51 protein-coding genes (2 of these 51 running past the window's edge) are annotated in these 56,906 nt (G+C 67.1%); 39 read left to right on the top strand and 12 right to left on the bottom strand.

Translation table 11 applies throughout. The features are described 5' to 3' along the window. Both NUW50_RS15520 and NUW50_RS15525 read left to right on the top strand, forming a co-directional pair. Positions 1-1,619: the end of a two-partner secretion domain-containing protein gene (locus tag NUW50_RS15520; protein WP_258290043.1), read on the top strand. Its footprint begins 2,707 nt before the window's first position; only the last 1,619 of its 4,326 coding nucleotides appear in the window; its start codon lies beyond the left edge, outside the window; the stop codon is at positions 1,617-1,619. Next, positions 1,609-3,558, top strand: a complete 1,950-nt coding sequence (locus NUW50_RS15525; protein WP_258290044.1) for a caspase family protein — start codon at positions 1,609-1,611, stop codon at positions 3,556-3,558. Before NUW50_RS15520 ends, NUW50_RS15525 begins: the two co-directional genes overlap by 11 nt. A 104-nt stretch (positions 3,559-3,662) precedes the next feature. On the opposite strand, the gene NUW50_RS15530 is transcribed toward NUW50_RS15525, so the two are convergent. The 5 genes from NUW50_RS15530 to eutB form a co-directional block, all read right to left on the bottom strand. Continuing rightward, entirely contained in the window at positions 3,663-5,036 is a 1,374-nt protein-coding gene (locus NUW50_RS15530) for an aspartate aminotransferase family protein (RefSeq protein ID WP_258290045.1), read from the bottom strand. 52 nt (positions 5,037-5,088) lie between these two features. Continuing rightward, entirely contained in the window at positions 5,089-6,582 is a 1,494-nt protein-coding gene (locus NUW50_RS15535) for an NAD-dependent succinate-semialdehyde dehydrogenase (protein ID WP_258290046.1), read from the bottom strand. A 121-nt stretch (positions 6,583-6,703) separates the two neighbouring features. Further along, complete coding sequence (locus NUW50_RS15540; protein ID WP_258290047.1) at positions 6,704-7,180, bottom strand: Lrp/AsnC family transcriptional regulator; 477 nt, start codon at positions 7,178-7,180, stop codon at positions 6,704-6,706. 1 nt (position 7,181) lies between these two features. Then, on the bottom strand, positions 7,182-8,162 hold the full coding sequence (locus NUW50_RS15545; RefSeq protein ID WP_258290048.1) for a cyclodeaminase: 981 nt from the start codon (positions 8,160-8,162) through the stop codon (positions 7,182-7,184). Further along, entirely contained in the window at positions 8,152-9,153 is a 1,002-nt protein-coding gene (gene eutB, locus NUW50_RS15550) for a hydroxyectoine utilization dehydratase EutB (protein ID WP_258290049.1), read from the bottom strand. Before eutB ends, NUW50_RS15545 begins: the two co-directional genes overlap by 11 nt. A 265-nt stretch (positions 9,154-9,418) precedes the next feature. Here eutB and NUW50_RS15555 point away from each other — a divergent pair, with 265 nt between their 5' ends. The 4 genes from NUW50_RS15555 to NUW50_RS15570 all read left to right on the top strand — a co-directional run bounded on the left by NUW50_RS15555 (position 9,419) and on the right by NUW50_RS15570 (position 13,271). After that, a complete protein-coding gene (locus tag NUW50_RS15555; protein ID WP_258290050.1) occupies positions 9,419-10,600 on the top strand; it encodes a M24 family metallopeptidase in 1,182 nt (393 codons plus the stop codon). After that, positions 10,597-11,760 (top strand): acetylornithine deacetylase, encoded by a 1,164-nt coding sequence (gene argE / locus NUW50_RS15560; RefSeq protein WP_258290051.1) that lies wholly within the window; start codon positions 10,597-10,599, stop codon positions 11,758-11,760. The genes NUW50_RS15555 and argE overlap by 4 nt, the downstream gene beginning before the upstream one ends. Positions 11,761-11,771: 11 nt before the next feature. Next, a complete protein-coding gene (locus NUW50_RS15565; RefSeq protein WP_258290052.1) occupies positions 11,772-12,464 on the top strand; it encodes a GntR family transcriptional regulator in 693 nt (230 codons plus the stop codon). A gap of 111 nt (positions 12,465-12,575) precedes the next feature. Continuing rightward, the gene (locus NUW50_RS15570) at positions 12,576-13,271 is read left to right on the top strand and encodes a hypothetical protein (protein ID WP_258290053.1); all 696 of its coding nucleotides are present in this window, start codon (positions 12,576-12,578) and stop codon (positions 13,269-13,271) included. Positions 13,272-13,357: 86 nt separating this feature from the next. Here the strand turns inward: NUW50_RS15570 and NUW50_RS15575 are convergent, their stop codons facing one another. Both NUW50_RS15575 and NUW50_RS15580 read right to left on the bottom strand, forming a co-directional pair. Then, entirely contained in the window at positions 13,358-14,713 is a 1,356-nt protein-coding gene (locus NUW50_RS15575) for a sensor histidine kinase (protein ID WP_258290054.1), read from the bottom strand. Then, on the bottom strand, positions 14,700-15,377 hold the full coding sequence (locus NUW50_RS15580) for a response regulator (protein ID WP_258290055.1): 678 nt from the start codon (positions 15,375-15,377) through the stop codon (positions 14,700-14,702). The genes NUW50_RS15575 and NUW50_RS15580 overlap by 14 nt, the downstream gene beginning before the upstream one ends. Positions 15,378-15,583: 206 nt before the next feature. Between NUW50_RS15580 and NUW50_RS15585 the strand changes: the two genes are divergently transcribed. Beyond that, positions 15,584-16,939, top strand: a complete 1,356-nt coding sequence (locus tag NUW50_RS15585) for a phospholipase D-like domain-containing protein (protein ID WP_258290056.1) — start codon at positions 15,584-15,586, stop codon at positions 16,937-16,939. A gap of 13 nt (positions 16,940-16,952) precedes the next feature. Here the strand turns inward: NUW50_RS15585 and NUW50_RS15590 are convergent, their stop codons facing one another. After that, the gene (locus NUW50_RS15590; protein WP_258290057.1) at positions 16,953-17,696 is read right to left on the bottom strand and encodes a hypothetical protein; all 744 of its coding nucleotides are present in this window, start codon (positions 17,694-17,696) and stop codon (positions 16,953-16,955) included. Between the two features lie 256 nt (positions 17,697-17,952). Here NUW50_RS15590 and NUW50_RS15595 point away from each other — a divergent pair, with 256 nt between their 5' ends. The 5 genes from NUW50_RS15595 (at position 17,953) to NUW50_RS15615 (ending at position 21,629) form a co-directional block, all read left to right on the top strand. Continuing rightward, complete coding sequence (locus NUW50_RS15595) at positions 17,953-19,092, top strand: DUF3734 domain-containing protein (protein WP_258290058.1); 1,140 nt, start codon at positions 17,953-17,955, stop codon at positions 19,090-19,092. After that, positions 19,089-19,832, top strand: a complete 744-nt coding sequence (locus tag NUW50_RS15600; protein ID WP_258290059.1) for an acetoacetate decarboxylase — start codon at positions 19,089-19,091, stop codon at positions 19,830-19,832. The genes NUW50_RS15595 and NUW50_RS15600 overlap by 4 nt, the downstream gene beginning before the upstream one ends. Before the next feature lie 239 nt (positions 19,833-20,071). Beyond that, positions 20,072-20,251: a hypothetical protein gene (locus NUW50_RS15605; RefSeq protein ID WP_258290060.1), complete on the top strand. Its 180-nt coding sequence runs from the start codon at positions 20,072-20,074 to the stop codon at positions 20,249-20,251. 1 nt (position 20,252) lies between these two features. Beyond that, positions 20,253-21,035, top strand: a complete 783-nt coding sequence (locus tag NUW50_RS15610) for a 3-hydroxybutyrate dehydrogenase (RefSeq protein ID WP_258290061.1) — start codon at positions 20,253-20,255, stop codon at positions 21,033-21,035. A gap of 69 nt (positions 21,036-21,104) precedes the next feature. Beyond that, positions 21,105-21,629, top strand: a complete 525-nt coding sequence (locus NUW50_RS15615) for a DUF1269 domain-containing protein (protein ID WP_258290062.1) — start codon at positions 21,105-21,107, stop codon at positions 21,627-21,629. A gap of 77 nt (positions 21,630-21,706) precedes the next feature. Here NUW50_RS15615 and NUW50_RS15620 read toward each other — a convergent pair whose 3' ends face one another. The 4 genes from NUW50_RS15620 to NUW50_RS15635 form a co-directional block, all read right to left on the bottom strand. Continuing rightward, entirely contained in the window at positions 21,707-22,846 is a 1,140-nt protein-coding gene (locus NUW50_RS15620) for an alanine racemase (protein WP_258290063.1), read from the bottom strand. A gap of 39 nt (positions 22,847-22,885) precedes the next feature. Continuing rightward, positions 22,886-23,842: an ABC transporter ATP-binding protein gene (locus tag NUW50_RS15625; protein ID WP_258290064.1), complete on the bottom strand. Its 957-nt coding sequence runs from the start codon at positions 23,840-23,842 to the stop codon at positions 22,886-22,888. Then, positions 23,839-24,774, bottom strand: coding sequence for an ABC transporter ATP-binding protein (locus tag NUW50_RS15630; RefSeq protein WP_258290065.1), 936 nt, complete (start codon positions 24,772-24,774; stop codon positions 23,839-23,841). Before NUW50_RS15630 ends, NUW50_RS15625 begins: the two co-directional genes overlap by 4 nt. 325 nt (positions 24,775-25,099) lie before the next feature. After that, positions 25,100-26,083, bottom strand: a complete 984-nt coding sequence (locus NUW50_RS15635; protein WP_258290066.1) for a LysR family transcriptional regulator — start codon at positions 26,081-26,083, stop codon at positions 25,100-25,102. Positions 26,084-26,207: 124 nt separating this feature from the next. Here NUW50_RS15635 and NUW50_RS15640 point away from each other — a divergent pair, with 124 nt between their 5' ends. From NUW50_RS15640 to NUW50_RS15770, 27 genes are all read left to right on the top strand, one after another. Further along, positions 26,208-28,133, top strand: a complete 1,926-nt coding sequence (locus NUW50_RS15640; protein WP_258290067.1) for an ABC transporter substrate-binding protein — start codon at positions 26,208-26,210, stop codon at positions 28,131-28,133. Positions 28,134-28,214: 81 nt separating this feature from the next. Continuing rightward, positions 28,215-29,252 (top strand): ABC transporter permease, encoded by a 1,038-nt coding sequence (locus tag NUW50_RS15645; protein WP_258290068.1) that lies wholly within the window; start codon positions 28,215-28,217, stop codon positions 29,250-29,252. Further along, a complete protein-coding gene (locus NUW50_RS15650; RefSeq protein ID WP_258290069.1) occupies positions 29,249-30,121 on the top strand; it encodes an ABC transporter permease in 873 nt (290 codons plus the stop codon). The genes NUW50_RS15645 and NUW50_RS15650 overlap by 4 nt, the downstream gene beginning before the upstream one ends. A gap of 18 nt (positions 30,122-30,139) precedes the next feature. Beyond that, the gene (locus tag NUW50_RS15655) at positions 30,140-31,795 is read left to right on the top strand and encodes a serine hydrolase domain-containing protein (protein ID WP_258290070.1); all 1,656 of its coding nucleotides are present in this window, start codon (positions 30,140-30,142) and stop codon (positions 31,793-31,795) included. 2 nt (positions 31,796-31,797) lie between these two features. Then, a complete protein-coding gene (locus NUW50_RS15660; protein WP_258290071.1) occupies positions 31,798-32,919 on the top strand; it encodes an aminotransferase class I/II-fold pyridoxal phosphate-dependent enzyme in 1,122 nt (373 codons plus the stop codon). An 18-nt stretch (positions 32,920-32,937) separates the two neighbouring features. Next, positions 32,938-33,738 (top strand): M55 family metallopeptidase, encoded by an 801-nt coding sequence (locus NUW50_RS15665; RefSeq protein WP_258290072.1) that lies wholly within the window; start codon positions 32,938-32,940, stop codon positions 33,736-33,738. A 124-nt stretch (positions 33,739-33,862) separates the two neighbouring features. Further along, complete coding sequence (locus tag NUW50_RS15670) at positions 33,863-34,348, top strand: hypothetical protein (protein WP_258290073.1); 486 nt, start codon at positions 33,863-33,865, stop codon at positions 34,346-34,348. A gap of 153 nt (positions 34,349-34,501) precedes the next feature. Then, positions 34,502-35,767, top strand: a complete 1,266-nt coding sequence (locus NUW50_RS15675) for an ABC transporter substrate-binding protein (protein WP_258290074.1) — start codon at positions 34,502-34,504, stop codon at positions 35,765-35,767. A gap of 72 nt (positions 35,768-35,839) precedes the next feature. Continuing rightward, complete coding sequence (locus tag NUW50_RS15680) at positions 35,840-36,868, top strand: iron-containing alcohol dehydrogenase (RefSeq protein WP_258290075.1); 1,029 nt, start codon at positions 35,840-35,842, stop codon at positions 36,866-36,868. A 10-nt stretch (positions 36,869-36,878) separates the two neighbouring features. Beyond that, positions 36,879-38,309 carry an aldehyde dehydrogenase family protein gene (locus NUW50_RS15685; protein ID WP_258290076.1) on the top strand — a complete coding sequence of 477 codons (1,431 nt, stop codon included), beginning with the start codon at positions 36,879-36,881 and terminating at the stop codon, positions 38,307-38,309. 178 nt (positions 38,310-38,487) lie between these two features. Beyond that, on the top strand, positions 38,488-39,369 hold the full coding sequence (locus NUW50_RS15690; protein WP_258290077.1) for an AraC family transcriptional regulator: 882 nt from the start codon (positions 38,488-38,490) through the stop codon (positions 39,367-39,369). A gap of 97 nt (positions 39,370-39,466) precedes the next feature. Beyond that, positions 39,467-40,477, top strand: a complete 1,011-nt coding sequence (locus tag NUW50_RS15695) for a branched-chain amino acid ABC transporter permease (protein WP_258290078.1) — start codon at positions 39,467-39,469, stop codon at positions 40,475-40,477. A gap of 1 nt (position 40,478) precedes the next feature. Beyond that, positions 40,479-41,540 carry a branched-chain amino acid ABC transporter permease gene (locus NUW50_RS15700; protein ID WP_258290079.1) on the top strand — a complete coding sequence of 354 codons (1,062 nt, stop codon included), beginning with the start codon at positions 40,479-40,481 and terminating at the stop codon, positions 41,538-41,540. After that, positions 41,537-42,319, top strand: coding sequence for an ABC transporter ATP-binding protein (locus NUW50_RS15705; protein ID WP_258290080.1), 783 nt, complete (start codon positions 41,537-41,539; stop codon positions 42,317-42,319). The genes NUW50_RS15700 and NUW50_RS15705 overlap by 4 nt, the downstream gene beginning before the upstream one ends. Further along, entirely contained in the window at positions 42,312-44,504 is a 2,193-nt protein-coding gene (locus tag NUW50_RS15710; protein WP_258290081.1) for an ABC transporter permease, read from the top strand. Before NUW50_RS15705 ends, NUW50_RS15710 begins: the two co-directional genes overlap by 8 nt. Further along, the gene (locus tag NUW50_RS15715; RefSeq protein WP_258290082.1) at positions 44,504-45,376 is read left to right on the top strand and encodes a phosphoenolpyruvate hydrolase family protein; all 873 of its coding nucleotides are present in this window, start codon (positions 44,504-44,506) and stop codon (positions 45,374-45,376) included. Before NUW50_RS15710 ends, NUW50_RS15715 begins: the two co-directional genes overlap by 1 nt. Next, positions 45,373-48,582, top strand: coding sequence for a flotillin family protein (locus NUW50_RS15720; protein WP_258290083.1), 3,210 nt, complete (start codon positions 45,373-45,375; stop codon positions 48,580-48,582). The genes NUW50_RS15715 and NUW50_RS15720 overlap by 4 nt, the downstream gene beginning before the upstream one ends. Beyond that, positions 48,583-49,020, top strand: coding sequence for an SRPBCC family protein (locus tag NUW50_RS15725; protein WP_258290084.1), 438 nt, complete (start codon positions 48,583-48,585; stop codon positions 49,018-49,020). A gap of 3 nt (positions 49,021-49,023) precedes the next feature. After that, positions 49,024-49,467, top strand: coding sequence for an SRPBCC family protein (locus NUW50_RS15730; RefSeq protein ID WP_258290085.1), 444 nt, complete (start codon positions 49,024-49,026; stop codon positions 49,465-49,467). A gap of 3 nt (positions 49,468-49,470) precedes the next feature. After that, on the top strand, positions 49,471-50,265 hold the full coding sequence (locus NUW50_RS15735; protein WP_258290086.1) for an FAD binding domain-containing protein: 795 nt from the start codon (positions 49,471-49,473) through the stop codon (positions 50,263-50,265). Next, entirely contained in the window at positions 50,265-50,756 is a 492-nt protein-coding gene (locus NUW50_RS15740; RefSeq protein WP_258290087.1) for a (2Fe-2S)-binding protein, read from the top strand. Before NUW50_RS15735 ends, NUW50_RS15740 begins: the two co-directional genes overlap by 1 nt. Then, positions 50,753-52,684, top strand: coding sequence for a xanthine dehydrogenase family protein molybdopterin-binding subunit (locus NUW50_RS15745; protein WP_258290088.1), 1,932 nt, complete (start codon positions 50,753-50,755; stop codon positions 52,682-52,684). The genes NUW50_RS15740 and NUW50_RS15745 overlap by 4 nt, the downstream gene beginning before the upstream one ends. A 2-nt stretch (positions 52,685-52,686) precedes the next feature. Further along, on the top strand, positions 52,687-53,709 hold the full coding sequence (locus tag NUW50_RS15750; RefSeq protein ID WP_258290089.1) for a xanthine dehydrogenase family protein molybdopterin-binding subunit: 1,023 nt from the start codon (positions 52,687-52,689) through the stop codon (positions 53,707-53,709). After that, positions 53,709-54,590, top strand: coding sequence for an AAA family ATPase (locus tag NUW50_RS15755; RefSeq protein WP_258290090.1), 882 nt, complete (start codon positions 53,709-53,711; stop codon positions 54,588-54,590). Before NUW50_RS15750 ends, NUW50_RS15755 begins: the two co-directional genes overlap by 1 nt. Then, positions 54,587-55,702 (top strand): vWA domain-containing protein, encoded by a 1,116-nt coding sequence (locus NUW50_RS15760; RefSeq protein WP_258290091.1) that lies wholly within the window; start codon positions 54,587-54,589, stop codon positions 55,700-55,702. The genes NUW50_RS15755 and NUW50_RS15760 overlap by 4 nt, the downstream gene beginning before the upstream one ends. Continuing rightward, complete coding sequence (locus NUW50_RS15765; protein WP_258290092.1) at positions 55,699-56,574, top strand: amidohydrolase family protein; 876 nt, start codon at positions 55,699-55,701, stop codon at positions 56,572-56,574. The genes NUW50_RS15760 and NUW50_RS15765 overlap by 4 nt, the downstream gene beginning before the upstream one ends. A gap of 20 nt (positions 56,575-56,594) precedes the next feature. After that, positions 56,595-56,906, top strand: the 5' portion of a protein-coding gene (locus tag NUW50_RS15770) for an N-acyl homoserine lactonase family protein (protein WP_258290093.1). The gene runs 537 nt beyond the window's last position; the window shows 312 of its 849 coding nt (coding positions 1-312); the start codon lies at positions 56,595-56,597; its stop codon lies off the right edge, out of view.

Raw genomic sequence — 56,906 nt, forward strand, 5'->3', positions numbered from 1 at the left:
AGGCGGTCAATGACATCGACGTCGATTTCAGCCTGGGAGCCGGGACCGTCGGCGGGTTCGTCGGCAGAAACATGGGCATCGGCACGATTGCCCGGTCCTACACGCTGGGCGACTTGACCGTCAGCGGTCAGGATAGCTCGTATACCGAGACCGATTACCTGTTCGGCGGCTTTGCGGGCACCAACAGCGGCAGCATCGGAGAGGCGTTCTCCGCCAGGCTGATGTCGATCACGCCCTGCTGCTACACCTATCTGGGCGGCTTCACCGGCTTTGACGGCGGCGGCACGCTGACCGGGGGCTATTGGGATACCGACAACAGCGGGCTTGGGGGCTCGCAGGACACGGCGACCGGGCTGAGCACGGCGGCATTCCAGGACCAGGCCGGGTTCATGGCGCTGGCCGGCGCCGCGGGGTGGGACTTCGCCGCCGACTGGGCGCCATCGGAACCGGGCAGTTACCCGGCGCTCTACAGCATCGACCCGGTCGTCTATGCCGCGGCCGACGATGCTGAATTCGTCTATGGCGAAACCCCCAGCGTCTCCGGCACCACCTATGGCGGGCCGGACAGCTATGTCTTCGACATGGACGGCGACACGCTTGATCTCAGCGGGCTGTTCGGGGCCAGCTACGGGCGCGGCAATGTCGGATTTTATCTGATCAGCCCGAACGCCTCGGTGCTGACCAGCGCAGGCGATGTCGCCTATCGGGTCGTCGCCGGCCTGGCGACATTGACCATCACCCCGGCGACCCTGGTCATCACCGCGCTGGACCAGGTCTTTTCCGAAGGCGAGACGATCGACCTGACCGGCGGTTACAGTGTCGAGGGTCTGGTCAACGGCGACACGATCGACTCGGTCCTGCTGTACAGCCCGGGGGAACAGGGCGGGACGGTCGAAGAGAGCCCCTATCCAATCTTTATCGAGGACTATCAGGGCACCGGCTTGACCGATGGCCAGCAGACATCGAACTACGAGGTCGCCCTGGTCAACGGCAGCCTGACGATCGAACCTGCCAGCCCGCCGCAGTCGCTGCCCCTGCCGCCGCTCAGCGGTCCGCCGCCGAATCCGCCGGACACGGTGGACGTCCAGCTGACCCAGAACGGCGATCCCGCATCGGGGCCGGACAGTGGTCCGCAGACCGTCGCCAAGGCCAAGGACGTGCTGGACGAGATCTCCGATATCTCGGATGGCTTGCAAGAGGCCGTGGCCAGCTGCAACCAGACCGAAGGCCAGACCGAGGACTTCCTCGCCTGCCTGTCCGATTCGCTCGACAACTACGCCTCGGCGCTGGACAAGCTGGCCGCCGATCTGCCGCCGTCGCTGCAGAATGTCTCGGCGATCATCCAGACCGCCCGGCAGGGGGTCGATGCGGCGCGCGACAAGGCCATCTCGCGGCTGGCCAATGCCAGCTCCGATGCCGAACGCCAAGCAATTCGCCGTGATGCGGTGGACGAAGCGCGGCGGTCGTTGCAGACTGCGGAAAACGAAATCCGCAAGTCGATCTCGCTGATCCGCGCCGACGATCCGGATTTGGCACGGGTTCAGGTCGAACAGGGGAATGTGGTTCTTGCAGCAGTCAAATCGGTCAATCTGGAGCTTGAGCGCGCGGTTGGCCTGTAGCCCCTTCCGGCCGGTCCTGGCCGTCCTGATCCTGGCCTGGCTCGGGCTGACAGCGTGCCTGGCCCAGGCCGAGGTGCGGGTGGCGCTGGTGATCGGCAATGGCGGTTATGTCTCGGCGCCGGTGCTGGACAACCCGGTCAACGATGCCCGCGACGTGGCCGGGGCGCTGGAAGAGCTGGATTTCAAGGTCTTCCTCGGCATCGACCAGTCGCATGCCGGGATGTCCAAGCTGATCGACGATTTCGGCGAGGCGGCGGCCAAGTCGGACGTGGCGCTGTTCTACTATGCCGGCCATGCCTTCCAGGTGGACAACCAGAACTATCTGGTGCCGGTCGATCTGACCCTGACCGATGCCTCGACGGTGGTCGATCAGACGATCGCGCTGGATGATGTCATGGACGCCCTGGTGAAGAGCCCGGGGCTGAAGCTGGTGTTCCTCGATTCCTGCCGCGACAACCCGCTGGGCCTGGCGGGCGGCAATGCGCCGGGCGGCCTGGCGCGGGTCGGCAGTTCGGCCGACTTCCTGATCGCCTATGCCACCCAGCCCGGCGCGGTCGCATTCGACGGCGAGGGCCGCAACGGCACCTTCACCGAAGCGGTGCTCAGCCATATCCAGACGGCGGGGCAGGATATCGGGGACATGATGATCGCGGTGCGCAAGGATGTCATCGCCTCGACCGGCGGACAGCAGATTCCCTGGGAGAACTCCTCGCTGACCCGGCAGTTCCAGTTCGATCCCGGCCCGGCCAATGTCTCGTCCGAGACGATCCTCTATCAGGTCGCCTTCCGCTCGCAGGACCCGGATCTGATGCGGCTCTATCTGGAGCGCTATCCCGACGGGGCCCATACCCGCGATGTCATCGCCTTCCTGTCCTCGGACAAGGCGGCGACCGACATCCGCACCGCTCAGCGCGGTCTGGAGGAGGCCGGAGACGATGGCGAGCAGCTGTGGGAACTGGCGCAGCGGACCCGGCTGCGGCAGCTCTACGACAGCTACATCTCGCTCTATCCCACCGGGCGTCATGTCGAAGAGGCGCGGCGGCTGGCGGCGGAACTGCCGGCCGAGCAGGAACTGGGCCCGGGGCGGCGATGCGAGCTCTATGCCACCCATCCGCGCGATCGCACCGCGACCACGCCCGGCGTGCCGTTCGAGGTGCTGAGCCGCCAGGTCACGCAGGCGTTGCAGGCCTGCCAGGCGGCGGTGGAGACCTTCCCGGATCAGGCACGCTATGTGGCGCTGCTGGCGCGGGCCACGGCGGCCGCGGGGTTGCGTGACGAGGCGGTGAAGCTCTACCGGCAGGCGGCGGATGCCGGCGACCTGCGGGCCATGGTCTCGCTCGGGCTCTTGATGGAGACGGGCGACGGCGTGCCCAAGGACAAGGCCGGGGCGTTGGCGCTCTATCAGAAGGCCGCCGAACTGGGCAGCCCGGATGCCGCGATCAACCTGGCGGTGGCGCTGTTGCAGGGCGACGGGATCGAGCAGGACCCCGAGCGCGGCATGGCCCTGTTGCAGGAGGCTTCGGGCAACGGATCGGCGATTGCGACCTTCAACCTTGGGGTGCTGGCCCAGCAAGGCAGTTTCGGCATTCCCTCCGATGCGCTGGCGCTGTTCGAACGCGCCGCCCGCGAGGGCGAGCCGCGCGCCTACCGGGCGGCGGCGGTACTGCTGGACGAAGGCCGCGGGGTGCCGCAGGATCCGGATGCCGCGGCCGTGCAACTGCTGCTGGGGATCGCCTCGGACGATGGCGCGATCCTGCAGGAGTTCACCGAGAAGGCGCAGAACTGGCACCGCGAAACCCTGCGCGCCCTGCAGGCACGTCTCGAACGGGCGGGGCTCTATGATGATGCGTTGGACGGGGTCTCCGGGCCCAAGCTGATCGCGGCATTGCAGGCCTGGCGCAATGGCGGGTTCGACGCCGAAATCCTGGCCAACGGATAGACCGGTCTTTGCGGGCCGGTCCTGGTCCGCCGGTTCGCACGATGAGCAGCGGCCGTCCCGGTGGAACGGCCGCTGTCTGGTTTCCGGTTGCGTGGGACGGTCGGTCAGCCGAGGACGGATTTCACCGCCCTTGCCGTGGCCTCGACGATCGTCCCCGCCTCCTCCGGTGTCAGGCAGAGCGGCGGGGCGAAGCCCAGGATGTCGCCCTGCGGCATCGCCCGGGCGATCACCTTGTCCTGCTCCAGCAGTTTCGCCGCCAGCGCCGGGCCGATCTTGCGGGCCGGGTCGAGCGGTTTGCGGGTCTCGCGGTCCTCGACGAATTCGACCGCCGCCAGCATTCCGGCGCCGCGCACCTCGCCGACATTCGGATGCTCGCCCAGGGCGTCCTTCAGCGCCGCGTTCAGAAGCGCCCCGGTCGAACCGGCATTCGCCACCAGTCCGAGAGAATCGACCAGCTTCAGGTTCGCCACCCCCGCCGCGGCGCCGATCGGATGGGCCGAATAGGTCCAGCCGTGACCGATCGCGCCGTTCTCGTCGGTGCCCTGTTCCAGCACCTTCCACATCCGGTCGCCGACGATCGAACCGGAGAGCGGCGCATAGGCCGAGGTCAGCCCCTTGGCGATGGTGATGAGATCGGGCCGCATGCCGTAGTGGTCCGAGCCGAACATGGTGCCGAGACGGCCGAAACCGGTCACGACCTCATCGGCGATCAGCAGGATGTCATGACGGTCCAGCACCTCCTGGATCGCGGGCCAGTAACCTTCGGGCGGCGGCACGATGCCGCCGGTGCCCAGCACCGGCTCACCGATGAAGGCGGCGATGGTATCGGCCCCTTCGCGGTCGATCATCTCTTCCAGTTTCGCCACGCAATGCGCGGTGAACTGGGCCTCGGTCATCGCCGGATCGGGGCGGCGGAAATAATAGGGCGCCTCGGTATGCAGCACCTGCGGCAGCGGCAGGTCGAATTTCTTGTGGAACAGTTCCAGCCCGGTCAGCGAGCCGGTCATCAGCCCCGAGCCGTGATAGCCGCGCCAGCGCGAGATGATCTTCTTCTTCTCGGGCCGGCCGAGGATGTTGTTGTAATACCAGATCAGCTTGATGTTGGTCTCGTTGGCATCCGAACCGCCCAGCCCGAAATAGACCTTGGACATGCCTTTCGGCGCCCGTTCAAGGATCATGTGGGCAAGGGTGATCGACGCCTCGGTGCCGGTGCCGACATAGGCGTGGTAATAGGCCAGCTCCCTGGCCTGGGCCGCGATGGCCTCGGCGATTTCGGGGCGGCCATAGCCGACATTGACGCAATAGAGCCCGGCGAAGGCGTCGAGCAGCCGGTTGCCGTCGCGGTCCTCGATATAGACGCCCTCGCCGCCGGTGACGATCCGGCCGGGGCTTTCGCCGCGGGCATGTTGGGCGAGATGGGTCGAGGGGTGAAAGAAGCTCTCGCGGTCCCATCGGTCGAGTTGGTCATTCGTCAGCATGTCGGTTCCTTCTTCATTGCAAACCTGTATCTCGTGGTGTCGGCGGCGCGGGTCAGCCATAGTCGCGGCAGAGGTATTTCACCTCGGTGAAAGCCTCCATTCCCAACCGGGCGCCTTCGCGGCCCAGCCCGGACTGTTTCATGCCGCCAAAGGGGATCGGGGCGCCGGTGACCTGGGTGCGGTTGACCGCGACCATGCCGAATTGCAGCGCCCGGCTGACCCGGTAGATGCGGCCCGGATCGCGGGAGTGCAGATAGGCGACCAGCCCGTATTCGGTGGCATTGGCGCGGGTGATCGCCTCGGCCTCGGAATCGAACGGAGCCAGCGAAGCGACCGGACCGAAAGTCTCCTCGCGAAAGATCGCCGCGCTGTCGGGCACGTCCGCCAGAACCGTCGGTGCGTGAAAGAGCGGTCCCTGGGGCAGCCGGGCGCCGCCGGTCAGCAGCCGCGCGCCCCTGGACAGGGCATCGGCCACCTGCGCCTCCTGCTTGGCGACCGCACGCTCGTTCATCAGCGGGCCGATGTCGGGATCGTCGAGCCCCGGGCCGACGGTCAGCGCCCGGGTCGCCTCGGCAAAGCGGGCGCAAAAGGCGTCATAGAGCGGGCGCTCGACAAGGATCCGGTTGGCGGCCAGGCAATCCTGCCCCGAGGTGGCGAACTTGGCCTTGATCGTCTCGGCCACGGCGCGGTCCAGATCGGCATCGGCGAAGACCAGCACCGGGGCATGGCCGCCCAGTTCCATGACCAGCGACTTCATCGTCGCCGAGGCGCCCGCCGCCAGCCGCCGCCCGACCTCGGTCGAGCCGGTAAAGGACAGAACCCGGACCCGGGGATCGGCAATCCAGGGGCCGGTGACGGTGGCGGCATCGCCGGGCAGGACATTGAACACACCCGGCGGAAGCCCGGCGCGTTCGGCCAGTTCGGCCAGCGCCAGGGCCGAGAACGGGGTCTCGGCGGAAGGGTGCGCCAGTACCGTGCAGCCAGCGGCCAGCGCCGCGGCGGCCTTGCGGGTCAGCATCGCGGCGGGGAAGTTCCAGGGCGCGATCAGCGCCGCCACCCCAGCCGGTTCGCGCCAGACCTCCATCTCGGCGCCATGCAGATGGCTGGTCACGCCTTCGATATTCGGGCGCTTGGCCTCTTCGGCATAGAATTCGACTAAGGAGGCGGCGTAGTCGATTTCGCCCAGGGCCTCGGACAACGGCTTGCCCTGTTCCAGCACCATGATCCGGGCCAGGTCGTCGCGATTGGCGCGGATCGCCTCGAACCAGAGCCGCAGCAGGGCGCCGCGTTCCTGTGGCAACCGCGCGGCCCAGCCGGGAAAGGCGGCCTGTGCCGCATCGATTGCCGCGGCGCTGTCACTGGCGGAGAGGCTGACCACATCGCCCAGGATGTCGCCGGTGGCCGGATCGCGGACCGGAAAGCTGGCCCCGTCCGAAGCGGCCTGCCAGCGCCCCGCGACAAAGGCGAAGGAGCGCACCAGGCGCGGGTCGGAAAGATCGGGGCGCAGCGACAGGGCGGTTGCCGGGTGCGGCTTGCTGGCGGGCATTGGGGCCTCCGGGGCAGGGGTCTCGCTGTCCGGATCATGCGCCGGGGAAGGCAGGACTTCCCACCAAAGCTTCGGCCTCTGCCAGATGTTTCCACTGCCAGAGACGCCTCCGGCAGCCGATTCATCCGCCCAGCAGCGCAGCCAGCGGCGGCGGGCCGGATTTCACCGGCTTGGTGACGATGTAGCTGTAATAGCGCGCCAACCCGATGCGGGCGTCGAGAAGGCTGTCGATCAGCCGCTGATAGCTGTCGATGTCGCGGGTGACGACCTGCAGCAGATAGTCCTGGCCGCCGCCGAGCGCCCAGCAGCCGGTGATCTCCTCCACTGCCGCGATGGCGGCTTCGAAGCGGCGGAAGCTGGCGCCGGTGTGGTCGGCCAGTTCCGCGGTGACGAAGACGGTGACATGCGGGCCCAGCGGCTTCAGCCCGATCTCGGCGCGGTAGCCCTGGATGATCCCGGCGGCTTCCAGCCGTTTCAGCCGTTCCCAGCAGGGGGTGGCCGACAGCCCGACCTTTGCGGCCAGCGCCGCCTTGGTGATCCGGCCGTCGCGGGAAAGGATCTGCAGGATGGCCAGGTCGCGGGCGTCGAGCGGGTGCATCTCAGGCCCTGACCACGGTTCCGGCGCCATCCAGCAGCGGCCCGACATGGGCCGCGATGGCTGTGTCCTGCGCCCCGGTGCCGGTCAGGTCGCAGATCGTGACGTCGCTCGGCCGCTGCCGCCCCGGTGCCGCGCCGCTGATCAGGGCGCCAAGTTCCACCGGATCGGGCGCCAGCCCGGCCTCCCGCGCCGCGCGCAGCTCTCCCAGCAGCGCGACCTGGGCAATGCGGTCGCAGGCATAGAGATCGGCGGCGGCCAGTGCCTGCGGGTCGATCTCGTTCTTGCCGGCCTGGTCCGAGCCCATGGCGGTGATGTGCAGGCCCGGATGCAGCCAGTCGGCCTTCAGCACCGGGGTGCGGGCCGGGGTGGTGGTGACGACCAGCTGGCTTTGCGCGACCAGTTCGGCGGGATCGGTCATCACCTCGGCCTCGACCCCCAGGGTGCGGCCGATATCGGCCGCGCAGGCGGCGGCCTTCGCCGGATCGCGCCCCCAGACGAGGACGCGGGTGAAGGGCCGGACCAGATGCGCCGCCGCGATCTGCAACCGCGCCTGGACGCCGGTTCCCAGCACCCCGGCGGTGGTCACGCTCGCCGGCGCCAGATGCCGCGCCGCCACGGCCCCGGCGGCGGCGGTGCGCAGGTCGGTCAGATAGCCGTTGTCGAGAAACACCGCCTCGACCAGCCCGGTCGTGGCGGAGAGCAGGATCATCAGCCCGTTCAGGCTGGGGATGCCCAGTTTCGGATTGTCGAAGAAACCGGGCGAGACCTTGATCGCGAAACCGTCGAAACCGGGAAGCCAGGCGGTCTTCACATCGACCTCGCCATGCACGGCGGGCAGATCCATCGACAGGATCGGGGGCATCACCACGCCACCCGCCGCCAGCGCCGCGAAGGCCCTTTCGATGGCATCGACCAGCGCCAGGTCCAGCCGCAGCACCGCGCGCAGTTCGGCCTCGGTCACGATGCGGATGTCACGCGGCATAGGTCCGGCCCTTCAGCGAATAGTCGCCCAGCATCACGTCCTTGCCCGCCATGATCCGCGCATGCAAGCCCATGTCGAGATTGCGCCCGGTCACGACGGTTGCCACCGGCCCCCGTGCCCGCACCTTGCCGCTCGCCAGCGCCGCCAGCCCGGTGACCGAGGCGCCCTCGGCCACCATTCGGTCCTCGAAATAGAGCGCCTGCATGGCGTCGCGGATCTCTTCCTCGCTGACCAGCACCGCATCGTCGAGCAGGGCGCGGCACATCGGATAGCTGAACCGGTTCTGCAGGCCGATCCCGCCGCCCAGGCTGTCGGCCAGGCTGGCGACCTCGGCAACCTCCACCGGATGCCCGGCGCGGATCGAGGCGGCCATGGCGGCGCCACGCTCCATCGTCACGCCGATGACCCGGACCGAGGGCTTCAGCGCCTTGACCGCGGCGGCAATCCCCGCCGCCAGGCCGCCACCGGAGAGCGGCACCAGGATCAGTTCCAGATCGGGCCGGGCCGACATCAGTTCCAGCCCGATCGTGCCCTGGCCGGCGATCACCTCCGGGTCGTCGAAGGGCGAGATTTCCGCCAGCCCCTCGTTGCGGCAAAGCGCCAGCACCTCTTGCTGCGCCTCGTCCTGGCTCCGGCCGATGATCCGCACCTCGGCGCCAAGCGCCCGGATGCCGTCGAACTTGGCCTGCGGCACCAGTTCCGACATGCAGATCACCGCGCGCAGGCCGCGTGACCGGGCGGCATAGGCAACGCCGCGGCCATGGTTGCCGGTCGAGCAGCAGGCGACGCCCGGCGTCTCGTCGGGCAGGGCCGAAACCGCATTCAGCGCGCCGCGCAGCTTGAATGCGCCGATCGGCTGCGCGGTTTCCAGCTTCAGCAGCACCTCCTGGCCGACCTGCGCCGAATGGAAGGGCGAGGGCACCAGCGGTGTCGCGTCGGCAATGCCGCGAATGGTCTCGGCGGCGGCCCGGAAGGCGGCGAGCGGGATCATCGCTTCAGGCGGCGCCGGTCGAGGGCGGGCCCGCCGTGCCGGTGCCGCGCAGCTGGGTGACAGTCATTCCAGGAACCTCCGCCAGGCTGTCCGGTTTGATTCTTGTTGACGGGTTTGGGCGTGTTGGTCTTATGTTGTGCACAACACCATGTGATTTCCGAGTCTGTCAAGAAATCATGGCGGTGAACTCCCTCTCTTGCCGGGCCGATCCACGGGTCGTCCGACCCTCTCGCGACGTTGTATACAATGCAATCAGGGAATACCCATGCCTGCCACCGACCTCCCTTTCAGCCAGAGTGAATATGACCGCCGTCTGGCCCTTGTCCGGCGCGGGATGGAGGCGGCGGGGCTGGATATCCTCTATGTTACCGACCCCTCGAACATGGCCTGGCTGACCGGCTATGACGGCTGGTCCTTCTATGTCCATCAGGGGGTGATCGTGCCGGGGCAGGGTGCCCCGATCTGGTGGGGGCGCGGCCAGGATGCGCAGGGCGCCAGGCGGACGGTCTACATGGACGAGAGCCATATCCACGGCTATGCCGACGCACTGGTGCAGACCACCGCCGCGCATCCGATGCAGGACCTTGCCCGGCACCTGACCGATCTGGGCGGCGCCCGGGCGAGGATTGGGGTCGAGATGGACAACTACTACTATTCGGCCAAGGCCCATGCGGTGCTGGAAGAAGAACTGCCCGAAGCCACTCTGGTCGATGCCACGGCGCTGGTGAACTGGCAGCGCGGGGTGAAGTCGGCGGAAGAGATCGCCTTCATGCGCAAGGCGGCGCGGATTTCCGAGAATGTCGTGCAACTGGCGCTGGAGATGGCCGAGCCGGGTCTGCCGAAGAACCGGCTTGTCGCGACGATACAGGCGGCGCAGGTGGTCGGCGTGGGCGAGGACTGGGGCGATTATCCGGCAATCGTGCCGCTGCTGCCCTCGGGCGCCGATGCCGCCGCCCCGCATCTGACCTGGAACGGCGCGCCGCTGCAAAGGGGCGAGGCCACCTTCTTCGAGATTTCGGGCTGCTACCGCCGCTATCACGCGCCGCTCTGCCGCACTGTGCATTTCGGCCCGCCGCCCGATTACCTGAGCCGTGCCTCGGATGCGCTCTGCGCCGGGATCGAGGCGGGGATCGCGGCGGCGCAGCCGGGGGCGCGGGCCTGCGACGTGGCCAATGCGCTGCATGCCGAACTCGCAAAGGCCGGGATCGAGCGCAACGCCCGCTGCGGCTATCCGGTCGGGCTCAGCTATCCGCCGGATTGGGGCGAACGCACGATCTCGCTGCGCGACACTGACCAGAGCGAGCTCAAGCCCGGCATGACCTTTCATTTCATGCCCGGCCTCTGGATGGACGGCTGGGGGCTGGAAACCACCGAGACGATCCTGATCCGCGATTCCGGCCCGGCCGAGACGCTTTGCTTCATGGACCGAAAGCTGTTCGTCAAATGACCGACATCGCCGCCGCGGTCGAGATCCTGCGCGACCTGGTCGCCTTCCCGACCGTATCGACCGACTCCAACCTGGCGATGGTCTCGGCCCTGGCCGAGCGGCTGGAATTCATCGGCGCGCGGGCCGAGGTGTTTCTGGACGGCTCGGGAACCAAGGGCAATCTCTTCGCCACCCTGGGACCGCAGGATGTCGATGGCGGGATCGTGCTGTCGGGCCATTGCGACGTGGTGCCGGTCGAGGGCCAGCCCTGGACGACCGATCCGTTCGAACTGAGCGAACGCAACGATCGGCTCTATGGCCGCGGCACCTGCGACATGAAGGGGTTCATCGCCGCCGCGGTGGCGATGGCGCCCGTCCTGGCCGAGCGGGTCCGCGACCGGCCGCTGCATTTCGCCTTCACCTATGACGAGGAGGTGGGCTGCTTCGGGGCCCGGGCGCTGATCGAGGCGCTCGAGATGCGCGAGCTGCGCCCCGGCGTCGCGATCATCGGCGAGCCGACGCAGATGCGGGTGATCGAGGGGCACAAGGGCTGCTACGAATACACCACCCGTTTCGTCGGGCTCGAAGGGCACGGCTCCTTGCCGGACCGGGGGATCAATGCGGTGGAATACGCGGTCCGCTACGTGGCGCGGCTGCTGGAACTGAAGGAAGAACTGAAGACGCGGGCGCCTGCGACCAGCCGCTTCGATCCACCCTGGACCACGATCAACACCGGCGCCCTGCATGGTGGTCTGGCGCATAACGTCATTGCCGGGCGGGCGCGGATCGACTGGGAGATGCGGCCGGTGCAAAGACCGGATGCCGATTTTGTCAAGGCGGCGCTGCGCGACTATGTCGAACACTGCTTGCTGCCCGAGATGCAGGCGGTGCATCCCCTGGCCGAGATCAGCACCGAAACCGTGGGCGAGGTGGACGGGCTGGAGCCGGTGACCGAGAACGAGGCCCGCGAGATCGTCTTTGCCCTGACCGGCCAGACCGAGGCGGAACTGGTCGGTTTCGGCACCGAGGCGGGCCTGTTCCAGGGCCATGGCATCTCGACCGTGGTCTGCGGCCCCGGCTCCATCGAGCAGGCGCACAAGGCCGACGAGTTTCTGGAACTGGACCAGCTGGCGCAATGTCTCGACATGCTGGACAGGCTCGGCGCCCGGCTGGGCCAATGAAGGGCGCGACCATGCAACGGCCATTGCCGGATGCTCCGAACGCCGACAGTCCGCGCCGCCGTTTCGACCTGATGTATCGCGAGATCCAGCGCCGGATCTGCGTGCTCGACTATCGCCCGGGCCAGAAGCTGTCGGAAGAGGCGCTGGCGCGCGAATTCGGGGTCAGCCGGACCCCGCTGAGGCGGGTCCTGGGCCGGCTCGAGGAGGAAGGGCTGGTGCAATCGGTTCACGGCGTCGGGACCATGGTCACCGACCCGGATATCGAGGAACTGAGCCAGGTGTTCCGACTGCGGCTGGAACTGGCCGAGATCGCCGGGCGGTTCGACCCGCGGCCGCCGACGCCCGAGGAAATGGCGGGGTTCGAAAGGCTTCTGGCCCGATCGCGCGATCTGGCCGCGGCGCCCGAGGCGCGGGCCTTCTCGGTTCTCAACATGGACTTCTTCCGGGCGCATCTGGCGCTGGTCGGCAACGACCCGCTGCGCGAGATCAGCGACCGGCTCTATTGCCAGACCGCGCGTATCTGGCTGAAATCGGTTTCGGCCTCGCGGATCGACCTGAAGGAAGAGGTGGATTACTTCTGCCGGGAGATCGCCGACATGGTGGACGCATTGCGCAATGGCGATGCCGAGGCGGCGGCGCTGATCCACCGGACCCATATCCTGATGAGCTTCGGGCGGATGCGGCGCAATTCCGACCGGGGCTGAGCCCGGCAAGCTGGAAAATCTGTAAGACGGCAGAAATGAAGCCGACAGTTGCCGGGTCCATGGTCCACTCGCAGCAGTTGATACTGCGCTCCGTAGACAGGACATACGACCATGAAACTCATCTCACGCACCAGTTCCGCCGTTCTGGCCCTGGCCACCGTCACGGCGCTTTCGATGTCGAGCGCTTTCGCCGATACCGCAACCCTGACCCAGATGCAGGACCAGTTGCGCGGCGAATTGCAGAGCGTCGGCATCACCGATGTCGACTTCTCGACCCTGACCTTCGCCCAGGTCGCCGACCTGTCGGCCCTGTTCGACCAGAAGGACGCCAGCGCCCGTGCCGCCGCCGAGGCGATCCTACAGGCCCCGGCCCGGGCCGCGACCGGCAAGCTTTCGACCCGGAACTTCCCGCAGGCGCAGGAACTGGTCGCCATGGTGACCAATGATCTGCGCTCGGTCGGGATCGAGGGGCGGAACCTGGACAAGCTCTCGATCGGCGAATTGCAGGACCTGGCCGCGGTCTTTTCGAAGGACGAGCCCGGCAGCCCCGACCTTCAGGCCCGGGTCATGGCGGTTCTTGACGCGCATCAGCGCGACCGGGCGGTGATGCGGACGGTGGCCGATTTCCCGAAAGCGGCCGAGATGGCGCGGATCGTCAATGCCGATCTGGGCAGCCTCGGCATCAAGGTCGCGCATCCCGAGAAGCTGACCCTGGAGCAGCTGTCGCAGATCAGTGCCGCCTTCGACAGCACCGACAGCGCGGCCACCCGTGCGGCGGCGGTCAACAGGATCCTTGGCGTGAGCTGAGGTGCGACCGGCGCAGGCCCGCTGATCCGGGGAACGGTGCCGGTCGGGGCGGCGGGGCAGGCAGCCCCGCCGCCTTTTCCCTGGGGTCAGCGCGTCGGAAACCGGAGCGTCACCAGCAGCCCCGGCGCCGCATCACCCAGTTCCAGTGTCGCCCCATGCAGTTCGGCGATGGCATGCACCAGGCTCAGGCCAAGGCCCGAGCCGGTGGTGTTGCGGCTCTTGTCGAGCCGGTAGAAGCGTCGCACCACCTTGTCGCGCTCGGCGGCGGGAATCCCGGGACCGTTGTCGCGCACCTCGAGCCGGACCCCGGCGCGGTCGGCGGCGACGCGGCAGCGGATCGCGGTGCCCGCCGGGCAATGCCGGATCGCGTTCTCGATCAGGTTCACCGCCACCTGGGTCAGCAGTTCGCGCTCTCCGAAGACCATCGCCGGCGCCTCGGGCACCTCGCAGGTCAGGGTCATGCCGGCCTCTTCGGCGGCGGCTTCGTAGAACTCGGTCACACCGCAGAGCAGGGCCGCCAGATCGAGATCGGCGAACTGTTCCTTGCGCGCCCCGGCCTCGATCTGCGCGATCCGGAGGATGGCCGAAAACGTGTCGGCAATCTCGGTGCAGGAGGCCGCGGCGACCTGCAGATCCTCTTCCACATCCTGGCCCGCCGCCACCTTGTCGATCGCCGATTGCAGCCGCAGGTTCAGCCGGCTGAGCGGAGTGCGAAGGTCATGCGCGATATCGGCGGTGACCTGCTGCATGTTCTCGACCAGCGCCTCCAGCCGGGCCAGCGCGGCGTTGATCGAGACCGACAGCGCGTCGAGATCGTCCTCGGCGGGGGAGATCGGAATCCGGGCCGAGAGATCGCCGCGGCCGATGGCCTGCAAGGTGTCGTCGAAGACCTGCCGCCGCTGCCGCACCTGGCGGGCCACCAGGGCGCCGCCGGCCAGCCCGATGGTCAGCGAGGCGAGGATGCCCCAGAGGATGGCCTGCAGGACATGCGCGGCGGCGCGGGCATTCTCGGCGTCGAGCTGCGCCAGGGTCAGCCGCCCGCCCGGCACCTCGCGGCTGAGCACCCGGTAGGTCTCGTCCCCGGGCTTGCCCAGCTGTGCCGCGGTCAGGAACGACCAGCCGGGCGGGATATCGATTGCCGGCATGTTGCCGAGCGCCGGGCTACCGTCGTCCGGTTGCCAGAGCACCAGCGGGACGTCCTCGGACACCCGGAATCGGTAGACCGCGACCAGCTCGCGGATGCCGTCGCCATCGGGTTCACGCGCGGCGGCGGCCACAGTGTCGAAGACCGCCGCGACCCGGTCGTCGTAGAGCCCGCGCAGGTTCTTGGTCAGTTGCAGCCAGGCGACGCTTCCGGCGGCCCCCATCGACAGGGCAGTGATGCCGCCGATCGCCAGCGCGGCGCGAAACGGGCTGGAGCGCAGGACGCTATCGCGGCGCATGAATCGAATAGCCGCTGTTCTTGACGGTCTGCAGCAGCTGCACCTCGAAGGGCTTGTCGATCTTGGCGCGGAGGCGGCTGATATGGGTTTCGACCACGCTGGTCTTGGGGTCGAAATGGAAATCCCAGACCTGTTCCAGCAGCATCGTCCGGGTCACCACCCGGCCCTTGTTGCGCATCAGAACCTCGAGCAGGGCGAATTCCTTGGGCAGCAGGTCCAGCACCTTTCCGCCGCGGCGGCAGACCCGCTGGATCAGGTCGAGTTCCAGGTCGAGCACCTGGAGCTTGGTCACCTCGGTCGAGATCGCCGGGCGCCGCCCCAGGGCGTTGACCCGGGCCAGAAGCTCGGCGAAGGAGAAGGGCTTGACCAGATAGTCGTCGCCGCCGGCCTCCAGTCCCTCGACCCGGTCGTTGACCCCGCCGATGGCGGTCAGGAAAAGGACCGGAACCCGGTTGCCGGTGGCGCGCAGGGCCTTGACCAGCGACAGCCCGTCCAGCCCTGGCAGGTTCCGGTCGACCACGATCACGTCGTATTTTTCGCGCGTGGCCTGGAACAGCCCGTCCTGGCCGTCGTCGAGCGTGTCGCAGACATGGCCGCTTTCGGTGAGGCCCTGCGCCACATAGTCGGATGTCGATTTGTCGTCTTCGATCAGGAGAATTCGCATCACCGCCTGCCTTTCCGCGGGAACTCTACCGAATGGCCCGACCGCAGCCCAGAGCCGGCCGGTAACAAGTGCTGCCGCGGGGCGCGCGCGGGTCTGGTCATGGCGCGCCGGTGCTGGCATGTCTTGTGTCTGCAGAACCGGAAGCAGATCGGATCAATGGCAGGGGTTCGTTTCATCATCTTCGGGAATGCCGGGGGCAGGAGCAGATGAGTTGGGTTGCTGCGCATTTCGCGGTGGTCGGCGCGGCGGTGGTGTTCGTCTTCGCCACGTCGCTGGTCCTGCAGGAGCAGCGCGCACCGCAATCGACGCTGGCCTGGATGGCCTTTGTCATCCTGCTGCCCTATCTGGCGATTCCGGCCTTCGTGGCGCTCGGTGTCCGCAAGCGGCGGGTGGCGCTGAACCGGCCCATGCCGCCGGTCGGGCCGGGACCGGTCCATGATCTCGCCGCCCTGCTGGCCGGCTATGGCGTCGCCGCGCCGAGTTCCGGCAACCGCCTGTCCTTCGAGGCCGATGGCCAGGCCGCCTATGCCTCGGTGATGGATCTGGTCGAAGGGGCGCGGTCCAGCATTTCCGTCGCGATCTACATCCTCGGTGATGACGCGGTCGGCCGGGCCTTCTGTGCGGCGCTGACGGAACGGGCCCGTCAGGGGGTGAAGGTCCGGGTGATCCTCGATCTGGTCGGGGCCCTCGGCCCGCCGCGCAGGATGCTGAAGGAACTGCGCCGGGCGGGCGGTGAAATTCGCGTGTTCGCGCCGCTGCTGCACCGACCCTTCGAAGGCCGCCTGAACCTGCGCAACCACCGCAAGGTGGTGATCGTCGATGGCCGCACGGTATGGGCCGGGGGGCGCAACATCGCCGCCGAGTACATGGGACCGGAACCGGACCCCGATCGCTGGCAGGACATGTCCTTCCGCCTGACCGGGCCGGCGGTGGCGGATTTCGTGCGGCTGTTCGCCTCGGACTGGCAGGCGGCGGGCGGGACCGGGGCGCCGGAGCCTGCCGAGCCGACCACGGCCGAGGGTGGCTCGGACACCCCGATGTGGCTGCTGCCCTCGGGGCCGGATACCGCCCGCGACCCGCTGCATGACGCGCTGACCTATGCCTGCCACGCGGCGCAGCGGCGGATCTGGATCGTCAGCCCCTATTTCATTCCGACCGACAGCCTGATGCAGGCCCTGTCGATGTCGGCCCGGCGCGGCATAGATGTGCGGATCATCGTGCCCGGACGTTCGAACCAGCGCTTTGCCGACCTGGCCCGCGGCGCCTATCTGCGCAGTCTGGCCCGTGACGGATGCCGTTGCTTTCTGGTGGCCGGGTCGATGGTTCATGCCAAGGTGGTCCTGATCGACGACAGAGCCTTCGTCGGCTCGGCGAATTTCGATTCCCGGTCGCTGATGCTGAATTTCGAGCTGATGATCCTGTTTGGCGATCCGGACCGGTTGCAGGAACTGGAGGGCTGGGCCGACGGGCTGATACGCAACGCGCGCGAGGCGCCGCCGGTCAGCCGCGGAGCGTATCGGCTGCTCGAGGCGGTCGTGCGGCTGACCTCGCCGATGCTGTGACGGGCAGGGGCGGTCATCGGCGCGGCCCGGCGCGCAGCGCCTGGGCCCTGACCAGCAGCAGCGCCAGCCCGCCGAACAGCAGCGCCGTGGCGCCGGGTCCGAGCCCCAGTCCGCCATCCTCGGCAGCGTCCGCCACGACCCAGCCCAGGGCCGCCCCGGCGGGGCTGGCCAGTCCGAAGGCGATCCAGAAGATCGGTGCCGCCTCGAGTTGCAGCGCCCCATGGGCAAAGCCGAGCACCGCCAGCGCGAAGGCAAACAGCAGCAGCACATGCAGCGGCTCGAAGACTTCGGGGCGGCCGAGACCGGGATCGACCAGCCCGCCGACCGCCAGCAGCCAGAAGGCCGCCAGCCAGTTGAAGCCGCTGGCCTCGCCCCCGGTGCGTCCAGCCTGTCGGATCAGAAGAACAGAGCCGATCAGGGCAAAGCTCAGCCAGGCGGCAGCACCGGCGCCGCGGATGGCCGGGAGGGCCGCAAGGTCCGCCAGCGTGGCAGCCAGCGCCAGCAAGGCGAGTGTCAGCCAGAAGGCCGTCGGGCCGGGCCTGCGCCGCAACCAGGCGGCCAGCCCGAGGCCGCATGTCGCCGCAAGCCAGGGCGCCCAGACTCCGGCCGGGAGGGCGGCCTGAACCCGCAGGGCCAGGTCCTCGACCACCGGGACAAGAAGCAACCGGATCGCCCAGAACCCGGCGCCGAATCTGGCCCCGGGTGCCCGGGCAACCGTCCGGGCCGGGTCCGGCGCTGATCTGCTCGGGTCCTGCATGATGGCTCTGGCACCCCCTCGGGTTTGGCCCCGGTTGCGGGGCCGGTGAGCGGGCCGCGCGGCCGGTGCCGGCGGCTCCGCTCATCTCTCTAGCCCGGCCGGTTCTTCGGGGGCCTGAAGGGTGACTTACAATTCTGTAATCGGCCCGGCGAACGGCTGACAGAATTGTAAGCCCGCCGTGCCGTCGCTGTAACGCGGCGGGTCCAGACCGGGACCAATCCGAATTGGACCCGAGTCGATCAGGAAGGGGTCTCATATGTCCCGAAATCACGAAACCAATGTTCTGGTGCTGCAGGGGGGCGGTGCCCTCGGCGCCTATCAGGCCGGAGCCTACGAGGAACTCTCCTTGGCGGGCTATGAACCGGAATGGCTGGCCGGAATATCCATCGGCGCGATCAACGCGGCGATCATCGCCGGCAATGAACCGAAGGCGCGGGTGAAGCGGCTGCGCGCGCTCTGGGAAACGCTCAGCCAGCAGCTCGTCGGCCGGCCACTGCTGCCCGGCGAGATGGCGCGGCGGTTCTTCAACGAGGCCTCGGCCGCCGTGGTCATGTCGGTCGGTGTGCCGGGCTTCTTCCGGCCGCGAACGATCCCGCCAACTCTGCTGCCAAAGGGCCATGCCGGCGCGACCAGCTATTACGATACCACGCCGCTCGAGAAGACACTGAATGAACTGGTCGATTTCGACTACCTCGCCGAGCGGGGGCCAAGGCTTAGCGTCGGTGCCGTCGATGTGGAGACCGGCAATTTCGGCTATTTCGACAACAGCAGGACGCGGATCGGACCCGAGCACATCATGGCCTCGGGCGCGCTGCCGCCGGGCTTTCCGGCGGTGCGGGTCGGGGAGAAATCCTATTGGGATGGCGGCCTGGTCTCGAACACGCCGCTGCAATATGTGCTCGACACCGCCCGCGGCGGGGCGCTGTGCATCTTCCAGGTTGACCTGTTCAGCGCGCGCGGCGCGGTGCCCGGCTGCATTCAGGAGGTCGCTCAGCGCGAGAAGGACATCCGCTTCTCCAGCCGGACCCGCCTGACCACCGACCGCTATCAGGAACTGAGCGACCTGCGCGCCGCGGCGCTGCGGCTTCGCGACAGGCTACCCGAGTCCCTGAAATCCGACCCCGATCTGCAACGGCTTTGCCAGGTCGGTGCCGGTTGCCCGGTGACGCTGGTGCATCTGATCCACCGCAAGGAAGGCTTCGAGGCCGAGTCGAAGGACTACGAATTCTCGCGGCTCTCGATGGTCGAGCACTGGTCCAGCGGCCGGGCCGACGTGAGCCACGCCCTGTCGGCGCCGGGCTGGAAGAACCGGCAGCGCGGCCAGGCCGAGATGCAGATTTTCGACCGCGGCGAACGCCGTATCAGACCGCACAATCAAGAGGAGTCGGTAAAATGAACGAGTCAGAGGTCCGGGACCGCGCCTTCGCGATGCCGCTCGGAAACCCGGCCTATCCGCGCGGGCCGTATCGGTTCGTGAACCGGGAATACATGGTGATCACCTATCGCACCGACCCCGAGGCCTTGCGCGCGGTGGTTCCAGCGCCGCTCGAGGTGGTGGGCGACGAGGTGAAGTTCGAGTTCATCCGGATGCCGGATTCGACCGGCTTCGGTGACTATACGGAATCCGGCCAGGTCATCCCGGTGACATTCAGGGGCGAGGCCGGAAGCTACACCCACGCGATGTATCTCAACGACGAGGCGCCGATCGCCGGGGGGCGGGAAATCTGGGGCTTCCCGAAGAAGCTCGCCGATCCGGCGATCCGGGTCGAGAAGGACACGCTGCTGGGCACGCTGGACGTCGGTTCGGTCCGGATCGCGACCGGCACCATGGGTTACAAGCATCGCGAACTCGACCACCGCACCGCGCTGCACAGCCTGCAGGCGCCCGGCTATCTGCTGAAGATCATCCCGGATGTCGATTGCTCCCCGCGGATTTGCGAACTGGTCCGGTTCCAGCTGACCGATCTGACGGTGAAGGGCGCCTGGTCGGGGCCGGCCGGGCTGGAACTGCAGTCCCATGCGCTGGCTCCGGTTGCCGGTCTGCCGGTCCAAGAGGTGGTCTCGGCGGTGCATATCCTGACCGATCTGACCCTGGGGCTGGGCACCGTGGTGCACGACTATCTGGCGCCGGGCTGAGACCGGGCGGTGTGGATCTTGCGAAACTGTAAGACCGCTGCAGAGCCACCGTAACGCCGGAGTCCTAGATCCGTTTCGACAGCTTTCATGGCAGGCAGAGATGACAGCGACAGAGACATCCGTTCCGACCCACAGCCAGGGCACTTGGCTGTTTCATGGCGCGCCCGGGGTCGCGGTGCCGGGCCGGCGGGGCTCCAGCCTGCTGATGGGAGGCCGCAGTCGGCAGCCTGGCGCTCGCGATGCGCGAATGTTCCGGCCCGGCGGGGGCGGCAAAGGCGCTGCCTCACCTGCTGGCCAATCTGGTCCGGGCCTGCCGGATCGGTCACGTCCTGCCGCCCGTCGCGCATCACCATTTCCGGCACCTGAACATCCGCGAGATGTGGAGCTTCGGGCGCGGAACAATCGAGAAAGGAAACTGACATGAGCCTGCAAGACAAGGTTTGCATCATTACCGGCGCCGCCAGCGGGATCGGGCGCGGCATCGCCGAACGCTTCGTGGCCGACGGTGCCAAGGTCGCCATCGCCGATCTCGACCTCGATGTTGCCACGGCGACCGCCGAGGAGCTGACCCGGCGCGGCCCCGGCAAGGCGATCGGGGTGAAGATGAACGTGACCGACGAGGATCAGGTCAACGCCGGCGTCGCCGAAGTGGTCAAGACCTGGGGCGGGGTGGACGTGCTGGTCTCGAACGCCGGGATCCAGATCGTCCACCGGCTGGAGGACTTCCCCTTCGCCGAATGGAAGAAGCTGCTGTCGATCCATCTCGATGGCGGGTTCCTGACCTCGAAGGCGTGCCTGCCGCATATGTATGCCAAGGGCTCGGGCTCGATCATCTTCATGGGCTCGGTGCATTCGAAAGAGGCTTCGCCGCTCAAATCGGCCTATGTGACGGCCAAACACGGGTTGCTGGGCCTGGCGCGGGTGATCGCCAAGGAAGGCGCCGCGCATGGTGTGCGCGCCAATGTCATCTGTCCCGGTTTCGTCAAGACGCCGCTGGTCGAAAAGCAGATCCCCGAACAGGCGCAGACCCTGGGCATCCCGGAAAAGGACGTGATCGAGAAGGTCATGCTGGGCGAGACGGTGGACAAGGAATTCACCACCATCGCCGATGTCGCCGAAGTGGCGCATCTGTTCGCCGCCTTCCCCAGCAACGCCCTGACCGGTCAGTCGCTGGTGGTCAGTCACGGTTGGTACATGAACTGACAGCCGGCGCTCCACGCAGCACCCGGTGAACTTTAACTTCGCCGGACAAGAGTAGGAAAGGAAAAGAAAATGTCAGAACTCATCGTGATCGGCTACGGAACTCCGGAAAAGGCCGAGGAAGCCCGGGCCGAACTGTTCGGAATGTCGCGCGAATATCTTGTCGATGTCGCGGATGCGGTGGTGGCGACCGCCGACGAGAAGGGGCGGGTGAAGCTGAACCAGATGGTCAATCTCTGGACCGTGGGCGGCACCGGCGGCGCCTTCTGGGGGCTGCTGGCGGGAATGCTGTTCTTTCATCCCCTGGTCGGTCTTGCCGTCGGCGCCGGGGCGGGGGCTCTGGCCGGCGCGATGAGCGACTACGGGCTGAACGACGACTTCATGAAGCAGGTGGCCGAGGTTCTGGCCCCCGGGCAGGCGGCGCTGTTCATCATGACACGCGAGACGACGACCGAGCGGGTCATCGAGCAGCTGGGCCGCAAGGGCGGGCATATCATCCGCACCAATCTGGATCACAGCCAGGAAGACCGGCTGAAACGCGCCTTCAACGCGGCCCATGCCGAAGAGCTGAAAGCGCAGAACGCCGAGGCGGCCTGACCCGGAGTCCCCGCGATGCCCTGGCGCCCTCCGCTGCGAAGCGGGGAGCGTCGTCGCGTGACGGGAGGGGGCCGGCGCTACCAGCCGCGCATGATCGGCCAGTACTCTGCAATCCGGTCCGTCCCCGGTTCCAGCACCGCGAAATTCGGGTGCATGGCCACCGTGGCGCAGGCATGGATCGGCAGGATGCGGACCCGCGCGCCGAGTTCCAGGGCGGGCAGGGTCGCCGGGCTGCCCGGGCGCAGGGTCAGGATGCCGTGCTCCTGATTGGTCGAGCGGACGATCAGATCCGGGTAGGGCCGCCCGTCGAGATCGCAGACCAGCCCGAAGCCGTTGTGCACCGGATGGCTCGCGGTGCCGTCGTCGCGCGACAGGGCCATGTAGCCGGCATCGGTCACGATCCAGTCTCGGTCCGGCTGGTGGCCGATGACGGTGGCGATCACCGAGGCGGCGATGTCCTCGATGTCGCAGATGCCCAGCCCGACCATCATCAGGTCGAACAGCGTGAACACCCCGGCGCGAACTTCTGTCACCCCGCTCAGGTCGGTGGCGGTGTGGGCGGTGGGCGATGAGCCCACACTGACCACGGGGCAGGGCAGCCCGGCAGTGCGCAGGTGCTCGGCGGCCGTGACCGCCGAACGCCGCTCGGTCTCGGCCATGGCCCGATGCGCCTCGGGGGTGAAACAGGCATAGGAGGCGCCGGCATGGGTCAGCACGCCGCGCAACTCGGCGCCATCGCGGTGCAGGATGCCGCCGATCTCGGTCAGCAGCGGATTGTCGGCCCGGATGCCGGCCCGGGCGCCATCACTGTCGATCTCGATCAGCGCCGGGATCTCCAGCCCGGCCCGCCGCGAGGCCCCGGCCACCGCCTGCGCCTGGGCAAGGCTGTCGAGGATCACCGCGATATCGACCCCGGCGCGGCGCAGCGCGATCACCCGGTCGAGTTTCCCCGGCGCGATGCCGACCGTGTAGATCATGTCGCGCAGGCCGGCGCCGGCGAAGGCTTCGGCCTCCTGCAGGGTCGAGACGGTGGCGGGCCCCTCGGGCGCGGCCAGGATGTGGCGGGCGGCCTCGATGCATTTCACCGTTTTCAGATGCGGGCGCAGCGGCACGCCCAGCCCGTCCAGCCGGGCGCGCAGTGCCGCGACATTGGCCTTCATCTGGACAAGGTCCAGCGCCAGAAAGGGTGTCTGCCGGCTGGTGAGTGTCTCGGTCATCGCGAGTGCCTTCCTGGGTTGCCGCGCGACGCGGGCGGGTTAGCCTTCGGCGCTTTCGCGCACGAAATGGCTGTCCGATATCTGTCGCATCGGAAGATGGACCGGCACATAATCGGCAGGCCGAACCGCGCTCGGGATCTCGTCCGCCATCAGCGGGCGCGAATCGGGGCGTCTCGTCGGGTCGGCGATCGGCACCGTCGAAAGCAGTTTTCTTGTGTAGGGATGCTGCGGGTTGTTGAAGACCTCGCGCCGGGTGCCGATCTCGACGATCTCGCCCAGATACATGACCGCGACACGGTGGGCCATCCTCTCGACCACCGCCATGTCATGGCTGATGAACAGGATCGCGATGCCCATCTCGGCCTGGAGGTCCATCAGCAGGTTGATGACCTGGGCCTGGATCGTCACGTCCAGCGAGGCAACGGCCTCATCCGCGATCAGCAGTTTCGGCTCCAGCGCCAGTGCCCGGGCGATGCATATCCGCTGCCGCTGGCCGCCCGAGAAGGCGTGCGGATAGCGGTCGAGATGTTCGGGGGGCAGTTCGACCCGGGCCAGCAGTTCGGCGGCGCGTTCGCGCAGGTCGCGGCCGCGGCCCAGTCGATGGACCCGCATCGGATCGATCAGGGTCTGGGCGATGGTCATGCGCGGGTTCAGCGACGAGAACGGGTCCTGGAAGACCATCTGCGCCTCGCGCCGGAACTGCACCACCGCCTGCCGTCCGGCGCCGACCAGTTCGCCACCGCGATAACGGATCGAGCCCGAGGTCGGCCGGTCCAGCTGCATGATGGTCCGCGCCACGGTGGATTTGCCGCAACCGGATTCCCCGACCAGCGCCAGCGTCTCGCCGGGGAATATCTGCAGCGAGACCTTCTCGACCGCATGGACCCGGCCCGCGACCTTGCCGAACAGGCCGGCGCGCAGGTCGAAGCGGGTGACCAGGTCGCGCAGTTCGAGCAGCGGTGCGACGGGGGCCTCGCTGGCGGCGAGGGCGCTCATCGGATCGCCTCGGCGTCGGAGCCGTCGGGCTGGAAGGCGACCAGCGGGAATTTCTCGGGACCGTCCTTGTCGGCCATGCTGCCCAGCCGGGGCACGGCGGCAATCAGCGATTGCGTGTAGCGGTGCTGCGGGCTGGCGAAGACCTCGTAGACCGAGCCGCTTTCCACCACCTTGCCTTTCAGCATGACGCAGACCCGGTCGGCGATCTCGGCGACCACGCCCATGTCATGGGTGATGAACAGGACCGACATCCCGATTTCGGCCTGCAGGGCCCGGACCAGATCGAGGATCTGCGCCTGGATCGTCACGTCCAGCGCCGTGGTCGGCTCGTCGAGGATCATCAGGGACGGGCGGCAGGCCAGCGCCATGGCGATCATCACCCGTTGCCGCATGCCGCCGGAAAGCTGGTGCGGATACTGCATCAGCCGGCGTTCGGCATCCGGAACCCGGACCAGCTTGAGCACGTTGAGCGCGATGGCCAGCGCTTCCTCTTCGGTCTTGTTCTGGTGGCGGATGACGCCCTCGGCGATCTGTTCGCCGATCCGGAACACCGGATTGAGGCTGGACATCGGGTCCTGGAACACGATCGAGAAATCCGAGCCGCGCATCGCCTCGACCTCGGGCTCGGGCAGTCTGGTCAGATCGACGGTGCGGCCGTCCTTGCTGCGCATCCAGACCGCGCCCCCGTCGATCCTGGCGCCGTCGTATTCGGTCAGCCGCATCACCGTCATCGCCGTCACCGACTTGCCCGAACCGGATTCGCCGACTAGGGCCAGGGTCTCGCCCTTTCGGATGTCGAAGCTGACGCCCCGCACGGCCTGAAGGCTGGTGGTGCGGGTCAGCGGAAAGCTGACGCGCAGGTCGCGGACCGCCAGCACGATGTCATCGGCAAGCTCGGGGCGGGTCTTGGTCTGGCTCTGGCTGTCAGGCACGATCCGGTGTCCTTTGCGTCGGGTGCCGGTTCGGCCCCTGTTGGCGCCATGGGGCGGTCTGGGTCCGCACCTGTCAAGTCGGCCCGCGGCCGGAAATCCGGGCCGCCGGGTCGGGCGGGCACGACTTATCGGGCCGGCAGCGGGAGGCAGGGAAAGGCGAGGCTCCGGCCCCTGCGGGCTGTCAGAAAGGGCAAATCCGGGTTCCGGGCCGGCCCGGGACCGGAAAACGGCACCTCGAACGGCTGCCGTTATGCATAGTTTGCATAGCGATTGAAAAATGCGCGGTTCTGGCCCCGGAATGCCGCCTGCGGGGGCGAAACCGGACTCAGCGGCTTCCGGCGACCGAGGGCAGGGCGGGTCGGGGCAGGGGCGAACTCGAATCGGTCACCGGCGGCGGCCCGGCATTGGCATCGGCCAGTCTGGCCCAGACCTCCTCGCCCTCGCGGCCCCGATATCCGGAGCGGCGAAACAGCCGGATCTCGATGTCCAGCGCCATCGCCGGGTCACCGATCTGCACCAGCGCGCCGCGCTCCAGCTCTCCCTGGACACAGATCCTGGGCACCCAGGCGATGCCATGCCCGGCGACCGCCATCTGTTTCAACCCCTCGGCCATCGAGGATTGATAGACCGTGGTCAGGTTCAGCGGCTTCTTTCGGCGCGACAGGATCAGCCCGATCAACTTGCCCAGATAGCCGTCGTTCCATGTGTAGGCGAGATAGGGAATCGGCGTGTCCGAGTCGGGACGATCCATCGGATACAGGGGCTGCCCGGCGGCGTCGGTGCCGCTTACGGGAATCAATCGGTCGGTTCCGACCTTTTGCGATTCGAATGGCCCGGCTTCCAGCACCGGCAGCCCCTGGGGATGATCGTAGACGAGGGCAAAATCGGATTTCCCGAGCGAGAGCTGTTCGATGCACTCCAGAAAGTCGCCGGCGTGCATGCTGCTGCGCTGCGCCTGGGCCGGGGTTCCGAGACTGCCGAACCATTCGGGAAAGAAGTAGATCGCCAGCGTATGCAGGGCGGCGAAATTCAGCGGTGCCTGGGTCGTTCCGCCGAGGTTCCGGCAGTCGGTTCGCAGGCGGTAGATGTCGCGCGCCAGCTCCTGGGCCCGGGGCAGAAACATCTCTCCGGCAGCGGTGAGACGCACAGGATAGGTGCTGCGGTCGATCAGGTCGGCGCCGACCCATGTCTCGAGAGACTTGATCCGGCGGCTGAAGGCAGATTGCGAAATATTCCGCGCCGCCGCCGCGGTCGAGAAATTCCGGGCCGCCACGATCTCCAGAAAGTCTTCGAGCCAGACCAGTTCCATTATCCCGCCTGATGCAAAATCTGCATAGTTCATCCTATATAAGCATTGGACAGTCCGGCAAGCCTGACCCTAGCCTTTTGCATGCCTGAAAGAAAAAACGTCCACACCTGACGGGGAGCACTGCATGAAACGCGCCATAGCCATGTCGCTGGGGCTGGGTCTGGGACTGATGGCGACGACCGCCATTGCCGAGACCAAGAACCCGGGCACTTTCGTCTTTCTCTGGACCGATGACGTCCAGTCCTTCGACCCGGCCTATATCGCCGATACGCCAAGTTCCTATGGCGTTTTGAACGTCTACAGCCGCTTGCTGAACTACAAGGGTTCGGAGATTTCCGAATTCGTTCCGTCGCTTTCGACCGAGGTCCCGTCGCTGGAGAACGGGCTGATCGTCGAGCATGACGACGGCTCGGTCAGCTATACCTTCCCGATCCGCGAAGGCGTCTTTGCGCACCGCGTCGGCATCAAGGGCGATGATGGCTCGATCAGCTGGGAGCTCTATGACACGCTGACCGACGAGCAGAAGGCCGCGATGGTCCCCGGTTACGGCGAGATCACCGCCGAGGACGTGCAGTACTCGCTGCTGCGCGCCATGCTGATGGGCCAGTCCTGGATGTCGAACGCGATCACCGAAGTGGTGACGGCGGGCAAGTACCCCACCATCGCCGACTGGGTGAAGGATGTCGGGGAGGTCGACTCGATCGACGACGCCAGCCCCGAGGCCCTGCGCCAGGTCTATGACGCGCTGGCCTCGCAGATCGTCGTCGACGGCGACAAGGTCACGATCACGCTGCCGTCCTCCTTCCCGGCCACGCTGGGCGTGATGGCGCTGCCCTTCGGCACCTCGATCGTCGACAAGGAATGGACTGCCGACGTCGGCGGCTGGACCGGATCGGGCGACGACTGGAGAGAGTTCTACCGTCCCGAACTGTCGGCGGATGCGCTGTTCGACAAGGAGAACGGCACCGGTCCCTTCATGCTCGAGGAATGGGACAAGACCGACCGCCGGATCACCCTGAAGCGGTTCGACAACTACTTCATGGGCCCGGCCTCGCTGGAGCGGGTCGTGATCCGCACGGTGCCGGAGTGGACCACCCGGCGGCTGCAGCTTCTGTCGGGCGATGCCGATTTCGTCGCCGCACCGGTCGAGTTCCTGGACGAGCTCAGCAAGACCGAGGGCGTCAAGGTGATCGACAGCCTGCCCAAGGTCTTTTCGCGCGGGCTGTTCTTCTTCTGGCCGATCGACGACAACGACAACCCGGCCATCGGCAGCGGCAAGCTGGACGGCAAGGGCATTCCGCCGGAGTTCTTCGGCGACATCGACGTGCGCAAGGGGTTCAACTACGCGCAGAACTACGACGTGCTGATCCAGCAGGTGCTGCTGGGCAAGACGGTCCAATCGCGCGGGCCCTCGGTGCGCGGGATCATGGGCTACCGGCCGGACTCGCCGGTCTATACCTATGACCTGGACAAGGCGGCCGAGCACTTCAAGAAGGCCTTCGACGGCAAGCTCTGGGACGTCGGCTTCGAGTTCACCGCCTATATCCAGGAAGGCAACACCACGGCCAATGCCGCGATGTCGATCCTGCAGCAGGGCCTGCAAAGGGTGAACCCGAAGTTCAAGATGAAGATCCAGGCGCTGCCCTCGGCCTCGCTCCAGGCGCTGCGCAACAACCGCGAGAAGCCGGCGGTTCCGTTCACCTTCATGGGCTGGGGGCCGGACTATTCCGACCCGGGCGGTCCCCTGGGTGCGGCGACCTACTACCTGGCATCGACCGGGCTGGTCGGCGGCTTCTCGGGGCAGGGCTATCGCGACCTGATGGCCGAGCATTTCGACCCGCTGCTGGCCGAAGCCTGGGCATCGAGCGACCCGGCCGTGCGTGAGCCGATCTACGCCAAGCTGCAGGAAATGTCCTATGACTATGCGACGACGCAGTTCCTGTTCGAGGAGTTCGGCTACATCGTGGTGCGCGACAATATCGACGGATATGTCCACAACATGATCACCTACGGCGCCTGGGACTTCTACCCGATCACCAAGGGCGACTGAGCCCTTCGGACCTACGCCATTGCCGGGCGGTGATGCACCGCCCGGCGAACCTGTCTCTGCCAGCTCCCGGGAACCTGCCGAATGATGACCTACGCTCTGCGACGGCTGTTGATGCTGCCGGTCGTGCTGTTCGTCCTCTCGCTGATGATCTTCGGATTGCAGATGTCGCTGAGCCCGACACAGAGGCTGGCGACCTACGCGCCAAGCGATGACTTTCTGAAGGGGGGCCAGGAAAGCATCCGGATGATGATCGAGGAATACGGGCTGAACGACCCGTTCTTCGTGCAATACGGCCGCTGGATCGGCAACGTCCTGCAGGGCAACCTCGGCTGGTCCGAGACCGCCCGGCAGCCGGTCGCCGTGGCGCTGACCCGGCTGTTCCCTGCGACGATGGAACTGGTGGTGCTGGCCTTCATTCCGGGTCTGCTGCTGGCGATCTATTTCGGCTCGCGCGCCGGCATTCACCACAACCGGTGGCCCGATCACATCATCCGCCTGTTCACCATCCTCGGCTGGTCCTTCCCGACCTATGTCTTCGGCCTGCTGATGCTGCTGATCTTCTATTCGACGCTGGACTGGTTCCCGCCCGGGCGGCTCAGTCAGTGGGCGGTGGTCGAGGTGACCGGCGACGGCTTCACCCGCTATACCGGGGCCAATACCCTCGATGCGCTGCTGAACGGCAATTTCGCCGTGTTCTTCGATGCACTCCGACACATGGCGGCGCCGGTGATCACGCTGACCTATGTCAACCTGGCCAGCATCACCCGGGTGATGCGGACCTCGATGCTGGAGGCGCTGCGGCAGGACTATGTCCGCACCGCCCGTGCCAAGGGCATGCCGCGCCGGGTGGTCGAACTGCACCATGCCCGCCGCAATGCGCTGTTGCCGGTGGCCACCATCGCCGGGATGGAGCTGGCCTTCATGATGGGCGGCGTGGTGATCACCGAGTCGATCTTCGACTATTCCGGGCTGGGCCAGTTCGCCGCCAAATCGGCCGCGACGCTGGATTTCCCGGCCATCCTCGGCTTCGGCCTGTATTTCGCGGTCGTTCTGGTGGTGCTGAACTTGCTGGTCGACCTGGTCTATCCATTGCTTGATCCGAGGGTGAAGACACGATGAGGGTCATCAAGTATCTGCTGCGCAGCCCGGTGTCGCTGTTCGGACTTCTGCTGCTGCTGGCCTTCGTCCTGATCGCGATCTTCGCCCCGGTCATCGCGCCGGTGACGGAATTCCAGATCACCGCCTACGACACGCCGCGCGCCGGGTTCTGGGCGACGCCGCAACCGCCCTCGGCCGAGGCCTGGTTCGGCACCACCCAGGGCCAGTACGACATCTTCTATGCCGTGGTCTGGGGCACCCGGACCGCCTTCAAGATCGGTCTGGGCGTCGTCACGATCTCGGCGCTGATCGGCACGGCCATCGGGGCCATCGCGGCCTTCTACGGCGGGCTGCTGGACGAGGTGCTGATGCGGATCGTCGATGTCTTCATGGCGGTGCCCTTCCTGATCGCGGCGATGGTGCTGACCGCCATCCTGGGCAAGGGGATCATCCCGATCACCCTGGCGCTGACGACCTTCGGCTGGATGGGCTATGCCCGTGTGGTGCGAAGCGAGATCCTGCGGATCCGCGAGATGGACTATGTCCATGCCGCGCGCAGCTATGGCGCCAGCGACCTGCGGCTGATCGTCCGGCACATCCTGCCGAACGCCTTCTTCCCGGTGCTGGTACTGGCCACCATGGCGACCGGCTCGATGGTGCTGTCGGCCTCGGCGCTGTCCTTCCTCGGTGTCGGCACCGAAGAGGGCTATGCCGACTGGGGCCAGTTCATCGCCTATTCGCGGAACTGGATCGTCGGCCAGCCCGGCAATCCGTTCCAATACTGGTACACGCTGGCGTTCCCGGGCGCGGCGATCTTCCTCTTCGTGCTGGCCTGGAATCTGGTCGGTGACGCATTGCGCGACGTTCTGGACCCGCGCCACAAAATCTGACCGAAGGAACCATGAAAGATGTCGTCTCTCAGCCCTGACTCGCTCGAACTGTTCGAGGACCTGATCCGCCACGAGGTCGAAGACAAGGCGATCCCCTCGATCTCCTATGCGCTGGTCGATCGGGACGGGCTGATCGTCGAAGGCCATGTCCAGCGCGGCGACCTGACCTATCCGATGCGGCCCGAGACCTGTTTCAGGATCGGCTCGATCACCAAGACCTTCACCGCGGTGGCGATCCTCCAGCTTGTCGAGCAGGGCAAGCTGGACCTCGACGCCGATGTCTCGACCTATCTGCCCGGGTTCCACCCGATCAATCCCTTTGCCGACAACCCCCAAGGGCCGCATGGCACCGCCGTGACGCTGCGCAAGCTGATGAGCCATACCGCCGGCATCGTCCGCGAGCCGAAGAGCGGCCACTATCTGGACGACAAGCGCCCGCCGCTGGAAGAGACGGTGGCCGAGCTTGCCGGCTCGACCCTGAAGCTCGATCCGAGCGCCGGGATCATGCAGTATTCCAATGCCGGTATCGCGGTGGTCGGACGGGTGCTCGAAGTTGTCTCGGGCCTCAGCTATTCCGACTATGTGACCCGGAACATCCTGGCACCGCTGGGCATGACGGACACGTCCTCGGGAACCGCGCCGGGGATCCTGGACCGGCTGGCGCCTGCCAATATGTGGACCCTGGACGGCGACAGCCCGGCGCCGGTCTTCGATCTGGGCGGTTCGCCGGCGGGCAACATCTTCTCGACCACCGGCGACATGGCCCGCTATGCGCAATGCCTGCTGCGCGGCGGTTTCGCGCCGGACGGAACCCGGGTGATCTCGCCCGCCTCGCTGCGCGAGATGTGGGTGCCGGTCGGGCAGCGGATGGCCCATGGCAAGGTGATCAACGGCTATGGCCTGTGCTTCGGTGTCGGCAGCCTCGACGGCTGGGCCACCGCCGGCCATGGCGGCGCGGTCTATGGCTATTCCTCGCAGATGATCCTGCTGCCCAGTGCCGGGCTGGGGGTGCTGCTCTTCGCGACGCTGGACTTCGCCAACCAGATCGGCACCCGGCTGGCCCAGGACGGGCTGCGGATCGCGCTGGCCGAGCGCAAGATGGGCGCGATGCCGCAGCGGGTCCAAAGCCCGCCGCCGATCGCGGAGGCGCAGCTGGAGGCGCTGCCGGGCAATTTCCAGAACGACGCGACCGGCGAGGTGGTGGAACTGAAGCGCAAGGACGACAAGCTGTTTCTGATGGGCGACGGCATTCCCCTGCAGATCCGGCCGGCCGGCGGCGATGCCTATGTGATCGACGGGCGCATCTACGGGCGCGGCGCCGATTATCAGCATCTCGACCTGTCTTTCCCGACGCCGGACCGGCTGATCTGGAAGGATGCGGAATGGAGCCGCATCGCAGAGGTGCCCGATGAAGAGGTGCCGCCCGAGATCGCCCCGCATCTGGGCGAATACGGGCCGGACTTCAACATCACCTATCTCACCTACAAGCATGGCACGCTGAAATGCCTGATCGAGTATTTCTGCACCCATGACTGCGTGAAGGATGCGGCGGGCGATTTCCGGATGCATGGCATCCTCTACGAGGACGAGGTGCTGGAACTCGGCGCGGTGGACGACGAGGGGCGTCAGGGCATCCGTGTCGGGGCAATGTTCCTGGAACGGCGGGCAGGCTGATCATGGCGGGTGCACCTGACCGGACGATGCGGATGGAAAGCCCGCTGGCGCCGCGGATGCGGATCAATGGCCGCGAGGTCGATTACTTCTGCGGCACCTCCTATTACTGCCTGCACGGTCATCCCCAGGTGATCGAGGCTGCCTGCGCCGCGACCCGCCGTTTCGGCATGGGACCGGGCACCGGCGCCGCGATGCAGATCTACGACGATCTGCAGGCGGCGCTGCGCGAATGGTTCGGCGCCGATCATGTCACCTATGTCATCTCGGGCTATACCAGCCCGATGGTGATGCTTCAGGGCCTGCGCGACGATGTCGATCTCGTGCTGGCCGATGCCGCCTCGCATTACTCGGTGCGCGACGCGATGGCGACCCTGGGCCTGCCGGTGCACTGCTTCCGCCACCTCTCGCCCGAGAGCCTGGCCGAGGCGCTGGCCGAGCATGTCCGCCCCGGCCAGCGGCCGGCGGTCGTCACCGACGGGGTGTTCCCGTCGAGCGGGGCGCTGGCGCCGCTGCCCGACTATGTGCAGGTCATGGCAGGCTATGACGGCGCCCGGCTCTGCGTCGATGACAGCCACGGGATCGGCGTGCTGGGCGATGGCGGGCGCGGCGCGCTGGAGCATCATGGGGTCGAAGGGCCCCGGGCCCATGTCGCCGGAACGATGAGCAAGGCCTTCGGCGGTCTGGGCGGGATCGTGCCCTGCGACCGGGCCCGGGCCGAACGGATCGCGGCCAATGCCGGTATCCTGCGCGGGGCCTCGCCGCCGCCGCCTGCCGCCGCCGCCGCCGGCCTGACCGGGATGCGCCTGCTGCGCGAGACTCCCGAAATGCTGGCCAGCCTGCGCCGCAACACCGCGCATATGCGGCAGGGGCTGCGCGACCTCGGCTTCGATCTGCCGGACACGCCGGTGCCGATCGTCACGCTCCGTGCGAGCCAGCGCAGGCAGGGCGCCGACATCGCGATGCTGCGCGACCATCTGGCGACGCAGGACATCTTCACCAAGCTGACCCCCGCGGGCGGCTATTCGGACGCGCCCGACGAGGATTCGATGCGGATCGCGGTCTTCTCGGGACACCGGCCCGAGCAGATCGACCGCCTGCTGACCACGCTGGCCGACCGGCTCTAGCAACAAGGACATAGCGACATGAAAGTCTTCATCAGCGCCGACATCGAAGGCACCGCCGGCATCGCCGACTGGAACGAGGCCCACAAGGAGCATCCCGACTATGCCGAGTTCCGGGCCTACATGACCGATGAACTGGTTGCCGCCTGCGAAGGCGCCCGCGCCGCCGGGGCCACGGAAGTGGTGGTCAAGGACGCCCATTCGACCGCCCGCAACCTGATCCTGTCGAAGCTGCCCGATTATGTGCAGATCGTCCGCGGCTGGAGCGGCCATCCCGACCTGATGATGTTCGGGATCGATTCCAGCTTCGATGCGGCACTCTACACCGGCTATCACAACAAGGCCGGCACCGACACCAACCCTCTGGCGCATACGCTGTCGGGCCGGGTCTCGCGGCTGCTCATCAATGGCGAGGTGGCCTCGGAATTCACCCTGAACGCGCTTTGCGCCGGGCGCTACGGCGTGCCGTCGGTCTTCCTGTCGGGGGACCAGGGCATGTGCGAAGAGGCGCAGGCGCTGACCCCGGGCATCCATACGGTGGCGACCAGCCAGGGCTTTGGCCCGGCCTCGCGGGCCCTGTCGCCGGCCCGCGCCGTGGCCGCGATCCGCGAGGGCGCCGAACAGGCCCTGTCGCGCAGCTTCGAGACCTGCCTGCCGCCGAGCGCCGAGCATCATGAGCTGATCGTCGAATTCACCAACCCGGTCGATGCCTACAAGAGCAGCTGGTATCCGGGCGTCACCCATGTCGAACCGCGTTGCCTGCGCTTCGAGGCGGCGGACTACTTCGAGATCCAGCGGGCGGTGCGCTTCATCGTCATGTGACCGGGGACAGGGGTCGGGCCGACATTTTTCAGACGCTGAGGCATGTCGTGACCGGACCGGCAGTTGATCCGGGACGGCTCTGGCCGGAGCATGGCGGGCAGAACCAACCGCAGGACTCTAGGATATGGACCCGCTGAACAGCTCTTCCGCTCCACTGCATCGGGCGTTCGAAGGCCCGGCCCAGGTCGTGGCGGTCGTCGGACGGATGCTTCTGGGGCTCGGCCTGGCGGTCACGCTGGTGCTCAAGGTCTACATGGGGGTCTTCACCGATCTGGTCTGCACCGCGGATACGGTGACGCTGGGCAACACGATCCGCTGCACCCCGACGCTGGAACTGGTGGCGCGGGTGCTGATGTTCGTGGCCGGGCTGGAAGTCGCGGCATTGCTGTTTTCCGACCGACCGCACCGGTTGGGCGCGGCGCTGCTGCTCGGGGTGGTGGCGGTGTTGCTGCAGGTGCTTGCGGGCCTGACCAGCGCCGACAGCCTGTGGCAGACCGCCCTGATCCTGGCGGCGCTTCTGGTGTTGCTGGCCGGGGTCTTTCTGGCGCTGCGGCTGCCGGAGCGGGAAAGGCCCCGCGCCGAACCGCCGACCCGGCAACCAGAGCTCTGAACAGCCGAAATCGCCGAAAAAAAGACCCGAGGTTACGCCGCCGCACTGGGGGTGATCCGAGTTCCGCGGGTTTGCGTCACCTTGGAAGGCAGGATGCAGGGCAGCCGGAGTCCGCTGCGCGGCCCGCATCGTCACACTGGGAGGACACGACACATGACATCGAGATTTCTTGGATCGCTTTCCGTCGTCGCTTTGCTGGCGGCCGGAGCGACTGCTGCCTCGGCGCAGGACGCCGATCCGATCAAGATCGGGGTTCTGAACGCCCTGGAAGGCACCTATGCGGTGCCGGGCCAGGACGGCAACCGGGGCATCGAACTGGCGCTGCGCGAGCATGACCACATGGCCGGCGGGCGCAAGATCGAGATCATCATCCAGTCCACCGACACCACCCCGGACAGCGCCCTGCGCGGCGCCCGCAAGCTGGTGGAACAGGATGGCGTCGATCTGGTGATCGGGCCGCTGTCTGGGTCGGAAGGGATCGCGATCCGCGACTATTCCAAGACCCAGCCCAACGTCACCTTCATCAACGGGATTTCCGGCGCGATGGAGACCACGCTGGTCGATCCCTCGCCGAATTTCTTCCGTTTCAACATCGACGGCGCGCAATGGTCGAAAGGCCTGGGCGACTATGTCTACAACGAGAAGGGCTATCAGACCGTCGCCACGATCGGTGAGGATTATTCGTTCATCTATACTCAGGTCTTCGGTTTCGTGACCGAATTCTGCGCTGCCGGGGGCGAGATCACCGACCGCTTCTGGGTGCCGCTGGGCACCAAGGACTTCGGCTCGATCATCGCGGCGCTGCCGGATGATGTCGATGCGATCTACCTGGGCCTGGGCGGCGGCGATGCCGTCAACTTCCTGAACCAGTACCAGCAGGCCGGCGGCGAAGCGAACCTGATCGGCGGCACCATCATGGTGGACGGTTCGGTGCTGACCTCGGAAGGCAAGGCCAAGGAGGCGCTGATCGGCGTTCCGTCCTCGGGTCCGCAGGCCGATACCTGGGACGATCCGCGCTGGCAGGCCTATGTGAAGGCCTATCAGGACGCCTTCCCCGAGGACGAGCGCTTCCCGACCCCGTCGCTGTTCGCGACCGGATACTACAACGCCACCAACGCGGCGCTGCAATGTCTCGACACGGTCGGCGGCGATCTCTCGGATGGCGAGAAGAAGTTCATGGACTGCCTGTCCAACCTCAAGCTGGAAGCCCCGACCGGGCTTATCACGCTGGACGAGAACCGTCAGGCGATCGGCTCGAACTTCGTCACCGAGGTGCAGGAACAGCCCGACGGCACCCTGCAGAACGTGCCGGTGAAGGTCGTGGAGAACATCAACCAGACTCTGGGCCTATCGCCCGAGGCCTTCGCCGCCTTGGGTCTTCCCAGCCGCGAAAACCCGGAGTGCAAGTCCTCGTACTGAGGTCAGTACTCAAGACATCGTCGGGGGCGGCTGGACCGCCCCCGATCCTCGGACATCGCAGCGGTGACGGTCATGACGCTCATCACCTATCCAACGCGCGTGCATTTCGCCGATGACGTTCTCGAAGATGCGCTGCATTCCGAACTGGAGGGTGCGGGCCTGAAGGCCCCGCTGCTGCTGGGCGAAGCGCCGCTGGAAACCTCGGAGACCTGCGAACGGGTCAGGTCCGGGTTCCCGAAAGGGATGAAGGCGGTGTCCTGGGGGGTGGCGCCCGATGCCGATCTCTCCGAATCCGCCAAACAGGTGGTCGCGATGGTCGAAGGGCAGGGCACCGACGTGGTGATCTCCTTCGGTTCGGCGCGGGCCATCGAACTGGGCCGCAAGGTCCGCCGCGCGCTGTCCGAGGTGGCGGGCTATCGGCTGCCCTTCTATGCGGTGCCGGGGATCGACGGCTTGCCGGACCCCTGCCGCAGCAATCTGGAAACCTGGCGCACCAGCCTGCCGACGGTATTGATCTGCGATCCGACCCTGACCCTGGCCGAGGGGGCCGAGGCCGGGCGGCAATCGGCGGTGATGTCGCTGGTCCGCAGCACCGAGGCCTTCCTCGCCGAAACCTACAACCCGCCCGCCGACGGCATGGCACTGGACGCGTTCCGCCGCTGCATCGGCATCCTGCCGGGGATCGATGCGACGAGAATGGACATCGCCCTGCATCGCGATCTGATGGCGGCGGCGCTGAATTCGGCCTTCAGCCAGGACAAGGGCGTCGGTCCGACACAGGTGCTGACCGCCGCGCTGAAGGATGTGCTGACCGGGGTCGATACCGTCGCCGCCGCACGGCTGATCCTGCCGGCAGTGATCGAGGCGATGAACCCCGACCGTTCCAAGGCCGATGTGCTGGGGCGGCTGATGGGCACAACCCGGCTGAGCGCCCCGGACCTGCGGTCTCTGCTGCGCAAGCGGCAGGGCGCGAACGGGGCCGCGCGTCTGTCCGACCTGGGGCTGAGCCACGCGCATCTGGAAGGCGCTGCCGCCGAGGCCGAACGCCGTCACATCCTGCCCGATGGTCTGGGCCGGGCGGTGCTGGAAGCCGTTTACTGAAGGAACTGCCATGAAGCCCCTGCTGATCGGAGGTGACCGGGTCACCACCTCGCATGTCGTGCCGAACGTGAATCCCTCGGACACCGAGGATGTGATCGACAGCCATGCCCAGGCCGGCCGGGCCGAGGCGCAGCAGGCGATTGCCGCCGCCGCCGAGGCGGCCCCGGGCTGGGCGATGAGCGGCCCGCAGGAGCGGCATGACATATTGCACCGCGCCGGGGCCGAGGTTCTGGCCCGGGAGGAGGAACTCGGTCGGTTGCTGGCCCGGGAAGAAGGCAAGATCCTCCCGGAAGCCATGGCCGAGGTGCGGCGGGCCGGGAACATCCTGCTGTTTCAGGCCGGAGAGGCGCTGCGCCAATATGGCGAGGCGATCCCGTCGGTCCGCCCCGGGGTGCTGGTCGAGGTGACGCGGGCGCCGGTCGGGGTGGTCGGGATCATCACGCCCTGGAACTACCCGATCGCCATTCCGGCCTGGAAGATCGCCCCGGCGCTGGCGCATGGAAACACGGTGGTCTTCAAGCCGGCCGAACTGGTGCCGGGCAGCGCCTGGGAGCTCTGCGACATCCTGCACCGGGCCGGACTGCCGGACGGGGTGCTGAACCTTGTGACCGGGCCGGGCTCGGTGGTCGGGCAGGAAATCCTGGACGATCCGCGCGTCGCCGCGGTCAGCTTCACCGGCAGCCAGCAGACCGGGCATCGGGTCGCGGCGGCCAGCCTGCCGCATGGTCGCCGGGTGCAGTTGGAGATGGGCGGCAAGAACCCCCTGGTGGTGCTTGACGACGCCGACCTCGACCGCGCGGTCGGGATCGCGCTGGACGGCGCCTTCTTCTCTACCGGGCAGCGCTGCACCGCCTCGTCGCGGCTGATCGTGACCGAGGCGATCCACGACCGGTTCGTTTCGGCGCTGGCCGAGCGGGTGGCGGCGCTGCGGGTCGGTGACGCCCTGGACCCGGCGACCGAGATCGGGCCGGTGGTTGATTCGATTCAGCTGCAACAGGACGTGGACTACATCGCCATCGCCCGCGCCCAGGGGGGCACTTTGCGGGCCGGCGGCGAATTGCTGCGTTGCAGCAGACCCGGCCACTACCTGTCCCCGGCGCTGATCACCGAAACCACGCCGCAGATGCGGATCAACCGCGAAGAGGTCTTCGGCCCTGTCGCCTCGGTGATCCGGGTCCGCGACTACGACGAGGCGCTGGCGGTGGCCAATGATACCGAGTTTGGTCTGACTGCGGGGATCTGCACGCAGAGCCTGAAATACGCCAGCGATTTCAAGCGCAAGGCGCAGGCGGGCATGGTCATGGTCAACCTGCCGACCGCCGGGGTGGATTATCATGTGCCCTTCGGGGGCAGCAAGGGGTCGAGCTTTGGCCCGCGTGAGCAGGGCCGCCAGGCGGTGGAGTTCTTCACCACGATCAAGACCGCCTATACCGCCCCATGAGTCGCGCGGGGGATGCTGCAAACGCGAATGGGCGATTCATACCTTGCCGTATGATTCTTCCCCGCAAGGCTTGCCACAGCGCCATTAACATGGCCGGATGCAACGCCGACGCAGCCCATTGGGGGAGTTTGGGCGCGTTTCGCGCAATGCACAGCGTCTTCGGGAGGAGGATCGCGGCATGAGTCATGCAATAGCTGTGTGCCACGGCGCCTTCGGACGTGCGGCACTTTATCAGCTTGACAAGACCATCATCACCCACGCGCACCGCGAGGGGCATCTGGTATTCTACGTCGAGGGCGCACCCGCCGAAGTCGAGGTGGTCGGGAAGCGACATCGCATCGTGTCCGGCACCGGCGTGGCGGTCAGCCCCTGGGAGCCGCACAGCTTTCATGTTCCCGAAGGTGAAACCACCTTTTGCCTGGTGCTCTACATCAAGCCGATGTGGTTTCTGGAAAACTCGTCCTCGGCCGAGTTCGCGCTGAAGTTCGGCAAGAGCGCGCTGCCGATCACGACCGAGATCCGCGACGGCGTCCACCGGCTGACCGCGCTGCTGCTCGAGAACGAACATCAGGCGCGCTTCAACGCGGCGCTCTACAGCCTGACCCGCGAATGTTTCGACATGTCCTGGATCGGTGCGCCCCTGGCGGGCCGGGCCCAGGCCTATCGCCGGTTCAGCGACTTTCGCGTGCGCCGGGCGCTGCGGCTGTTCCAGGAGAGTTTCGCGCAGGACATCGAGATGGAGTCGCTGGCCCGAAGCGTCGGCTTGTCGCGGCCGCATTTCTTCAAGCTCTTCAAGCAGTACATGGGCGTCACGCCGAATGTCTACATGAACACCCTGCGTTCGGAACATGCGCTGGACGATCTTCTGCGGACGCCGAAGACCGTCACCGACATCGCCTTCGATCTCGGGTTTTCCTCGCAGGCCAGCTTCACGCGTTTCTTCTCGTCCAATGTCGGCATCGCGCCGAGCGAGTATCGGCGCGTTGCACATGTCACGGATCGCGCTTTTCCGATGATGGGGGAACGGAACATACTCCCGGGTATGCCGACCAGGGCCTGACCGGCCTAGCATGTCCTCGTAGATGGCGTGTTCGCCAGGGGGAGGACTGAGTGACAGCGATCGGGTTTGCAAGCGACCTGACTTGGAAGGCGGCGCGATGAGGCGGTTTGCCCGGCGCCACCCGATCTGGACCGCGATCCTGGCGTTGATCGCGGCGGTGCTTCTGTGGCTGATCTTCGCGATCTGGCCCAAGGGGCTGTCCGACGCGATCGGCTCGAAGAAGATCTTCCTCAACGCGCTGTTCAACGGGATCACGCTGGGCGGGCTCTATTTCCTGGTGGCCAGCGGCTTTACCCTGATCTTCGGGCTGATGCGCAACGTCAACCTGGCGCATGGCACGCTCTATCTCTTCGGCGGCTATGTCGGCTTCTACACGGCCAGCCTGACCGGCTCGTGGCTGCTGGCCTTTCCGGTCACCTTCATCGTCGTCGGCTTCTGCGGGATCGTGCTGCAGTTCCTGGTGTTCCGCCGGATGGAGGGGCAGGACCTGCGCCAGACCCTGGTCACGATCGGCCTGTCGATCGTCTTCGCGGATCTGATGCTCTGGGCCTTCGGCGGCGACTTCTACAACATCAACCCGCCGGAATGGCTGTCGGGGCCGCTGAAGACCTTCCTCGTCACCGGGGTGAAGCGCGACGGGACGCTGATCTTCCTGAAATACCCGATGGTGCGGCTGGTGATCTTCGCCGCGGCGGTGGTGCTGGGGGTGGCGATGTGGCTGGCGCTGAACCGGACAAGGATCGGAATGATGATCCGCGCCGGTGTCGATGACCGCGACATGCTGTCGGCGACCGGGACGCGGATTCAGGTGATCTTCGTCGGTGTCTTCGCCTTCGGGGCCGGGTTGGCGGGCATCGCCGGAGTCGTCGGCGGAACCTTCCAGTCGATCGCGCCGGGAGAGGATACCCGCTTCCTTCTGGCCAGCCTCGTGGTGGTGATCGTCGGCGGCATGGGCTCGATCCCCGGTGCGGCGCTCGGGGCGCTGCTGATCGGTTTGGCCGAGCAGTTCGGCTCGGTCTATTTCCCGACCTATGCCGTCGTGCTGACCTTCCTGATCATGGTGCTCGTCCTGGCGTTCCGGCCACAGGGCCTGATGGGGAAGGCATGACATGGTGACGCTGGACCGCACATCGACCGACGAGACCGCGCGCCGCAGCTGGCTGGAACGGATTCCGCCGACCTATTGGGTGGTGGGGGTGCTGCTGCTGATCCTGCCGGCCTTCGTCTCGCCCTTCATCATGTTCCAGATCATGGGCTGGAGCCTGATCCTGGGCCTGATCGCGCTGAGCCTGACCTTTCTGGGCGGTTACGGCGGCATGGTCAGCCTGGCACAGATGACCTTTGCGGGCTTCGCCGGCTATCTTCTGGCGATCCTCGGCGACAGTGCCGTCGACACGATTTCGCAGGGCTGGCCCTGGTGGGCGGTGATCCCGCTGGCGCTGTTGCTGACGGTGCTGTTCGCGACCGCCGTGGGCTGGCTCGCGGTGCGGACCGAGGGCATCTATACCATCGTCATCACTCTCGCCATCGCGGCGGCGTTCTTCTACTTCACCCGGCAGAACTACGAAATCTTCAACGGGTTTCAGGGTTTCAACTCGGTCCTGCCGCCGCATCTGTTCGGGGTCGATTGGCGCGGGCCGGTGGCCTTCTACTATCTGGCGCTGTTCTGGGCGGCGGCTGGGTATTTCTCGGTTCTCTACCTGTCGCGGGCCCCCTTCGGCCTGGCTCTGCAGGGGGTGCGCGACAATCCGCGGCGGATGGCGGCGCTCGGCTACAACGTCACCGCGCACCGCGTCGCGGCCTATGCCTTCGCCGGGCTGATCGCGGCGGTCGGGGGCATCCTGCTGACCTGGCAGTCGTCGCAGATTTCCCCCGGCACGGTGGGCATCCAGCCCGCGATCGATATCCTGGTGATTGCCGTGGTCGGCGGGCTGGGGCACCCGATCGGGGCCTTCATCGGCGCGATCATCTATGTGTTGCTCAAGACCTTCGCGACGGATGTCCTGGTGTCGCTGGGCCTGTCGGGCGAGCGGTTCCAGCTGCTCATCGGGCTTGGTTTCCTGCTGATCGTGTTCTTCTCGACCGACGGCTTGCTGGGCCTGTGGCGGCGGTTCCGCGAGAACCTGAACAAGGACCCGCTGACCGGGAAGGATCGGGGGCGGATGCCATGAGCACGACCCGGCTCCGGATCGACCGCAAGGCGGATGGCAATGCGCTGGAACTGCGCGGGCTGTCGAAGAAGTTCGGCGCGCTCGAAGCCCTGGGCGACATCGAGATGCGCGTCGCCCCGGGCGAGCGGCTGGCGGTGCTGGGATCGAACGGCGCCGGCAAGACCACGCTGTTCAACTGCATCACCGGGGATTTCCTGCCGACCACCGGCTCGATCCGGTTCTTCGGCGAAGACGTGACCACCTTTCCGGCGCATGAGCGCATCCGCCGGGGTCTTCGCCGCACCTATCAGATTTCGCTGCTGTTCTCGGGCCTCAGCGTGCTGGACAACGTCTATCTCGCCTGCCGCGGCGTGTCGCGGGGACGGTTCTCGTTCCGCCGTGCCAGCCGCTCGGACGCGCTGATGCAGACCGCCGAGGAGCTGGTGCGCATGGTGCATCTGGACGAGGTGCAGGATGTGAAGGTCTCGGACCTCAGCTACGGCCAGCAGCGGCAGCTCGAGATTGCCATGGCCCTGTCCGGCGCACCGCGCTTCATCCTGTTCGACGAACCCGCCGCGGGCCTGTCCCCGACCGAGCGGGGCGATCTGGTCAGTCTGCTGACCGGGCTGCCGAGCCATGTCGGCTACATCATCATCGAGCATGACATGGACGTGGCCCTGCGGGTCGCCGACCGGGTCACGATGATGCACAACGGCCGCATCTTCAAGGAAGGCAAGCCGGCCGAGATCGAGGACGATCCGGAAGTGCAGGCGCTGTATCTGGGGGGCGGACATGCGTAACCTCGGTCAGACCTCGCGCGGCGGCGCACAGGGCAGGGGCGGCGCCCCGGCGCTGGAAGTGCGCGACCTGAATGTCTACTACGGCCATTCCCACGCGCTGCAGGGCGTTTCGCTGACCCTTGGCCATGGCGTGCTCTCGGTCGTCGGGCGCAACGGCATGGGCAAGACCACCCTGTGCAACGCGATCATGGGTCTGGTGCCGGTGCGTTCGGGCACGGTCTCTTTCGGCGGCCAGAACCTCGCCGGGCTGACGCCGTCCGAGATTGCCAGGATGGGTATCGGCTACGTGCCGCAGGGCCGGCGTCTGTGGAAATCGCTGACGGTGGACGAACATCTGAAGCTGGTGGCGCAGAAGGGCGGTGCCTGGACGCCGGAGCGTATCTATAGCGTCTTCCCGCGTCTGGCCGAACGGAAATCCAACGGCGGCGCGCAGCTGTCGGGCGGCGAGCAGCAGATGTTGGCGATCGGCCGGGCGCTGTTGCTGAACCCGCGCCTGCTGGTGATGGATGAACCGACCGAGGGCCTGGCCCCGGTGATCGTCCAGCAGGTCGCCGACATGCTGATCCGCCTCGGCCAGGAGGGGGACATCGACGTTCTGGTCATCGAGCAGAACATCGGCGTGGCCTGTTCGGTGGCTGCCGAGGTGGCGATCATGGTCAATGGCCGGGTCGATCGGATCATGGACGCCGGCGTGCTGGCGGCGGATCGCGATCTGCAACAGGCCCTGCTGGGCGTCGGTCGCCATGCACATGACGAAACGCCCGAGGGCGCTCCGGCAACCACGGTCGGGCCGGAACCGCAGGGTGAGAACGCCCCGATCCGGATCTACCTGTCGAACCCGAAGGTGCCGACCCGCTGGACCCCGCCGGTTCCGGTGCGGGTGATCGAGCAGGCGGCACGGACCGTGACGCCCGAGCCGACATCCTCGGTCACCGCCATGCCGCGGGTCGAGACCGGGCGCGCCGGGCTGGTCTATGTCTGCGGCACGCTCGACACCAAGGGCGAAGAACTGCGCTTCATGCGGGACATCCTGAAGGCGCAGGGCATCCGGGTGGCGCTGGCCGATCTCTCGACCAGTGGCAAGCCTTCGGGCGCCGATGTGCCGCCGACGGCGATTGCCGGGTTCCACCCGCGCGGTGCCTCGGGGGTCTTTACCGGCGACCGCGGCAGCGCCGTGGCCGGGATGACCGAGGCTTTCGAACGTTGGGTGCGGAGCCGCACGGATATCGCCGGACTTCTGGCGGCGGGCGGATCGGGCGGCACCGCGCTGGTCGCTCCGGGCTTCCGGGTGCCGCCGGTGGGGGTGCCGAAGCTGATCGTCTCGACCGTCGCCTCGGGCAATGTCGGGCAATATGTCGGGGCGGCCGATATCACGATGATGCATTCGGTGGCCGATGTGCAGGGCATCAACGCGATTACCCGCGATGTTCTGGGCAATGCCGCCCATGCGATGGCGGGGATGGTCCGGGCCCGGGTGGCGATGCCGCCGGCGCTGGACCGTCCGGCGATCGGGCTGACCATGTTCGGCGTCACCACGCCCTGCGTGCAGGCGGTGGTCGGGGAACTCGAGGACGAGTATGACTGCCTGGTGTTCCACGCCACCGGCACCGGCGGCCGGGCGATGGAGCAATTGCTGAGCTCGCGCAAGCTGGCGGCGGTGCTCGACCTGACCACGACGGAAGTCTGCGACATGGTGGCGGGCGGGGTTTTTGCCGCCGACGCCAGCCGTTTCGACGCGATGATCGAGCATGGCGGCGCCTATATCGGGGCCTGCGGGGCGCTGGACATGGTGAATTTCAACGCCCCCGAAACGGTGCCCGAACGCTATCGCGGGCGGCTGTTCTACCAGCACAATCCGCAGATCACCCTGATGCGGACCACGGTGGAAGAGAATATCGAGATGGGCCGGTTCATCGGCGAGAAGCTGAACCGGATGAACGGCATCGTGCGGTTCTTCCTGCCCGAGGGCGGGGTCTCGGCGCTCGACGCGCCCGGTCAGCCCTTCTGGGATCCCGCCGCCGACAAGGCGCTGTTCTCGACGCTCGAGGACACCGTCCGCCAGACCTCTGCCCGGCAGCTGATCCGGGTTCCGCACAACATCAACGACCCGGCCTTCTCGGCGCTGGTCGTGCAGACCTTCCGCGCGCTGCACGCGCGCACGCAAATTCCGACACGGAGAGCCTGATGATCCGCAGCAGCCTGTCTCGCGACACATTGATGCAGAAGTTCCGCGCCATGCGCGACGCCGGAGAGCCGATCGTCGGCGGCGGCGCCGGCACCGGCCTGTCGGCGAAATGCGAGGAGGCGGGCGGGATCGACCTGATCGTCATCTACAACTCGGGTCGCTACCGGATGGCCGGGCGTGGCAGCCTGGCCGGGCTGATGCCCTATGGCGATGCCAATGCGGTGGTGATGGAGATGGCCGGAGAGGTTCTGCCGGTGGTCAAGAACACGCCGGTGCTGGCCGGGGTCTGCGCCTCGGACCCGTTCCGGCTGATGGACCGCTTCCTCGATCAGGTCGCCGAAGCCGGATTTTCGGGCGTCCAGAACTTTCCCACCGTGGGTCTGATCGACGGCACCTTCCGGGCCAATCTGGAAGAGACCGGCATGTCCTATGCCCTGGAGGTCGACATGATCCGGCAGGCGAGCGCGAAGGGGCTGCTGACGACGCCCTATGTCTTTTCCGAGGATGATGCCCGTGCCATGGCCGGGGCCGGGGCAGACATCATCGTCTGCCATCTCGGCCTGACCACGGGTGGCTCGATCGGCGCCCAGACCGGGATCTCGCTGGATCAGGCCCCGGGCCTGACCGACGCCTGGGCCAAGGCGGCGCTGGAGGTCAACCCGGATGCGATCGTGCTGGTCCATGGCGGCCCGGTCTCGAGCCCCGAGGACGCAGATTACGTCCTGAAGAACACACGTCACTGCCACGGCTTCTACGGCGCTTCCTCGATGGAGCGGCTGCCGACCGAGATGGCGCTGACGGAACAGACCAGAAAATTCAAACAGATCGGCCGAAAGGCCGCCAGTTCGACCGAGCGGGAGGGCAATTCATGACCGGGGAATTCATCGGACAGCTGATCCTTTGGCTGATCTTGGCCGTCATCGTCATCTTCATCCTCTACTGGGTGATGAACTGGCTCTATCAACGATCGACCAAGGAAATCGCATTCGTGCGTACCGGTTTCCTGGGCGAGAAGGTCGTGATCGACGGCGGCGCCTTCGTCTGGCCGATCATCCACGACATCACCCCGGTCAACATGAACTCGATGGACCTCAGCGTGGTCCGCGAGAAGGAAGACGCGCTGATCACCAAGGACCGGATGCGGATCGACGTCGAGGCTTCCTTTTATGTCCGCGTGTCGCAGACGCGGGAGGGTGTGACCCTGGCCGCCTCGACCCTGGGTCGGCGGACGTTGGAACCTGAACGCATCCATCAGCTTCTGTCGGGCAAGTTCGTTTCGGCGCTGCGCTCGGTCGCCGCCGAGATGACCATGGAAGAGCTGCACGTCAAACGCGGTGACTATGTCAAGCGGGTGATCGAGACGGCGCAGGAGGGCCTGGACAAGAACGGTCTGGAACTGGAAAGCGTTGCGATCCTGGATATCGACCAGACCGACATCGCCTATTTCAACCCGTCGAACCGGTTCGATGCCGAGGGCCTGACCAGCGTCATCGAGGCCATCGAGAGCCGGCGCAAGCTGCGCAACGACATCGAGCAGGAGACGATGCTGCAGATCCGGGCCCGCAACTTGGAAGCCGAGAAGCAGAGCCTGGATATCGAGCGCGAGAGCGAGCACGCGCGTCTGGAACAGGAACGCGAGATCGAGTTCCGCCGCGCCCAGCAACGTGCCGAACTGGCCCGCGAACGCGCCGAACGCGAGAAGGACGCCGAACAGGCGACCCTGTTGAGCCGTGAAGCCATCGAGACGGCCCGGATCAAGAACGAGGAGCAGATCGCCGAGGTGCGGATTTCCTCGGAACAGCGCATCCGGCAGCAGGAGATCGAACGCAGCCGGATCATCGACGAGGCCGAGATCGCGACCCGCGAGACCATCGAGAAGGCCCGGATCACCCAGGAACGGGTGCTGACCGAGACCCGGATCCAGACGACCCGCGACACCGAGGCGGCCGATATCGCCGCCAAGGAAATGATCGAGAAGGCCCGGATCGCCCAGGAACGGGTGCTGACCCAGGCGCGGATCGCCAAGGATCAGGAAACCCAGGCCAGCGAGATCGAGCGCCAGCACAGCGTCGAGGCCATCGAGATCGCGGCCCGCGAGCGGACCGAGAAGGCCCGGATCGCGCAGGAAGACGCGGTGACGCAGGCCCGGATCGAACTGGAGCGGACCACCCGCGAGCGCGAGATCGCCCGCAACCTTGCCATCGAAGAGGCCGAGATCGCGGCCCGCGAAGCCTCGGAAAAGCTGCGTATCGCGCAGGAGAAGACCGTCAGCGAAGAGCGGATTACCTCGGACCAGGCGACCCGGACGCTGGAAATCGCCCGCCGCAAGGCCATCGAAGAGGCCGAGATTGCCTCGCAGCAGGCCACCGAAGCCGCCAAGATCGCGCGCGAGAAGATCCTCTCTGCCGAGCGCATCTCGGCCGAACAGGCGACCCGGGCACTGGAGATCGAGCGTCGCCGCACCCTGGACACCGCCGAGATCGCCGCCAACGAGGCGACGGCGGCCGAGCGGATCGCACAGGAAGAGCGCCTGCGCGCTCTGGAAATCGCCCGCAACCGGGCGGTCGAGGAACACGAGATCGCCAGCCGCGAAGCGGTCGAGAAGGCCCGGATCGCCACCGAGGCGCGCACCGCCGTCGAGCGGATCGAGAACGAGGAGCGCACCAAGGAACGCGACCTGGCCCGCGAAAAGGCCATTGCCGAGGCCGAGACCGCCACGCAGGAGGCCGTCGAGGCCAAGCGCATCGCCAAGGAGAAGAAACTCGCCGCCGAGCGCATTGCCTATGAGCAGGACATGCGCGAACGCGAGATTGCCCGCAACCGGGCCGTCGAGATCGCCGGTTTCGCTGCCCAGGAGCAGGTGAACGCCGCGCGGATCAGCGAAGAGACCCGCAGCCGCGCCGCCGAGATTGCCCGCGACGCCGAACTGCGCAGCCGCGAGATCGAGAAGCAGGAGGCCATCGAGGCCGCCGAGATCAGCTCTCGCCGTCTGGTCGAAAGCCAGCGGATCGAGAAAGAGGCCGAGACCACGGTCGAGAAGATCGCCCGCGACGAGAAGATCCGGACCTTGGAGATCCAGCGAAACAAGGCGCTGGATGCCGCCCAGGTGGCCGCCGACGAAGCCATCGAGGCGGCCAAGGTCGCCAAGCAGAAGACCGTCGACGCCGAGAAGATCCTCGCCGAACAGGAGATCGACGCGAAGAAGCTGGAACGCCGCAAGGTGCTCGAGCAGCTGGAAATCGCCCGCGTGCAGGTGCTGCGCGAGGCCGAGATCGCCAGCCAGGAAGAGGTCGAACGCGCCCGGATTGCCTCGGAACGCGGACTGGACGATGCCCGCATCGGCCATCAGACCGAACGCCGCAAGCTCGAGATCGCCCGCGAGAAGGCGGTCGAGGAGGCGACGATGGAGAAGGCCATCGCGCTCTACCAGAAGTCGCTGGATGAGAGTAACGCCGCCGTCGAGGCCGAGAACGCCCGTGCCCGCGCCGTCGAGGCCGCCGAACGGGTCAAGACCGTCGGCGAGATCGAGGCCGCTGCCCGCCTGAAGAAGGTCGGCGTGACCGGGGCGGAACTGGAGGCCGAGCGCAAGCGCATCGCCGCCGAAGCCGAGAAGATCCGCGCCGCCGTCGAGGCCGAGGCCTATCGCCTCATCAACGAGGCCGAGAACGTCCTCACCGACGAGGCCCGCACCAGCCTGTTCAAGCGCAAGATGCTGGAACATGTCGAGGGTATCGTCTCGGCCAGCGTCAAGCCGCTCGAGAAGATCAACGACATCCGGATCATGCAGCTGGGAGGCTCCGGCGCCCAGGGGCTCGACTGGGGTGGCAATGGCTCGGGCGCCGGGGGCAGCAGCGGCTCCGGTGGCGGAAGCCCGACCGACGAGGTGATGAACTCTGCCCTGCGCTACCGCGTCCAGGCGCCGATGGTCGACAGCCTGCTGGCCGATATCGGCATCGACGGCTCGAACATCGCCAAGTCGGACATCTTCCGCAACGCCTCGGACATGACCCGGGCGGCGTCGGAAGCGGCCAAGTCCAAGCCGAAGCCCGCCGATGATACCCCGAAGGAGAAGAAGTAGATGGCGCGAGTCTTCGTCTCGTCCGTGATCAATGCCGAGGCCTCTGCGGTCTGGGAGAGAATCCGCGATTTCAACGCCCTGCCGAAATGGCATCCCCGGATCCGCGACAGCCGGATCGAGGATGCGCTGCCCGGCGACAAGATCGGCTGCATCCGCAACTTCCACCTGCAGAACGGCGACAACATCCGCGAGCAGCTGGTGGGAATGTCGGACTATGATCTCTTTACCAGCTACACCATGCTGGAAGGGCCGATGCCGCTGTGGGACTACATGGCCACGCTGCGCCTGACCCCGGTCACCGATGGTGGGCGCTGCTTTGCCGAGTGGTCGGCCGAATTCGCCTGCGACCCGGCGAACGAGGAGGATCTGGTCAACGGCATCGGCACCAATGTGTTTCAGGGCGGGTTCGACGCGCTCAAGCGGCATTTCGGCGGCTGAGCCATGGTGAAGATTTCCCGCAGCACGATCCTGGAGGCGCCGATCGAGTCGGTCTGGACCCTGTTGCGGGATTTCAACGGCCATGACCGCTGGCATCCCGCCGTCGCGACCAGCCAGATCGAACGGGGCCGGGGTTCGGACCGGATCGGTTCGGTCCGGCGGTTCAGGCTGGAGACCGGCGAGGAACTGCGCGAGCAGCTGCTGACCCTCTCGGATGCCGAGACGGCATTCAGCTACTGCCTGCTCGATACGCCGATCCCGCTGCTGAACTACGTCGCCCATGTCCGGCTGATCCCGGTCACCGATGGCGACTGGACCTTCTGGCAATGGGACTGCCGCTTCGACACGCCGAAGGGTCGCGAGGACGAGCTCGAGGCGACGGTGACCGAGAACATCTACGAAGCCGGTTTTGCCGCGATCCGGGCGGAACTGGGGTTGGGAGAATAATTCATGCTGACCGTGGAAACCTATGCAAACATGGCCGAGGCGGCCGGCGCGGTGGGCGACCGGGCGCGGTATCTCGGTGGCGGCACGCTGGTCATGCAGGGCGTCAACTATGGCGACCAGAGCTTTGACCGGGTGGTGCGCTGCCGCGAGGTCGATCGGGACATCCGGTCGGAAAGCGGCGGCATCCGGATCGGCGCCGGCGCGACGATGGCCGACATCCTTGCCTCGCACGAGGTCGAGTTCCTGCACCAGGTCGCGCGGCGGATCGGCGGCCCGGCGATCCGCAACATGGCGACCGTCGGCGGCAATCTCTTTGCGCAGAATCCCTATGGCGACCTGACCACGGCGCTGCTGGCTCTGGATGCGCAGGTTCTGCGGATCGGCAGCGGCCCCGAGCCGATCGAGAGCTTTCTTTCCGGCCGCAGCCGTCCGCGCGGGCTGGTGGAGGCGGTGGTGGTGCCGCGGGTGTCTTCGGGCGAGTTCCGTTTTGCCAAGGTCAGCCGGGTCAAGCCCAAGGGGGCTTCGACGCTCTGCCTGGCGGTCTGGCTGCGCGGTGGCGGGCGCCCCTCGGACCCGCGCATCGCCTGGGGCAACATGGGGCCGACGCCGCTGCGCGCAAAGGCCGCCGAACGGGCGCTGAACGGCGCCAGCCTGGACGAGGCCGGCATCGCGCCGGTTCTGGCGGTGGCGACCGATGGTCTCGATCCGCAGGACGACGCCCTGGCCAGCGCCTGGTATCGGCGCGAGGTGGCCGCCGTCCATCTGAAACGCCTGCTACTGCGACAGGGAGTCCGTTGATGGCCCGCACTGCTTTGACCTTCACTCTGAACGATGCCGAAGCGGCGGTCTTTGTCGATCCCGGCGCCAACCTGATCGACGTGCTGCGCCGCGGGGTCGGGGACCTGTCGCCGAAGCAGGGCTGCGCCCAGGGCTCTTGCGGGGCCTGCACGGTGCTGATCGACGGGGTGCCGCATCTGGCCTGCCTGACCCTGGCCGAAACGGTCGAGGGCCGGCGGGTCGAGACCTCGGGCGGTCTGGCCGACGGCCCCGACCTGCATCCGCTGCAGAAGGCCTTCATGGAAGGGTTCGCGGCCCAGTGCGGGTTCTGCACCGCCGGCATGCTGATGGCGGCGAGGGCCTTGCTCGACCGGGTGCCGAACCCCAGCCGGGAAGAGGTGATCGAGGCGATCTCGGGCAATCTGTGCCGCTGCACCGGCTATGAGCCGATCGTCGATGCGATCCTGGCCGCCGCGCAGGAGATGCAGGGCAACCGGAGGATGATGCGATGACCACGGTCGAATTCCGCAAGGACCTGTTCGCCGACGAGCGCGACGACACGCTGAAGGAGATCGGCCAGCCGACGATCCGACAGGACATCCTTGGCCATGTCACCGGCCGGACGACCTATTACGACGATCACCTGTTCGACGGGCTGCTGCACATGCGGGCGGCACGCTCGCCGCATCACCACGCCAGAATCCGGTCGCTCGACACCAGCCAGGCCGAGCGGATGCCGGGCGTGCGCCGGGTGGTCACCGCGCGGGACGTGCCGAACAACCTGAACACGCTGCTCAGCCTGATCAACTTCGGCCGCGACGACGAACCGCTCTGCGCCCATGACAAGGTCCGCTACAAGGGCGAGACGGTGGCCTGGGTCATTGCCGATACCGAACGGCAGGCCCGCGACGCGGTGGCGCAGGTGCGGGTGGACTACGAAGTCCTGCCGCATGTGCTCGACCCCGAAGAGGCGCTGAAACCCGACGCTCCGGTGGTCAACGAGGTCTATCCGAACAACACTTTCGACTATCACGAACTCTACGATCACCAGAAGCTCCGCTTCGGCGACGTGAACGCGGCCTTTGCCCGTGCCGATCACATCGTCGAGGCCGAGTACCAGATGTCGCCGATCGAGCAGGCCCCGATCGAGACCTGCGGCGCCATCGCCGCGCCCGAACAGAACGACCGCTACATCTGCTATACCAACACCCAGGCGCTGTTCTTCTCGCTGGGCACCACGGCCAAGCTGCTGAACATTCCCTCGTCGCGGCTGCATTTCGTCGGCGGCACGGCGGGCGGCGGCTTTGGCGGCAAGGTCGACAGCGTTGTCGAGCCGACGGCGGTGCTGGGCGCGATGCTGACCGGTCGCCCGGTGCGCTTTGCCTGGGACCGGGAAGAAGAGATGCAGGTCGGTGCGCCGCGCGGGGCCGAACGCTGGCGGGTGAAGGACGGGGTGATGCGCGACGGGCGGATCGTGGCGCGCGAGTTCACCGGCTTCTTCGACAGCGGCGCCTATGCACGCCTGTCGCCCTACGCGATCATCAAGGGGGCCGGTCACCTGCCGGGGCCCTATTTCATTCCGAATGTCGCGGCAAACGTCTTCATGTGCGTGACCAACCGCACCCCCGCCACAGCGATGCGCGGCTTCGGCATCACGGCGGTCGATTTCGCCATCGAATGCCATATGGACCGGGTGGCCGAGACGGTCGGGATCGACCCGATCGAGCTGCGGATCCTCAATGCCTATCGTGACGGCGACATAAAGGCGCATCGCCGCAAGGCCAAGAACACCGCTCTGATCGAATGCTGCCAGGTGGTCGCGGGCAAGGCCGGCTGGCCGCTCTCGGCCGAGGCGGCTGCGCAGTCCTCGCGGGTCGGGGGCGGCACGCCGGAACGGGTGGAAATCCCCGAGACGGTGACCGACAGCGAGGGCCGGATCGGCGAGCGCCGGGCCGGAAGGGTCGCCTCGACCTCTCCGTCGAAGAACGGCACCGGACGGATTCCGGCCGGTACCCATGGCGAGGCGATCAATGCGGTGCCGGTGCAGAACCCGGACATGCAGATCGAGGCCGAACGGATCGGGCATCGGATGGGCTCGGCCGAGCCGCCCGCAGCCCCGGTTCCGCCCGGCACCGCGCCGCGGCCCTCCATGCCCGTCGCGCCCTCGCGGGCCGTCGCTCCGCCTGCGGCACAGCCTGCGCCGCCCGCTGCGGCACCGCCGCCCGCCGCGCCTCCACCGCCGGCACCGCCTGCGGTGGCGCGGCCATCGGTTTCCCCGCCGCAGTATCAGCCCGCACCGGCCCCCGCACCGGCGCCCGCGCCCGCGGCGGCACCTCCGGCGACCCCGGCCGAGCGGCCCTATGCCCCGGACAAGCCGTTCTCGCGCGGGACCCGGCGCCCCGGCGCGTCGCCCTTCCTGTCCGGCACGAGGAGGCGCTGATCATGGCCATTCACAAGGGCCGCGGCTTCGCGGCGATCAACTATCCCATCGGCATGAACCTGGGCGGCGACCCGGCGCAGGCGCTGGTCCATTCGACCCCGGACGGCAAGTTCATGGTGGCGCTTTCGGCGATCGACCTGGGGCAGGGGATGAAATCCGTTACCCGCCAGATCGCCGCCGAGACCATCGGCGTGCCGGTCGAGGATGTCTATGTGGACACGGCCGACAGCGATACCGGGCCGCATGACATGGGCTCCTTCGCCTCGCGCGGGACGCACCGGGTCGGCAATGCGGTGATCCGCGCCGCCGCCGAGGCCCGCAAGCAGTTGCTCGAGGCCGCTGCCGAGGAGCTCGAGGTGAACGCCTCGGATCTCGATACCGACGGACGCGGGAACATCCATGTGAAGGGGGCGCCGGGCCGCTCGATCACGGTGATGGAAACCTCGCAGGCCGCCCAGTTCAAGCAGGGCCGCACCCTGGCCGGGCGGGGCATCTTCCTGATCCCGCTCTCCGGCACCGATCCCGACACCGGCGAGATGACCCCGGTTTCCTGCTTCGCCCATGCGGCGCTGGTCATCGACCTGGAGGTGGATGACGAGACCGGCGAGGTCGAGGTCACCCAGATCAACTCGGCCTATGAGGTCGGGCGGGCGCTGAACCCGCGCCTGGTCGAACAGCAGCTGATCGGCGGCGCCTGGATGGGGGTCAGCCATGCGCTCTACGAGACGACCGAACCCTATTATCCCGACCGCTCGCATGGGCCGGTGGATTTCAACCACTATGTGATGCCGGGTCCGGGCCAGATCGTGCCGCACCATATCGCGGTGCTGGAACGTCCGGCGGAAGACGCGCCTTTCGGCGGCAAGGGGCCGGGCGAGATGTGCGCAAACCCGGTGCTGCCGGCGGTGGCCAATGCGGTCTACAACGCGGTCGGCGTCCGCTGCGACACGCTGCCGATCACGCCCGAGAAGATCCTGCGCGGATTGCGGGCCAATGGCGGTGCCCGGCCGCAGGGCCGCCGCTGATGGCCGTGCGCGCGACCATTGCCGGGATTTCCAGCCCGACCGACCTGCAAGAGGCGTTGGTCGCGGCGCAATACCTGGCCGATGACGCGCTGGCGACTGCGGCCTATCTGGCGTTGGCCCTGGGCAAGCCGCTGCTTCTGGAAGGTGCGCCGGGGGTCGGCAAGACCGAGGCGGCCAAGGCCCTGGGCGGGGTCCTGGGGCGCAATGTGATCCGGCTGCAATGCTTCGAAGGCATCGACTCGGCCAGTGCGCTCTACGAATGGAACTATCCGCGGCAGATGCTGGCGATCCGCCAGGCCGAGGAGGGATTCGTCAATCTCTATGGCGAGGATTTCCTTCTGGAGCGCCCGTTGCTGGCCGCGCTGCGCAATCCGACCGGAACCCTGCTGCTGATCGACGAGATCGACCGTGCCGACCACGAGTTCGAGGCGTTTCTGCTGGAATTCCTGTCGGATTTCTCGATCTCGATCCCCGAGACCGGGACCGTCCGCGCCACGCAGGCACCGGTGGTGGTGCTGACCTCGAACCGGACCCGCGATCTGCACGAGGCGCTGCGGCGGCGCTGTGTCTATCACTGGATCGACTATCCCGATGCGGCGCTCGAGGCCCGGATCGTCATGGCGCGGGCTTCCAGCGTGGCGCAGGCAACGGCGGATGCGGTGGTGGCCTCGGTGGGAATGCTGCGGGCCGAGCCTCTGGCGAAACCGCCAGGCGTGGCCGAGACCGTGGAATGGGCCGAGGCGGCGACGCTCCTGAACGCGCAGGGCACCCGCTGGCCCGAGGCGTTTCGCCGCTCGATCGGGGTGGCGCTGAAGGACCATGACGACCTGACCTATATCTCGGAGAGGTTGAGCGCGATCCTCCCGGGAGAGGCGGCATGACGGCGCCCCGGCCTCTGGACCCGTTCCTGCGCTTTGCGCAGGTGCTGCGCGGTGCGGGTTTTGCCGTCTCACCGGACCAGACGATCGACTTCATCGCCGCCGTTGGCCTGCTGGGGCCGCGCGGGATGACCGATATCCACCAGGCCGGGCTGGCGCTGTTCGCGGTCGCGCCGGAGCGGATGGCCGAATACGACGCCCTGTTCCGGGCGGTGTTTCTGGACCAGGTGTTGCAGGCCCCGGCCAGCGGCGAGGACGAGGATGAGGTCGTCGCGCATGAGCCGACCGGCACCAATCAGGAGATCGAGGCGGACGAGGACGAAAGCGAGATCGGCGCCGAACCCTCGGGGGCAGAGCGGCTCGGCCAGCGTCCCTTGCGTTCCGAAGGCGAGGCCGAGGCGCTGACCCGGCTGGCGCGCGAAGCGCCCGCGGCGCTGCCGCGGCGGCTGTCGTTCCGGCGCCGGGCGGCGCGGCGCGGCGACAGGATGGACTTGCGGCGCAGCCTGCGCGAGGCGGTGCGCCGCGACGGCGACGTGATCGAGCTGCTGCGGACCCGGCGCAAGTCGCGCCAGCGCCGTCTGCTGCTGCTGATCGATGTCTCCGGCTCGATGAAGGACCGCAGCGAAGCCTCGTTGCGCCTGGCCCATGCCGTGGTCCAGGCCGCCGACCGGGCCGAGGTCTTCACGCTGGGCACCCGGCTGACCCGGATCACGGCGGCGCTGCGGCCGGCGGACCGGGCGCAGGCACTGGAACGGGCCGGCATGGCAATTGCAGATATCGACGGCGGCACCCGGATCGGCGAGGCGCTGCATGCCTATCTGTCGGTGCCGCGCTACGCCGGTTTCGCCCGCGGCGCCGCGGTGGTGATCCTCTCTGACGGGCTCGAACGCGGGGCGCCCGACACGATGGTGGATGCCGTCGCCCGGTTGTCGCGGATCGCCTGGCGGGTCGATCTGCTCAGCCCGCTGGCATCGGACCCGGATTACCGCCCGGTCACGGCGGCCCTCGTCGGCGTGGCGCCGCATCTCACCGCGCTGGCCGACGGCGCCAGCACCGAGGCGATCGCCGACCACATCCTCGGCATGGCCCGGAACGATTCACGGAGGCACGGATGATCGACGCCCATCATCATATCTGGCTGCAAAAGGACCTGCCCTGGCTTCTCGGCCCCGAGCAGCCGCGCATCTTCGGACCCTATCGGGCGATCATGCGCGACTACACGCTGTCCGAATACATGGCCGACACCGCCGGAACCGGGATCACCAAATCGGTCTATGTGCAGGCCAACTGGGCGCCGAACTGGTTCGCCGACGAAGTCGCCTGGGTCCAGTCCGAGGCCGATGCGCATGGGATGATTGCCGGGATCGTCGGCTATGCCGACATGACCCAGGGCGATGTCCGCCAGCAACTCGACAAGCTGAAACCCTACCCGCTGATGCGTGGAATCCGGCACCAGTTCCACTGGCACGAGAACCCGCTCTACCGTTTCGCCAGCGATCCCGATCTCTGCCGCGACGCCACCGTGCAGCAGAACGTCGCCCGGCTGGCCGACTATGGCTGGACCTTCGATCTGCAGGTCTTTCCCGGGCAGATGGAGGGCGCCGCCGAACTGGCCCGGGCCTGCCCCGAAGTGACTTTCATCCTGCAACATGCCGGGATGAAGGAAGATACCTCGGCGGCGGGGCACAAGGCCTGGCTCGACGGGATGAAGCGGCTGGCAGATTGTCCGAACGTGGTCACCAAGCTTTCGGCCTTCGGCACGTTCATCCATCGCAACGATCCGGCCTTCATCGAAGAGATGATCACCAGCACCGAAAAGATCTTCGGCGCCGACCGCTGCATGTATGGATCGAACTTTCCGATCGAGAAGCTCTGGACCAGCTACACCGAGCTTTTCAATGCCTTCAGGGACGGTGCCAAGGGCCTGTCGAAAAAGAAGCAATCCGCAATTTTCAACGATACCGCAGCCCGGGTCTACCGGCTGTGAGACTATAAGGGAGAGACCACATGGCCTTGCAAATTCACCTCCTCGACTATGGTGACATCGAGCTTGAAACCAGCTTCCTCGTCCTAGGCCATGAATGCGGCCGGGTGCGCCGGGTGCCGGTCTACGGTTTCCTGATCACCGGCGGCGAGTATCCGGTCGTCGTCGATACCGGATACCGCGACAACGCGATCATGGAATCTCTGGGAATGCGCGGATTGCAGTTCCACGAGAACATGATCGAGAACCAGCTGGCCAAGCACGGGCTGAAGCTGGGCGACATCCGCTATGTGCTGCACACCCATCTGCATATCGACCACGCCGGCAAGGACGAC

It is taken from the genome of Frigidibacter sp. ROC022 (assembly GCF_024723735.1).
In the GTDB taxonomy this organism is placed as follows: domain Bacteria; phylum Pseudomonadota; class Alphaproteobacteria; order Rhodobacterales; family Rhodobacteraceae; genus SLM-1.

What these genes read in the sequence shown, in the direction of transcription:
- NUW50_RS15530 (WP_258290045.1), bottom strand. Translation starts at nt 5,036, where the DNA reads ATGCTGACGAATGACCAACTCGACCGATGGGACCGCGAGAGCTTCTTT.
- NUW50_RS15535 (WP_258290046.1), bottom strand. Translation starts at nt 6,582, where the DNA reads ATGCCCGCCAGCAAGCCGCACCCGGCAACCGCCCTGTCGCTGCGCCCC.
- NUW50_RS15540 (WP_258290047.1), bottom strand. Translation starts at nt 7,180, where the DNA reads ATGCACCCGCTCGACGCCCGCGACCTGGCCATCCTGCAGATCCTTTCC.
- NUW50_RS15545 (WP_258290048.1), bottom strand. Translation starts at nt 8,162, where the DNA reads ATGCCGCGTGACATCCGCATCGTGACCGAGGCCGAACTGCGCGCGGTG.
- eutB (WP_258290049.1), bottom strand. Translation starts at nt 9,153, where the DNA reads ATGATCCCGCTCGCCGCCTTCCGGGCCGCCGCCGAGACCATTCGCGGC.
- NUW50_RS15555 (WP_258290050.1), top strand. Translation starts at nt 9,419, where the DNA reads ATGCCTGCCACCGACCTCCCTTTCAGCCAGAGTGAATATGACCGCCGT.
- argE (WP_258290051.1), top strand. Translation starts at nt 10,597, where the DNA reads ATGACCGACATCGCCGCCGCGGTCGAGATCCTGCGCGACCTGGTCGCC.
- NUW50_RS15565 (WP_258290052.1), top strand. Translation starts at nt 11,772, where the DNA reads ATGCAACGGCCATTGCCGGATGCTCCGAACGCCGACAGTCCGCGCCGC.
- NUW50_RS15570 (WP_258290053.1), top strand. Translation starts at nt 12,576, where the DNA reads ATGAAACTCATCTCACGCACCAGTTCCGCCGTTCTGGCCCTGGCCACC.
- NUW50_RS15575 (WP_258290054.1), bottom strand. Translation starts at nt 14,713, where the DNA reads ATGCGCCGCGATAGCGTCCTGCGCTCCAGCCCGTTTCGCGCCGCGCTG.
- NUW50_RS15580 (WP_258290055.1), bottom strand. Translation starts at nt 15,377, where the DNA reads ATGCGAATTCTCCTGATCGAAGACGACAAATCGACATCCGACTATGTG.
- NUW50_RS15585 (WP_258290056.1), top strand. Translation starts at nt 15,584, where the DNA reads ATGAGTTGGGTTGCTGCGCATTTCGCGGTGGTCGGCGCGGCGGTGGTG.
- NUW50_RS15590 (WP_258290057.1), bottom strand. Translation starts at nt 17,696, where the DNA reads ATGCAGGACCCGAGCAGATCAGCGCCGGACCCGGCCCGGACGGTTGCC.
- NUW50_RS15595 (WP_258290058.1), top strand. Translation starts at nt 17,953, where the DNA reads ATGTCCCGAAATCACGAAACCAATGTTCTGGTGCTGCAGGGGGGCGGT.
- NUW50_RS15600 (WP_258290059.1), top strand. Translation starts at nt 19,089, where the DNA reads ATGAACGAGTCAGAGGTCCGGGACCGCGCCTTCGCGATGCCGCTCGGA.
- NUW50_RS15605 (WP_258290060.1), top strand. Translation starts at nt 20,072, where the DNA reads ATGCGCGAATGTTCCGGCCCGGCGGGGGCGGCAAAGGCGCTGCCTCAC.
- NUW50_RS15610 (WP_258290061.1), top strand. Translation starts at nt 20,253, where the DNA reads ATGAGCCTGCAAGACAAGGTTTGCATCATTACCGGCGCCGCCAGCGGG.
- NUW50_RS15615 (WP_258290062.1), top strand. Translation starts at nt 21,105, where the DNA reads ATGTCAGAACTCATCGTGATCGGCTACGGAACTCCGGAAAAGGCCGAG.
- NUW50_RS15620 (WP_258290063.1), bottom strand. Translation starts at nt 22,846, where the DNA reads ATGACCGAGACACTCACCAGCCGGCAGACACCCTTTCTGGCGCTGGAC.
- NUW50_RS15625 (WP_258290064.1), bottom strand. Translation starts at nt 23,842, where the DNA reads ATGAGCGCCCTCGCCGCCAGCGAGGCCCCCGTCGCACCGCTGCTCGAA.
- NUW50_RS15635 (WP_258290066.1), bottom strand. Translation starts at nt 26,083, where the DNA reads ATGGAACTGGTCTGGCTCGAAGACTTTCTGGAGATCGTGGCGGCCCGG.
- NUW50_RS15640 (WP_258290067.1), top strand. Translation starts at nt 26,208, where the DNA reads ATGAAACGCGCCATAGCCATGTCGCTGGGGCTGGGTCTGGGACTGATG.
- NUW50_RS15645 (WP_258290068.1), top strand. Translation starts at nt 28,215, where the DNA reads ATGATGACCTACGCTCTGCGACGGCTGTTGATGCTGCCGGTCGTGCTG.
- NUW50_RS15650 (WP_258290069.1), top strand. Translation starts at nt 29,249, where the DNA reads ATGAGGGTCATCAAGTATCTGCTGCGCAGCCCGGTGTCGCTGTTCGGA.
- NUW50_RS15655 (WP_258290070.1), top strand. Translation starts at nt 30,140, where the DNA reads ATGTCGTCTCTCAGCCCTGACTCGCTCGAACTGTTCGAGGACCTGATC.
- NUW50_RS15660 (WP_258290071.1), top strand. Translation starts at nt 31,798, where the DNA reads ATGGCGGGTGCACCTGACCGGACGATGCGGATGGAAAGCCCGCTGGCG.
- NUW50_RS15665 (WP_258290072.1), top strand. Translation starts at nt 32,938, where the DNA reads ATGAAAGTCTTCATCAGCGCCGACATCGAAGGCACCGCCGGCATCGCC.
- NUW50_RS15670 (WP_258290073.1), top strand. Translation starts at nt 33,863, where the DNA reads ATGGACCCGCTGAACAGCTCTTCCGCTCCACTGCATCGGGCGTTCGAA.
- NUW50_RS15675 (WP_258290074.1), top strand. Translation starts at nt 34,502, where the DNA reads ATGACATCGAGATTTCTTGGATCGCTTTCCGTCGTCGCTTTGCTGGCG.
- NUW50_RS15680 (WP_258290075.1), top strand. Translation starts at nt 35,840, where the DNA reads ATGACGCTCATCACCTATCCAACGCGCGTGCATTTCGCCGATGACGTT.
- NUW50_RS15685 (WP_258290076.1), top strand. Translation starts at nt 36,879, where the DNA reads ATGAAGCCCCTGCTGATCGGAGGTGACCGGGTCACCACCTCGCATGTC.
- NUW50_RS15690 (WP_258290077.1), top strand. Translation starts at nt 38,488, where the DNA reads ATGAGTCATGCAATAGCTGTGTGCCACGGCGCCTTCGGACGTGCGGCA.
- NUW50_RS15695 (WP_258290078.1), top strand. Translation starts at nt 39,467, where the DNA reads ATGAGGCGGTTTGCCCGGCGCCACCCGATCTGGACCGCGATCCTGGCG.
- NUW50_RS15700 (WP_258290079.1), top strand. Translation starts at nt 40,479, where the DNA reads ATGGTGACGCTGGACCGCACATCGACCGACGAGACCGCGCGCCGCAGC.
- NUW50_RS15705 (WP_258290080.1), top strand. Translation starts at nt 41,537, where the DNA reads ATGAGCACGACCCGGCTCCGGATCGACCGCAAGGCGGATGGCAATGCG.
- NUW50_RS15710 (WP_258290081.1), top strand. Translation starts at nt 42,312, where the DNA reads ATGCGTAACCTCGGTCAGACCTCGCGCGGCGGCGCACAGGGCAGGGGC.
- NUW50_RS15715 (WP_258290082.1), top strand. Translation starts at nt 44,504, where the DNA reads ATGATCCGCAGCAGCCTGTCTCGCGACACATTGATGCAGAAGTTCCGC.
- NUW50_RS15720 (WP_258290083.1), top strand. Translation starts at nt 45,373, where the DNA reads ATGACCGGGGAATTCATCGGACAGCTGATCCTTTGGCTGATCTTGGCC.
- NUW50_RS15725 (WP_258290084.1), top strand. Translation starts at nt 48,583, where the DNA reads ATGGCGCGAGTCTTCGTCTCGTCCGTGATCAATGCCGAGGCCTCTGCG.
- NUW50_RS15730 (WP_258290085.1), top strand. Translation starts at nt 49,024, where the DNA reads ATGGTGAAGATTTCCCGCAGCACGATCCTGGAGGCGCCGATCGAGTCG.
- NUW50_RS15735 (WP_258290086.1), top strand. Translation starts at nt 49,471, where the DNA reads ATGCTGACCGTGGAAACCTATGCAAACATGGCCGAGGCGGCCGGCGCG.
- NUW50_RS15740 (WP_258290087.1), top strand. Translation starts at nt 50,265, where the DNA reads ATGGCCCGCACTGCTTTGACCTTCACTCTGAACGATGCCGAAGCGGCG.
- NUW50_RS15745 (WP_258290088.1), top strand. Translation starts at nt 50,753, where the DNA reads ATGACCACGGTCGAATTCCGCAAGGACCTGTTCGCCGACGAGCGCGAC.
- NUW50_RS15750 (WP_258290089.1), top strand. Translation starts at nt 52,687, where the DNA reads ATGGCCATTCACAAGGGCCGCGGCTTCGCGGCGATCAACTATCCCATC.
- NUW50_RS15755 (WP_258290090.1), top strand. Translation starts at nt 53,709, where the DNA reads ATGGCCGTGCGCGCGACCATTGCCGGGATTTCCAGCCCGACCGACCTG.
- NUW50_RS15760 (WP_258290091.1), top strand. Translation starts at nt 54,587, where the DNA reads ATGACGGCGCCCCGGCCTCTGGACCCGTTCCTGCGCTTTGCGCAGGTG.
- NUW50_RS15765 (WP_258290092.1), top strand. Translation starts at nt 55,699, where the DNA reads ATGATCGACGCCCATCATCATATCTGGCTGCAAAAGGACCTGCCCTGG.